The 50,188-nt window shown below is 42.7% G+C and carries 35 protein-coding genes and 1 pseudogene; 14 read left to right on the forward strand and 22 right to left on the reverse strand.

The window, feature by feature from the left end; translation table 11 throughout:
* The first annotated feature begins 218 nt into the window (after positions 1-218).
* The 7 genes from I2I13_RS21800 to I2I13_RS21830 are packed head-to-tail and all read left to right on the forward strand — an operon-like array spanning position 219 to position 15,109.
* Positions 219-2,909, forward strand: coding sequence for a zinc-dependent metalloprotease (locus tag I2I13_RS21800; RefSeq protein WP_195650497.1), 2,691 nt, complete (start codon positions 219-221; stop codon positions 2,907-2,909).
* 13 nt (positions 2,910-2,922) lie between these two features.
* On the forward strand, positions 2,923-5,496 hold the full coding sequence (locus I2I13_RS21805; protein ID WP_195650498.1) for a zinc-dependent metalloprotease: 2,574 nt from the start codon (positions 2,923-2,925) through the stop codon (positions 5,494-5,496).
* Between the two features lie 19 nt (positions 5,497-5,515).
* Positions 5,516-8,128 (forward strand): zinc-dependent metalloprotease, encoded by a 2,613-nt coding sequence (locus I2I13_RS21810; RefSeq protein ID WP_195650499.1) that lies wholly within the window; start codon positions 5,516-5,518, stop codon positions 8,126-8,128.
* 49 nt (positions 8,129-8,177) lie between these two features.
* Complete coding sequence (locus I2I13_RS21815; protein ID WP_195650500.1) at positions 8,178-11,330, forward strand: SusC/RagA family TonB-linked outer membrane protein; 3,153 nt, start codon at positions 8,178-8,180, stop codon at positions 11,328-11,330.
* 35 nt (positions 11,331-11,365) lie between these two features.
* Positions 11,366-12,826 (forward strand): RagB/SusD family nutrient uptake outer membrane protein, encoded by a 1,461-nt coding sequence (locus I2I13_RS21820; RefSeq protein WP_195650501.1) that lies wholly within the window; start codon positions 11,366-11,368, stop codon positions 12,824-12,826.
* A gap of 19 nt (positions 12,827-12,845) precedes the next feature.
* On the forward strand, positions 12,846-13,502 hold the full coding sequence (locus tag I2I13_RS21825) for a DUF4843 domain-containing protein (protein ID WP_195650502.1): 657 nt from the start codon (positions 12,846-12,848) through the stop codon (positions 13,500-13,502).
* Positions 13,503-13,522: 20 nt separating this feature from the next.
* Positions 13,523-15,109 carry a PKD-like family lipoprotein gene (locus I2I13_RS21830; protein ID WP_195650503.1) on the forward strand — a complete coding sequence of 529 codons (1,587 nt, stop codon included), beginning with the start codon at positions 13,523-13,525 and terminating at the stop codon, positions 15,107-15,109.
* A 74-nt stretch (positions 15,110-15,183) separates the two neighbouring features.
* Here I2I13_RS21830 and I2I13_RS21835 read toward each other — a convergent pair whose 3' ends face one another.
* On the reverse strand, positions 15,184-15,723 hold the full coding sequence (locus I2I13_RS21835) for a GNAT family N-acetyltransferase (protein ID WP_195650504.1): 540 nt from the start codon (positions 15,721-15,723) through the stop codon (positions 15,184-15,186).
* A gap of 43 nt (positions 15,724-15,766) precedes the next feature.
* On the reverse strand, positions 15,767-17,044 hold the full coding sequence (locus tag I2I13_RS21840; RefSeq protein ID WP_195650505.1) for an IgA Peptidase M64: 1,278 nt from the start codon (positions 17,042-17,044) through the stop codon (positions 15,767-15,769).
* 152 nt (positions 17,045-17,196) lie between these two features.
* On the opposite strand from I2I13_RS21840, the gene I2I13_RS21845 reads away from it, so the two are divergent.
* The gene (locus I2I13_RS21845) at positions 17,197-17,676 is read left to right on the forward strand and encodes an Lrp/AsnC family transcriptional regulator (protein WP_004297952.1); all 480 of its coding nucleotides are present in this window, start codon (positions 17,197-17,199) and stop codon (positions 17,674-17,676) included.
* Positions 17,677-17,679: 3 nt separating this feature from the next.
* Here the strand turns inward: I2I13_RS21845 and I2I13_RS21850 are convergent, their stop codons facing one another.
* The 6 genes from I2I13_RS21850 to I2I13_RS21875 all read right to left on the reverse strand — a co-directional run bounded on the left by I2I13_RS21850 (position 17,680) and on the right by I2I13_RS21875 (position 22,040).
* Positions 17,680-18,174, reverse strand: coding sequence for a dihydrofolate reductase (locus tag I2I13_RS21850; RefSeq protein ID WP_195650506.1), 495 nt, complete (start codon positions 18,172-18,174; stop codon positions 17,680-17,682).
* A gap of 4 nt (positions 18,175-18,178) precedes the next feature.
* Positions 18,179-18,973, reverse strand: a complete 795-nt coding sequence (locus tag I2I13_RS21855; RefSeq protein ID WP_074557665.1) for a thymidylate synthase — start codon at positions 18,971-18,973, stop codon at positions 18,179-18,181.
* Positions 18,974-19,012: 39 nt separating this feature from the next.
* Entirely contained in the window at positions 19,013-20,284 is a 1,272-nt protein-coding gene (cls, locus tag I2I13_RS21860) for a cardiolipin synthase (RefSeq protein ID WP_167511783.1), read from the reverse strand.
* Positions 20,285-20,405: 121 nt separating this feature from the next.
* Entirely contained in the window at positions 20,406-20,735 is a 330-nt protein-coding gene (locus I2I13_RS21865) for a DUF5056 domain-containing protein (RefSeq protein WP_074560204.1), read from the reverse strand.
* Positions 20,716-21,267 carry an RNA polymerase sigma factor gene (locus tag I2I13_RS21870; protein WP_148365118.1) on the reverse strand — a complete coding sequence of 184 codons (552 nt, stop codon included), beginning with the start codon at positions 21,265-21,267 and terminating at the stop codon, positions 20,716-20,718. Before I2I13_RS21870 ends, I2I13_RS21865 begins: the two co-directional genes overlap by 20 nt.
* Positions 21,264-22,040: a DUF6249 domain-containing protein gene (locus I2I13_RS21875; protein WP_195650507.1), complete on the reverse strand. Its 777-nt coding sequence runs from the start codon at positions 22,038-22,040 to the stop codon at positions 21,264-21,266. The genes I2I13_RS21870 and I2I13_RS21875 overlap by 4 nt, the downstream gene beginning before the upstream one ends.
* Positions 22,041-22,149: 109 nt before the next feature.
* Here I2I13_RS21875 and I2I13_RS21880 point away from each other — a divergent pair, with 109 nt between their 5' ends.
* Complete coding sequence (locus I2I13_RS21880) at positions 22,150-23,613, forward strand: rRNA cytosine-C5-methyltransferase (protein ID WP_195650508.1); 1,464 nt, start codon at positions 22,150-22,152, stop codon at positions 23,611-23,613.
* Here I2I13_RS21880 and I2I13_RS21885 read toward each other — a convergent pair.
* From I2I13_RS21885 to I2I13_RS21910, 6 genes and pseudogenes are all read right to left on the reverse strand, one after another.
* Positions 23,610-24,437: a hypothetical protein gene (locus tag I2I13_RS21885; protein ID WP_195650509.1), complete on the reverse strand. Its 828-nt coding sequence runs from the start codon at positions 24,435-24,437 to the stop codon at positions 23,610-23,612. The two genes, I2I13_RS21880 and I2I13_RS21885, sit on opposite strands and share 4 nt — an antisense overlap.
* Positions 24,438-24,716: 279 nt before the next feature.
* Entirely contained in the window at positions 24,717-25,901 is a 1,185-nt protein-coding gene (locus tag I2I13_RS21890) for a TolC family protein (RefSeq protein WP_195650510.1), read from the reverse strand.
* Between the two features lie 157 nt (positions 25,902-26,058).
* Entirely contained in the window at positions 26,059-29,157 is a 3,099-nt protein-coding gene (locus I2I13_RS21895; RefSeq protein ID WP_195650511.1) for an efflux RND transporter permease subunit, read from the reverse strand.
* 77 nt (positions 29,158-29,234) lie between these two features.
* Positions 29,235-30,468 (reverse strand): annotated as a pseudogene (locus I2I13_RS21900) (efflux RND transporter periplasmic adaptor subunit).
* 88 nt (positions 30,469-30,556) lie between these two features.
* Positions 30,557-30,967, reverse strand: coding sequence for a DUF6769 family protein (locus I2I13_RS21905; RefSeq protein WP_004306814.1), 411 nt, complete (start codon positions 30,965-30,967; stop codon positions 30,557-30,559).
* Positions 30,968-31,065: 98 nt separating this feature from the next.
* Complete coding sequence (locus I2I13_RS21910; RefSeq protein ID WP_099147110.1) at positions 31,066-32,703, reverse strand: ABC-F family ATP-binding cassette domain-containing protein; 1,638 nt, start codon at positions 32,701-32,703, stop codon at positions 31,066-31,068.
* Positions 32,704-32,821: 118 nt separating this feature from the next.
* Here I2I13_RS21910 and I2I13_RS21915 point away from each other — a divergent pair, with 118 nt between their 5' ends.
* Positions 32,822-33,220: a response regulator gene (locus I2I13_RS21915; RefSeq protein WP_099147109.1), complete on the forward strand. Its 399-nt coding sequence runs from the start codon at positions 32,822-32,824 to the stop codon at positions 33,218-33,220.
* Between the two features lie 243 nt (positions 33,221-33,463).
* On the opposite strand, the gene I2I13_RS21920 is transcribed toward I2I13_RS21915, so the two are convergent.
* Both I2I13_RS21920 and I2I13_RS21925 read right to left on the reverse strand, forming a co-directional pair.
* Positions 33,464-35,077 (reverse strand): SusD/RagB family nutrient-binding outer membrane lipoprotein, encoded by a 1,614-nt coding sequence (locus I2I13_RS21920; RefSeq protein ID WP_195650512.1) that lies wholly within the window; start codon positions 35,075-35,077, stop codon positions 33,464-33,466.
* 11 nt (positions 35,078-35,088) lie between these two features.
* Positions 35,089-38,070, reverse strand: coding sequence for a SusC/RagA family TonB-linked outer membrane protein (locus I2I13_RS21925; RefSeq protein WP_272226480.1), 2,982 nt, complete (start codon positions 38,068-38,070; stop codon positions 35,089-35,091).
* A gap of 333 nt (positions 38,071-38,403) precedes the next feature.
* Between I2I13_RS21925 and I2I13_RS21930 the strand changes: the two genes are divergently transcribed.
* Positions 38,404-38,625 (forward strand): carboxypeptidase-like regulatory domain-containing protein, encoded by a 222-nt coding sequence (locus tag I2I13_RS21930; protein ID WP_004297975.1) that lies wholly within the window; start codon positions 38,404-38,406, stop codon positions 38,623-38,625.
* 462 nt (positions 38,626-39,087) lie between these two features.
* Here the strand turns inward: I2I13_RS21930 and rpiA are convergent, their stop codons facing one another.
* The 6 genes from rpiA to I2I13_RS21960 all read right to left on the reverse strand — a co-directional run bounded on the left by rpiA (position 39,088) and on the right by I2I13_RS21960 (position 47,866).
* Positions 39,088-39,789, reverse strand: a complete 702-nt coding sequence (gene rpiA / locus I2I13_RS21935) for a ribose 5-phosphate isomerase A (protein WP_195650514.1) — start codon at positions 39,787-39,789, stop codon at positions 39,088-39,090.
* Between the two features lie 331 nt (positions 39,790-40,120).
* Complete coding sequence (locus tag I2I13_RS21940; RefSeq protein ID WP_008998787.1) at positions 40,121-40,771, reverse strand: hemolysin III family protein; 651 nt, start codon at positions 40,769-40,771, stop codon at positions 40,121-40,123.
* Positions 40,772-40,851: 80 nt separating this feature from the next.
* Positions 40,852-42,771, reverse strand: a complete 1,920-nt coding sequence (locus I2I13_RS21945; protein ID WP_195650515.1) for a transglutaminase domain-containing protein — start codon at positions 42,769-42,771, stop codon at positions 40,852-40,854.
* A gap of 18 nt (positions 42,772-42,789) precedes the next feature.
* Positions 42,790-44,802 carry a DUF3857 domain-containing protein gene (locus I2I13_RS21950; RefSeq protein WP_195650516.1) on the reverse strand — a complete coding sequence of 671 codons (2,013 nt, stop codon included), beginning with the start codon at positions 44,800-44,802 and terminating at the stop codon, positions 42,790-42,792.
* A 29-nt stretch (positions 44,803-44,831) separates the two neighbouring features.
* On the reverse strand, positions 44,832-46,871 hold the full coding sequence (locus I2I13_RS21955; protein ID WP_195650517.1) for a DUF3857 domain-containing protein: 2,040 nt from the start codon (positions 46,869-46,871) through the stop codon (positions 44,832-44,834).
* 95 nt (positions 46,872-46,966) lie between these two features.
* Positions 46,967-47,866 carry a diaminopimelate dehydrogenase gene (locus tag I2I13_RS21960; protein WP_074558786.1) on the reverse strand — a complete coding sequence of 300 codons (900 nt, stop codon included), beginning with the start codon at positions 47,864-47,866 and terminating at the stop codon, positions 46,967-46,969.
* 238 nt (positions 47,867-48,104) lie between these two features.
* On the opposite strand from I2I13_RS21960, the gene ruvA reads away from it, so the two are divergent.
* Genes ruvA through I2I13_RS21975 form a run of 3 tightly spaced genes read left to right on the forward strand, consistent with a single transcriptional unit; the run spans position 48,105 to position 49,876 of the window.
* The gene (gene ruvA / locus I2I13_RS21965; protein ID WP_148365104.1) at positions 48,105-48,707 is read left to right on the forward strand and encodes a Holliday junction branch migration protein RuvA; all 603 of its coding nucleotides are present in this window, start codon (positions 48,105-48,107) and stop codon (positions 48,705-48,707) included.
* Between the two features lies 1 nt (position 48,708).
* On the forward strand, positions 48,709-49,698 hold the full coding sequence (locus I2I13_RS21970) for a DUF3843 family protein (RefSeq protein WP_148365103.1): 990 nt from the start codon (positions 48,709-48,711) through the stop codon (positions 49,696-49,698).
* Positions 49,699-49,738: 40 nt separating this feature from the next.
* Positions 49,739-49,876, forward strand: coding sequence for a hypothetical protein (locus tag I2I13_RS21975; protein WP_162864708.1), 138 nt, complete (start codon positions 49,739-49,741; stop codon positions 49,874-49,876).
* The last annotated feature ends 312 nt before the right edge of the window (positions 49,877-50,188 follow it).

Here is a 50,188-nt window from a genome sequence, read left to right on the forward strand (position 1 = left end):
GGGTGTCCAAATCGGTTTGGACACCCTTCACTTTTATATGCAAATGTTGCACCATATTAGAATATAGTCACTTTATATGCTTTTAAATAGAGAAGTCTTTAAGATAAAAAAGAATAAAATAACGGCAATTTGGTATGATAAAATTCACTTTCAATAGGAATTATATATAATTTTGTACCTGTTTTTATTATTTATAATATAATTAAATAATTTTGATTGTGAATAAGTTAGTTGCAAAGAAGGCGTTTCTTTTGCTGGTACTAGCGTGCGCAATGTTAGTGACGGTAGAACCGATTTACGCAAAGAAGAAAAAAAACACGAAAACTGCGAAAAAAGAGTCTCCCTATGAGAAGATTTTTAAAGGGAAGAAAGATGAGGTGAAAAAAGGAGTGATAACTCTTCATAAGATTGAAGGAAAAATCTTATTTGAGTTCCCTCTTACCCTTCAGAATCGCGAGATGCTTTTAGGATCGACAGTTTCAGAGATTAGTGACAATGGAAATGCATTGGTTGGGCAAAAAATCAAGAAGCCCCTGCACATTAAGTTCGCATTACGCGATAGCGTGATGGAGATGCGCGAAGTAAGTAACTTTGCACGTCGTCCAATCTTTTCTACGAGTAAGGATGAGTCCATAAAACAGGCAATGAAGAAAGGAATCGGAGAGCCTGTAATGGAGGGATTCAAAGTGATGGCGTATAATGCAGATAGTACAGCTGTAGTATTCGACATGACGGATTTTTTGGTGAGCGATAATAAGCGCATGGCTATTTTTGACCCTTATGGTAAGAAGACCATGTTTGGTGCTTGTGTGCGCCGGGCAACTTTCAAAAAAGAGCTCTCTTATGTCGATCAGATAAAATCATTTGATGATAATATATCGGTAACATCCAGTTTAAGCTATTTGCAGGATTTACTTTATATGGGTATTGTCGCGATAGCTTATCAGGAACCTGTTACGGTAAAAGTAAACCGGTCATTTGTTTTGTTGCCGGAGACTCCCGAAATGATGCCGCGTATGGCGGATCCACGAATTGGTTATTTTACTTCAAACAAGGAAGAGATTGCTGATGATTATGACGGAGTGAAAATGAATACTTATGCTAATAAGTGGAATGTATATCCTAAAGATGTAGAAGCTTACAAGCGAGGAGAACTGGTTGAACCTACGCAACCCATTCTTTTTTATGTAGACGATGCTTTTCCTGAAGAATGGAAAAAGGGGATTCATGAAGGTGTGTTGGTATGGAATAAAGCATTTGAACGTATTGGCTTTAAGAATGTGATGCAAGTGAAGGATTTCCCGAAGGATGATCCGGAATTTGATCCGGCTAATATTAAGTATAACTGCATTAATTATGCTCCAATCGGAATTGCGAATGCGATGGGACCATCGTGGATTGATCCTAGAAACAGCCAGATTATTAATGCTTCTGTTTTTGTATATCACGATGTCATTCAGTTGGTGAATGATATGCGGTTTGTACAAACGGCACAAGTTGATCCAAGAGTGCGGACTCCCAAACTTCCGCAGGATGTATTGGACGAAAGTTTGCGTTATATCATTTCTCACGAGGTTGGTCATTGTCTGGGATTGATGCACAATATGGGATCTTCTTTTGCTTATGCAACAGAATCGTATCGTGATCCAGTGTTTATGAAAGAACATGGTACTACTCCATCTATAATGGACTATGCCCGTTTTAATTATATTGCACAACCCGAAGATAAAGATGTATGCCTTACTCCTCCGGTGTTAGGTACTTATGATTATTATGCCATTAAGTGGGGATATACGGTATTTCCGGAAGCAAAAACTACTGAAGAAGAGATTCCTTATTTAGAAAGTATTATTAAGAGTAAAATGGGGGACTTGGAATATAGATATGGGAAACAACAGTTAGGTTATGGTGTTTTTGACCCGACTTCTTTATCGGAAGATATAAGCAATGATGCTATGAAGGCAGGTGCTTATGGTATCATGAACCTGAAGTATATATTAGACAATTTCAATACATGGCTGGATGATAAAGATCCCGATTTTACATATCGTGATCATCTTTATGACGCATTGGTTTCACAGTATGTACGTTATCTGAATAATGCATGGGCAAATGTAGGTGGTTTCTTTATCAATGAGCATTACGTCGGTGATCCGTATAATACATCAGAAGTGATTCCTCATGATATGCAGAAGCGTGCTGTTCGGTTTGTTTTGAATGAATTAAAGAACATTGACTGGATAGATAATCCTGATGTAGTAAAGAATCTGACTTTTGACGGTTCAATGTCTCGTTCCATCTTGAAATCGATGAGCAAAAAGATTCTGAATACAAAACGTGTTTCATTAGCTGCTTACCGTGATTCTTCCGCATATTCTCCACAAGAATATTTGGATGATATTTATACTATTTTGTGGGAGTCGACTATTAAAAATGTGGAACCGACTGAATCCGAACGTATTTTGCAGACAGAAGTATTGATGGGCATTATCCGCAATGCTGATCCGTTGACAAAGAAGGACGAGATTGATGAAGTATTGTTTGCGGATCTGAAACAAGCTGCCCAGACAGGTACATTACAATTGCCTGCTAATACGGATCTGCCTCTGTTTCAGTTGTTTGATGTATATAAGCACTTGACAGAGCAGGGAGATGCAGATTGTTGTGTGGATGCAGGGCATTATTACCAGACTGCTAACGCTATGAAAAAGATAAATGAATATGCAGGCTTTGATTATATTTATTATATTCTTAATACCTCAAATAATAATCAGAACCATCTGTATTTTGATTTATTGACGCGTATAAAGAATATAGTGGAAAAGCGTAAGAATTCAGGTTCATATGCAACCCGCTCTCACTATGAATATTTATTGTCTATCATTAATGACTTTGAAAAGGCAAAATAAAAATTGTTGAGTGATGAAGTTATTTATAGTGTTATTGACCGGAGCTTTTATGTTAGCTACCGGAACTTCTGATGTTTTTGCCAAGAAAAAGGAGAAAGTGCAAATAGAAGCAAAATCGGATACGGTTCAGACTGCTCCTAAAAAAAGGAATACTCAATACCCACGTTTGTTCAGAAACAAAAGAGTGGTGACAAAGAAAGGGCTTATAACGATCCATAAGATTGATGATAAACTTTATTTTGAGTTTCCTAAAAGCTTGCTTGGACGTGATTTTCTGATGGGGTCTTCAATTTCGGCAACTAGTGATAATACAAGTGGTCTTGTCGGACAAACTATGACTACTCCGCTGCATATTCGTTTTGCCATACAAGAAGATCAGGTGTATATGCAGAATGTGACTCCCATTTCCCGGATGGATGTATATAGTACTCAGTCTGATATCAGTAAGGCAGTAGCGAAAAGTAATATAACGCCGGACATGGAGTCATTCAAGATTGCGGCTTATAATATGGATAGCACGGCAGTGGTGTTCGAGGTTACCAAGTTCTTTCTAGCTGATAATAAACGTCTTCCCCTGTTTGACAAGAACAGTGCCTCTTTGAAGGATGAGAAATATGGTCAATTGGAGTTGAAAGCTGTATTGAAAAAGAGTCTCTCTTCCATCAGAAACTTTCATGTCTTTGATGATAATCTGGAGATCAATCTGGATATGAGTTTTTACCAATCTCTTCTTGCTAATAAGAAGGAAGTCAGAGGAGGAAGTGTACGGGTGAAGGCGGTTTATTCAATGCTTTTATTGCCGGAAGAGACAATGGCCTGGCGATTGGGCGATCCCCGGTTAGGGTATACATTTACCAAAAAGCAAAAGATATCAACGGAAAAAGACGGTACGGCCTTTTCATATTTGCAACATAAATGGAATCTGTTGCCAGCCGATGAGGAAGCATATCGTCGGGGGGATTTGGTTGCTCCGCGGAAACCTGTGATATTTTATATCGACAGTGATTTTCCGGAAGCCTGGAAAAGAGCAATAAAAGAAAGCGTCAACTGGTGGAATGAAGCGTTCAAGATGGCTGGATTTAAAGATGCTGTACAAACTGCGGATTTTCCTGTAAACGATACGACATTCTATGCTGGAAATTTGAAGTATTCTTGCATCCGTTATGTGCCTGTAAATCTCTCAAAAACTCAGAGTAAAGTTTGGGTGGACCCTCGTAGTGGAGAAATTATTAATGGAACCATTTTTGTCGGGCATGATATAGCAAAGACGATAGCCAATCAACGTTTTATTCAAACAGCTCAGGCTGATAAACGTATGCGTGATCTGCACTTGTCGGAAGAGGTCTTATTAGAGAGCATTCGGCTTTATATAGCTCGTGAAGTAGGTCATTGCTTAGGTTTGGCTGATAATGCTTCCGCTTCGGCTGCATTTTCTGTAGAATCATTGCGAGCATCTGCATTTACCCGACAAAACGGTATTGCTTCTTCAGTAATGGATGAGCTTCCTTACAATTATATTGCCCAGCCACAGGATGATAAGGTCAATTTCGTTCAGAATAAATTGGGAGCTTATGATTTATATGCAATCCAGATGGGATATATGCTTATTCCTGATGCGAAGACACCGGAAGAAGTTCGTGAAAAGATAATGAGATGGGTATCCATGAAGTCGGGAGATCCGGTTTACCGCTATGGCAAAGCACAATATCAGGATGCAGAATATGATCCGAGTGCGTTGGGAGGTGATTTAGGTAACGATGCTGTTAAAGCGGGAAAATATGGAATCAGTAATCTGAAATATATCTTGGGAAATATGGATAAATGGGTGGAACAACAAGATTCGGACTATCATTTCCGCATTCATATTTATCCGGAGATAGTTAATCAATATAACCAATATTTGATGTATGCCTTTCAAAATGTAGGAGGTTTCTATCTGTCCGAGCATATTGTAGGCGATCGTAATCAGGCTCTATCTGTTGTACCTAAAGTACAACAGCGTGAAGCAGCTCGTTTTGTAATGAATGAGTTGTGCAATATGACTTGGTTGGATGATTCTTCCATACTTCGTAACATGCCAGTGCAAACTCCGGTTTATCAAAAGATGATTAAGAATTTTGCAAGTGTTCTGGTGGCTACTAAGCGAGTGTCATTAGCTTATTACAAAGATAACAGCAGTTATTCTCCTGAAGAATACCTGAATGATATTTATAACGGTGTATGGGCATCGACTTTGAAGGGAAAATCATTGAACCGTGCAGAAATATTGCTTCAATATGAAGTGGTTGCCGCTATTTTGAGAAAGTTGCAATTGCCTAATCACATGGAAACTACAGGTCGTGAGAAGAAAAAAAAGAAGGTTGAAACGCTGTTACAGTCTACTCTGCCCGAAGTAAATACAGTTGGAGGATTCGGACCTTTGGGATATATCACCAATTTATCGAATGATAATCAGCTGCATTTGTATCATGGGTTGTTGATTCGTATTCAGAAGTTAATGGAATCGCGTTTGAATTCAGGTTCTTATGAAACAAGGATGCACTATGGGCAGTTGCTGGAGAAGATAGAAGATATACGTAATTGGTAAAATAATAAGAAAACACGATATGAGACGATTTTTGATAATTTGTCTGGCTGCGGTATTTACGTTGCCTGCTGCAGACGCAAATACGATTTTCTGGAAAAAGAAAAAAGACAAAACGGAAAAGAAAGAGAAAAAACTCAGTAAGTACGAAAAGCTGTTTAAAGACAAGAAGGTAGAAACTTCTAAAGGTCTGCTCACGTTACACTTTGTAGACAAGAAAAAGCTGCTCGTAGAGTTCCCCGTTTCACTCATGGGACGAGAATTTCTTTTAGGTTCTAAAGTAGTAGAAACCTCCGATATGGGAAATGGACCGGCGGGAACGATGTCGTATACTCCCCGTCATATTAAATTTGCGGTAATAGATAGTACTTTGTATATGAAGGAAGTCAGCAGAACAGGACAGAATATGATATTCTCCAGTTCGGCAAATCAGAATATGCAGGAAGGATTGAAGAAGAATTCATTATCAACCATTGTAGATGCTTTCACTATTGCTGCTTTTAATAAAGACTCTTCGGCTGTAGTGGTAGATATGACTTCCTATTTTGTATCTCATACAGAAGACATGAATCCTTTTTCAAGCGGTAAACGTACAATGGAATATGGATCGGGTAGACAGGCTGTGAAATTCAAAGATGATTTATCATATCTGATGGGAGTGAAAGCTTTTGGAGATAATGTGTCTATTATTTCTAAACTGACTTACTTAATGAACTTAAGCGTAGGTGGACAACTTGTGAGTGTGGATGAACCTGTAAGTATGACAGTAAATCGTACTTTATTGTTGCTCCCTGAAAAGCCGCAGATGCGTCCGCGTTTAGCTGATCCCCGGATAGGAATAGGTACTGTGGCTATGGAAAATATGGGTACGGAGGTTGATGGCTCCAGAATGGAACACCGGATGAAACGTTGGAAACTAGAGGTATCGGACGTTGATAAGTACAAACGTGGTGAACTGACAGAGCCGAAAAAGCCGATTGTTTTTTATATGGATCCCAATTTTCCGGTAAGTTGGAGAGCGGCTGTAAGAGCAGGAGTAAATGATTGGAATAAAGCTTTTGAGGCTATTGGTTTCAAAGATGCTATCCAAGTGAAGGACTTTCCGAAAGATGATCCTGATTTTGATCCTGATAATTTGAAGTACAGTACGATTCGTTATGTTCCTACCGGAGTGGTAACGACCATGAAAGATGCATCATTTGCTGATCCTCGTACTGGGGAAATTATGAATGCCTCTCTATACCTTTATCATGATTTGCTGAAGTGGAATAATATCCAGCGTTTTGTACAGACTTCTCAAGTTGATTCGGATGCACGTCATCTTCGTTTGCCGGATGATTTGATGAGTGAAACGCTTCGTTGTGCTGTTCGCCGGGAAGTAGGCTTTGCTTTAGGATTGATAGAGAATATGGTGGGCTCTTCTGCTATACCGACAGATTCATTACGGTCGGCTTCTTATACACAGAAATATGGAATAACTGCCTCTGTGATGGATGAAGTAGGTTTCAACTATGTAGCTCAACCGGGTGATAAGGGAGTGATGCTTTCTCCTAAATTGGGAGTGTATGACTACTATGCTATTAAAGTAGCCTACAAACCGATTTTAGAAGCACAAACAGTACAGGAAGAGAATAAGGTAGTACGCCAGTGGATTAGTGAAAAAAGCGGTGATCCGATGTATCGTTTCGGAACCAAACAGTATTTGCTTACTACGTTCGATCCGTCAGCTCTTTCTTTTGATTTAGGAAATGATGCGATTAAAGCCAGTACATATGGTATTCATAATTTGCGTTACATAGTATCTCATATGCATGAATGGATGGATGCGGAAGATAAGAATTATGATTATCGTAATATGGTATTTCCGTTTATCGTACAGCAATTGAGAGGATACTTGTTTAATGTATATCGCAATATCGGTTCATTCTATCTGAATGAGCACTTTGTTGGTGACGCTAACGCAACTCTTACTGCGGTACCCAAGGATTTGCAGAGAGCCTCTTTAGATTTCCTGTTTACTCAACTGAAGGATTTGGAATGGATTGATGATGAAGACGTCATAAAGAAACTTTCATTTTCCGGTTCACAAGCCCGTAAGATTCTGAAGAATTATGTAGTGAAGGAAAAGAATGTGATTACAGACTTATATCAGACTAAGCGTGTTTCGTTGACGTACTATCGTGATCCGTCTTCTTATAGCCCTAAAGAATATATCGATGATTTATATGAATTAGTATGGCGTCCGACAATGGAGGGACGTTCGTTGACGGAGCCTGAACGTATCATGCAGGCTGAGTTCTTGTCGAATGTGCGCAACAGTGTGGATATAAATGGTCAGAAGAGATGGTTCGGGCAATATTATTTGTCAGATGACAACGCGGATAAAGTAGGAGCTCTGGACGAAGAGGAAAATGAAGATGCTGAAAGCGCAATAGAGGAGCAGGGTTACGGTTCTCGTGCTGTCATGAACAATATAGCAACGGATAATCAGAACCATTTATGGTACGGCACCTATCAGAAATTGGCGGAGCTAATCAAGAAACAACAAATGACTGGGGATGAACAGACGCGTGCCCATTATAAATATCTGCTGTTCTTGATGACGCGTTCCTGGAAAGATACTCCTAAAATTTAGATAAACATACATATATTATTTTGCATAAATAGAATATACAACACGAATTATGAAAAAAGTATTTCTTTTTTCCTTGGTATATCTTTTGTCGGTAGTTACGGTGGTAGCTCAACAGAAAGATAACAAGCAGCAAGTACAAAAAACAAAAGTTGAAAACAGTGAAGTACCATCAGGGTACCGGGCAGTTTTTGGAAAAGTTGTTGATCAGGAAGGGCTCCACTTGGTTGGAGTGACTATCCGCTTGAAAGGTACGGATTTTGGTACTACTACGGATATTAACGGAGACTTTAAACTTTTTTATCCTATTCGTAAACATCCGGTGATTATTGTTTCCTATATAGGAATGGTTACAGAGGAAATCAGTTTGGGAGATGATGCATCTAAAGATAAGGCGCGTGTTATTAGGCTGAAAGAAGATGCTGTGATGACTGATGAAGTGGTAATTACCGGTTACTCTAATATTAACAAAAAGAGTTTTACGGGTAACAGTGTGCAGATTAAGAAAGAAGATCTGTTGAAGGTTTCAAAGACAAATGTGTTTTCTGCTTTGCAAGCATTCGACCCATCTTTTCGTATTCAGGAAAATAGTCAATGGGGATCGGACCCGAACGCTATTCCGGAACTGTATATTCGAGGTCGTTCTGGTATAGGTATCAAAGAGTTGGATTCAGAAACGTTGTCTAAATCCAACTTACAGAATAATCCGAATCTCCCATTGTTCATCATGGATGGTTTTGAAGTCTCGGCTACTAAATTGTATGACCTTGACCCGAACCGCATCGAAAGTATTACTATTTTGAAAGATGCGGCTGCAACAGCTATGTATGGTTCACGTGCAGCAAACGGTATCGTCGTTATCACTACTGTTCCTCCCAAACCGGGTAAGTTACAGATTGATTATAGCATGACCGGAACCTTGCAAATGCCGGACCTGTCTGATTATAACCTGATGAATGCCGCTGAAAAACTGGAAACTGAACGGTTGTCCGGTTTCTATATCGGTAAAGATGCCGGCGAACAATATACTCTCGACAGAGAATACTATGGTAAATTGCAAAATGTAAAACGGGGTGTCGATACTGATTGGATTTCTCAACCGGTACATTCTGTATTCAATCATAAGCATAGTTTGTCTTTAACTGGAGGTACGGAAAATCTGCGTTTCTCTGTGGATTTGAGTTATAATAAATCCGATGGTGTGATGAGAGGCTCTTATCGTGACCGTACTGGCGGAGGTTTGGCTTTAGATTACCGTATCGGTCGTTTGCAGGTACGCAACTATGTTTCTTATTCGTCAACACGTTCTAAAGAATCACCTTATGGAAATTTCTCGGATTATACAACTAAACTGCCGTATGATACTTTCCGTGATGACGATGGCACCTATTTGACAAAAACAACCCAATGGCACAATTTGGGTATGGATAATCTGGCCAATCCTTTATACGAGGCTACATTGAAAAGTTATGATCGTTCTAATGCGGACGAATTCATAGATAACTTATCTGCCAACTGGTATATTAATGATCACTGGCAAATTAAAGGGCAGTTTGCTTTAACAAAAAGTTATTCCGAATCTCGTCGTTTCCTTGATCCGTTGTCTGCAAAGAATACAGATGTATTGAGCGGCACGAATAAAATATCCGGTGAATTGACTACTGGCAGTGGCAATTCTTTTTCTTGGGATATGAATGCTTTCCTTGCATACAACCGGACTATTAAGGAACATAATATCAATCTGTCAGTAGGTATTAATGCGACTTCTTCCAGTGGTACAAGTTCTTCGGCTCGCTATTTGGGTTTCCCATCCGGTGACTTCGATTCTCCAAACTATGCACAAAAGATTTATGAAAAACCGGATTGGAGCGACACCAAATCGCGTCTGTTCGGTGCGTTGGCTACTTTAAACTATAGTTACCAGAACATTTATTTGCTTGATGCTTCTGTCCGTAGCGATGGTTCTTCTGAATTTGGTTCAGATAATAAGACAGCCCTGTTCTGGTCGTTTGGTTTGGGACTTGCTTTGCATAACTATGAGTTTATAAAGAAGTTGAACTTTATTGATGAATTTAAAATTCGTGGAACTTATGGTTCTTCCGGTAAAGTAAACTTTGAGCCTTTTGCAGCGAAAACCGTTTATGAGATTAATGGTGATGAATGGTATGAAACCGGAATGGGGGCCAATATGATAGCGATGGGTAACGTGAATCTGGGTTGGGAAACTACTTACCAGACAGATTTAGGATTTGAGTTAGGACTGTTGAAACGCCTGTTCTATGTTTCGTTTGCTTATTATAATAAACGTACTGTAGACTTGGTGAATGATGTAACTATTCCTAGTTCTACCGGTTTTACTTCCTATAAAGACAATGTTGGAGAGATGCAGAACCGTGGATATGAAATTAATGTACGTAGCAATATCATTCGTAAACGTGATATGCAGCTTTCATTATTTGCCAACTTAGGTCATAATGAAAATAAATTAGTGAAGATTTCTAATAGTCTGAAAGCTTATAATGACTTGGTTGATCAGAAATATGCAGAATTGGGTAACTACGATGCCAATGCGGCGAAGCCTTTCCGTAAGTACGAAGAAGGCGTTTCTACTACGGCTATCTCCGCTGTGAAGTCTCATGGCATTGATCCGGCAACAGGAAAAGAAATCTTTGAAAAACGCGACGGAACGTTGACCACTAAGTGGGATTCGGCTGATATGATTAGTTGCGGTGATACTGAACCGGATATTCAGGGAACATTCGGTTTCAACTTCTCTTGGAAGAAATTCAGTCTGTACACTACATTCATGTACGAATATGGTGGTCAACGATATAATTCAACGTTGGTATCCAAGGTTGAAAATGCTGATATCTACAACTCTAACGTAGATAAACGTGTTCTTTCCGACCGTTGGAAAGAGCCGGGAGATAATGCTCGTTTTAAAGCATTATATAATGGCAAGAACAGCATTGAAATAACTAAATCAACGACTCGTTTTATTGAAGACTACAACTTGTTGTCATTGAATTCAATAACACTAGGCTATACTTTCGGTGCAGAACAAATCAAAAAATTGGGATTGAGTATGCTTCGTTTGGAAATAGGTGCTAATGACCTTGCCCGTTTCTGTACAGTGAAACAAGAACGTGGTTTGAGTTATCCTTACTCTAGAAGCGTCAATTTTACTGTGAATGCAAGTTTCTAAGTTGATCGTGACAAATATTAAATAAAAGGAAGTATATGAAAATTAAGAATATTATATTAGTTTTATGTACGTCATTGACGTTTTGTTCCTGTTCCGATTGGTTGGATGTAAGTCCTAGTAATCAGGTTGATGGAGAAGATCTTTTTAACTCTGGAAGTGGTTACCGCATTGCTTTAAATGGTATTTACAAACAGATGTCCAGCCAGTATCTTTGGGGAGAAGAGCTGACATGGGGAATGGCTGATGTATTGGGACAGAATTATACCAAATCTAATTTGGGAAGTACGGACTCGAAGTATTGGCAGGCCTGCCAGTATAAGTATACAGATAAAACACTGGAACCGGTTATTCAAAGTATTTGGTCTACGGCATACAATGCAATAGCTAACTGTAATGAGTTGATTAAAAACATCGAAAATGCCGATCCATCCATTTTTCAGGGTAAAACACTCGAGCAGGATTTGATTTATGGGGAAACATTAGCATTAAGGGCGATGTTACACTTTGAGGTTCTTCGTTTGTTTGCTCCCAGCGTCACAGCAGATGATGGAAAGAAATATATTCCTTATTATGCGACTTTCCCTTCTATATCAGAACCCTACCTGACAGTGAAAGAAATATTGGCTAAAATAGAAAAAGATTTGGAAGAGGCACGTAATTTAGTGCAGACCTATGACAATCAGGAAGGTTATAAGTTATTAATGACCAAAAGTTATCGCTTTGAAGGCGGTGATTTAGTAACTGACATGTTCTATGCCAGCCGCGGTTTTCGTATGAGTTATATTGCTATTACTGCTTTGCAGGCCCGCGTATTCTCTTATGCAGGAGAGTCGAAGAAAGCTTATGATGCAGCATCGGAAGTGATTAACTATACGGATGATAATGGAGATAAGATGTTCACCTTTACCGCTAATGCCAGCTTTAATACAAATCCTAAAATGAAGGACGATTTAATTTTTGCTCTTTCAAATTCTAAGGAAGTAGAGCTTTTCAAAGCGTGGGATAATAGAGATGAGGATGGTGGAATGGTTTCTATTGACTATGATGATTATATGGAGATTCTGGATGAAAATGCCAACGACAGGCGCTGGAATGCGATTGGTGGTATGATGGATATTCACAGTGATTATGACTGGTATTGTGTGATCTCTAAGAAATATATGGATGACGCCTCTTACACGGATCTCGATAAACGTATTATTCCTGTCATCCGTTTGAGTGAAATGTATTATATACGTGGTGAATATTTGGCGGAAACTGATCCGGTGGCTGGAACGTCAGAACTGGAAACAGTAGCACAGGCACGCGGATGTACAGCCGGAATTTTCTCTTATATTTCTACTTTAGAGGAGTATAAGAAAGCGGTTTTGAAAGATGCCCGTAAAGAATTTCTTGGTGAGGGCCAGTTGTACTATTTTTATAAGAAATACAATATACTTCCTAACTCAAAGGTCAATTTTATATTCCCATTGCCGGATAATGAGATGGTTTACTAATTTTATAGATAAATAGAAGATGAAAAAGATATATTTATTTTTGACTGCAATGGTCTTGACACTGACTGCGTGTGAGAAAGACCAGATAGGCAGATACGATTTGGGATCATATGTCTATTTTACACAGAAAGAAACCGCATTACAGAGCTTTTCTTTTTCTTACTATCCCGGACTTACCACTCATTCATTGGAATTTGAAGTGAATCTGATGGGAGACTTGTTGAAAGAGGACAAAACTTTTGAATTATATATTGATACGGAAAAGACAACTGCTACTCCGGATATGTATGAATTGAATCTTCATCCGGTTTTTCATCAGGGAACTCCTACCGACCAGATAACAGTGACTTTAAAGAATCCGAATGATATTTTGAAGGATAAAGAAGTGACATTAGTGTTTGGCATTAAGGAAAATGAGAATTTTCAGCCGGGTTTTGTTGGACAGCGAAGCATTACGATAAACTTTAATGATATAGCTAGCCGACCGTTATGGTGGGATAGTACGGTTGAAAGTTACTTGGGTGCATATGATGCTTATAAACTTGATGAGTTTATCAAATGTACGGGAATCAATGACTTGACAGGTATGGATGAGACTTTGATTAGAAAATATGCATTAGACTTCAAGAAATATATTGAAGAAAACGGATTGGATATTAATATTCCGGTTTATTAATGAATAAAATGAATTTGAATATGAGAAAGAATATTTATGTTCTGCTGTTATTGTCTTTAGTAGTGTTTTTGGGAAGCTGTTATAGCGATAAAGGAAACTACGATTATGAGGATGTAAATGAGATAACAGTTGATTTAGGAGGGGCTAAATATACCTATGTTGTAGGAAATGTAGCCAGATTGGAACCGAACATCACTTTTGCTACACAAGAAATTGCAGAATCAGAATTAGAATATAACTGGACATTGAACGGTGAGTTTATATCTGACAAACGGGTGTTGGAGTTTACCGTAGAGAAAATAGCAAGTCAGGTAGAATGTCAGTTGCGTGTAACTAACCCGAAAACCGGTCTTACATATATCGGTCGTACAGCGATGGACTTTACGCAGAAATACAACTTATATGGTTGGCTGGTGTTATCGAAAGATGAACAAGCCTCTTATCTGAACTTTATGACTGCGACGGGTACTGACGCACAGATTTATGAGGAACATTTAAACGTTTATCAAGAACAAAATCGAGAAGTTCTTCCTAAGGAGACATTGGGACTGCTGGAGCATTTCCGTTCGGGAGGTTCTGGTAGCAATCCTTCTTCTGTATGGATTGTGAATCCGAAAGCTGACAAGTGCGTGGATTTGGAAGGTGCTGCTTTTACTAAAGATCTTGTTTTGCCGGATGCTTTCCTGGAACCGGGTTTTACAGATAATCTGAAAGTAAAACAGATTGCGGAACTAAAATGGTTGACTGTTGTGGTGGATCAGGATGGAAAAGCATACACGCGTAAAAAGTTATCGGAGAAAGCTTTTCATACAGGCAAATTTCTGTCAACACCATTGACTTTCGAAAATAAAGAGGTCAAAGTGGATAGATTTCTGATTATACCGGAAATGCGTGCTTTGAATATGGCGTTTGTGGAAGGTGAAAAGGGACAGCACCAACGTATTTTGGCTCTAATGGATTATGACAAGCAGTCTGCAGGTAAAGTGCTTCAATTTACAGTAAAGCAAGAAGACTATGATAAGAATGGTTTTTATGATGCACCGAAGTTGGACGATTTGTTAGATTATGAGGTTGTGTATCTAGGTTATGCCCGGCCGAAGACTACAGGGCTTACAGATGGTACATATGTTATGACTTTGATTTTGAAGAGAGGAAGTGAGTATTTATATCAGGAATATTCTGTGAATAAGGCTTCAACAAGTAATCAAGTAACAGCTATCCCATCAGTGAACAAGTCAATTCATTTCGGTAATTTATTAGAGGGAGCTGTAATTTATACAGCACCTTATATTAATAATAGAACTTATTTATTGATAGCTAAAGGGAATGACCTTTATTATATCGACCGTATGACGATCGACAAGGATCCAATCAAAATGAAGACGTTTGATGCGGAAATAACAGCTTTGAATGCGGAAACCTCACAAGGTAACCAATTAGGAGTCGGATTGGCTAATGGAAAATTCTTTGTTCTCTCTTTGAAAACAGAGGGACTAGGCACGATTTTGGGAGATCCTGATAAAGAAGAGGCGGAGAGATATTACCAGGTGAGTGGTCGGATATTTGACATTCGTTATCGTTTCAAATACAGTAATGGCTGGACTTAATACAGTACTATACTATATATAGTGAGATAAAAAATAATCCCGGTAGTTCGTCCAACGACTACCGGGATTATTTTTTATCTATTTTTTACTCCGTATACTTCCGTATGAATTTTACTCTTGATTGTTTCAAAGTCCTTTTCACAATCCAATTCTCCGTGTACCATTAAATACATGGGGAGAAAATCATCTCCGGGTTTGTAAGGAGGTTGGCAATAGTCTTTTTCCCACAGCGTAAAGCCTTGACGTTGATAAAAGCTGATGCGTCGTTTTGCCATTTCCTCTATCGGACGTTCTACTTCCAATACGATCGGGCGTTTCAAATAATTGCACAAGTGTTCCAGCGTGCGTTTTCCATAGCCTCCATTTCGCAGGGCAGGATTGGTTGCAAAGTGTTCTACATAGTAGAAACTGTCAAAATCCCAATAGGTAATGAAGCCGACTGGCAGGTCATCATCAAAGATAATGTTATTATAGAAGTTGCCCGTACGATCAGTGTACTCGCGTAGTTGTTCCAACTGACGGTACTCTTCTGGTGGAAACGAGTCAATTAGAAGCTCTTCCATGAATTTGTAATGTTGCAGATCCGACGTACTAATTGGCTGAAGTCTAATCATGAGGTTTGGGTTTTAAGTTTGACAATAATATAATTGTATTCCATTAAGGAACATAAAATTCAATCATTCGACGGATGGCACGTTGACAAACCGGACAAAACTCCGGATATTCGTTTGTTTTCATGCGGCAGTCGTAAGCCGGACGATAAATACCTTTGGCAGAGTAGCCTCCTCCTTCATATACTCCTACCGGATATTTCTTTTTTTCAGCAACAGGGGTAGGGATCGGAGTACCTGGCGGAAGCATATCTTTCCATTTGGAAGCGAAGTTTACCCGTGTTGAAATATTCTGTTCCCACGGTTCGACATCCAGCGGATAAGTATCTGTCATCACATCATCATCATAGAAATATTCGTCGGCCAGTCCACCGAAACTGTGTCCGAATTCGTGCACTACTACCGGCTTGAACATCGGGTGATGGGCTGTGGTCAGCGTATACGAATTGTATATTCCTCCTCCACCATATACATCCGTGTTAGCCAGGATTATGATATGTTCATAGGGGATGCCTGCCAATGCATTGTGGATAGATTTTACCCGGCTGGTAGTCAGATAGCGGTCCGAATAAAAAGTATCGAAATGAGAATGAACTGCCGTTTGTTTCCATTGGTTTTCGCGGGGAACACTGACACCACTGTCCGTAGAAGGGCTGGCTACGGCAACAATATTAAATTTGCCCTTCATGGAGCGGAACGGCTCATACGAAAACAAACTTTCGCAGGTGCGTTGTGCATCCTGATAGAAAATATCCATTTCTTTTTCTGTGTATCCTTCTGCAAGGATGGCAACGTCTATGCAGTCTTTTTCATTACCACTTTGAAGCATATACCGATGCGGAGTGACATGTGATACCCCCCGTTTATGAATCAATATATCATCCGGACGGATGATATGTTTGTAGGTAGCCAATCTTTTTTTTCGCGGAGAATATAAAGTGACTTCTACCTCCACGGGCTGTTTAGGATAAGGAAGAAGGAAAGTATTCTCAAATCCTTTGGCTGTTTCTTTGGCTTCGTCTGTAGACAGCCACTCTTGAAACAAAGAAGAGAATGACGTTTGGTAGATACACTGTTTGCTGGCAAGGTCTTTCACTATAATTTGTCCGTTGCCTTCCAAAGGAAGTTCCGAAAGATGATGTTGACGGCCTGCCCAAGTAGGAAGCTGTGATAGCTCATCCAAATAAATAGCCTGTTGTGTAGCATCCCCGGTAAAGATATAATCCACTCGCAATGTTTTGTTCTGAAAATAATCAGCAAAATTCTGTGCATAACTTCCTATAGAAGTACAGAAACACAGAATGATACAGCAAATATGTTTCATATAAACGGTATATTTATGTTTTTCGCAAAGGTACGAACTATTGTTGACTTATCCGCTTTCTGCAAATAAAAGTAATAGATTATAGTATTTGTTGTCGAAAAATCGCTAACTTTGCATAAAAGATTCATTGATAAAAACAATTTGATTCAAAAATGGGACATCATCAATTAGATGCTTTAGATGAGCAAATTCTGAAACTGATTGCAGGGAATGCGCGTATTCCTTTTTTGGAAGTAGCACGAGCTTGTAATGTTTCCGGTGCTGCAATCCATCAGCGTATTCAGAAGCTTACTAATTTAGGTATATTAAAAGGTTCGGAGTACGTCATCGACCCCGAGAAGATCGGATATGAGACTTGCGCTTATATTGGTATATATCTGAAAGATCCCGAATCCTTTGATTCGGTAACGAAAGCTTTAGAGGCTATCCCCGAAGTGGTGGAATGTCATTTCACTACCGGAAAATATGATATGTTTATCAAAATTTACGCAAAGAATAACCATCATTTATTGAGTATTATTCACGATAAGCTGCAACCATTGGGGTTGGCACGTACCGAAACATTAATCTCCTTCCATGAAGCCATTAAGCGGCAGATGCCAATTATGGTCGACATAGAAGATGAAGATTAATCGTTATTTTCTCACGTAATCAACAAAAGCATAGGAGCAGAGATGTTTCTCATCCGCAGGATGAGCTTCTCTGCTTTTTTCTTTCCACATCTCCGGTGATACTTCAGGAAAATAAGCGTCGGCTTCGGGAGCCGTGTTGTCTATCTCTGTCAGGCAAAGTTCGTCAGCGAAGGAAAGAGCCTGTTGATAAATACTTGCTCCTCCTATAATATAAATGTGTTCCTCCTCTTTACAACTTTCCAAAGCCGCTTCGAGTGAAGGGAAAACTTCCGCACCGGGACATTCTGTAGCCGGGTTGGAAGATAAAACGATGTTTCTGCGATTGGGTAATGCGCCTTTCGGTAGTGACTCGAAAGTTTTGCGTCCCATCAGTATCGTGTTTCCGGTAGTTAATGCTTTGAAACGTTTCAAATCATTGGGTAACCAGAAAAGAAGTTTGTTCTCGAAGCCGATAGCCATACGGCGGTCTACGGCAGCAATGATAGATATTTTACTCATAAAGTTACACGGCTACTATTCCTGCAATATGCGGATGCGGATCATAGTTCACTAATTCAAAGTCCTCAAATTTGAAGTCGAAGATACTTTTCACATCCGGATTGATCTTCATTTGTGGCAATGGACGAGGTTCCCGTGATAATTGGAGCTTCACTTGTTCCAAGTGGTTCAGGTAGATATGCGCATCACCAAAGGTATGGACGAAATCTCCGGCTTTCAATCCCGTCACTTGTGCCATCATTTGCAGCAATAATGCGTATGAAGCAATATTAAAAGGAACGCCAAGGAAAATATCAGCGCTGCGTTGATATAGTTGCAGGCTTAACCGTCCGTCTGCTACATAAAACTGAAAGAAAGCATGGCAGGGAGGTAAATTCATATGATTCAGGTCCGCTACGTTCCAAGCGCTTACAATGATACGGCGCGAATCCGGATTATGTTTGATTGTTTCCACCACTTCACTGATCTGGTCGATAAATCCACCGTTATAGTCAGGCCATGAACGCCATTGATAACCATAAATATGTCCTAAGTCGCCGTTTTCATCCGCCCATTCGTTCCAGATACGCACTCCATGTTCCTGAAGATATTTCACATTAGTATCACCTTGCAGAAACCAAAGCAATTCGTATATGATTGATTTCAGATGTAGTTTCTTGGTTGTCAGGCACGGGAAACCGTCATCAAGATTAAAACGCATTTGATGACCGAAAACGCTGATGGTTCCGGTTCCGGTACGGTCACTTTTTTCTGTACCTTCGGTTAGTACACGATTGAGTAAATCCAGATATTGTTTCATAATGAATAAGTTGTGGTGAAAATGATTCTCCGCACAAAATTACAAAAATGGAGTGAATAAATTAGCAAACCAGCCGACGAACTTCTTCCACGGGGAGCGCTTTTTCCAGAATTCAGGCGTCAATTGAGTGCAATGCTCAATATCATCCCGGAACATTGTATTTAATTCACCCGTTATTTGGGTATCAAAGATAAAGGCATTAGTTTCGTAATCATAGCGCAAGCTGCGGCTGTTCAGGTTGGCAGTGCCGACTGTACAGAACAAATCATCCACCATCATTATTTTAGAGTGATGAAATCCACCGTTGTACATATAGACAGTAGCTCCTCTTTTCATCAGTTTGTGTAACTTATAAAGTGCGGCATCCGGAGTAAACGGGATATCGGAGGCGGAAGAAACCATGATTGTAACATTTACGCCTCGGTCGATTGTCCGGTTCAACGCCTTTTTAATTGAAGAAGTCGGTACAAAATAAGGATTGACAATATGAACATTCTTTTGGGCCGAATAGATGCTCATAGCATAAGCGTGGCTCAACATACGGCTATTCTTTTTCGGGGTACGGTCTACGATTGCTACCACAATATTCGTACTGTCCGTTTGTTCCTCATGTTGGGGGAAATAAGCGGCTCCACCTACATTCTGTTTGGTTTCCTTATTCCAGATCGTTAGGAATATCTCCTGCAAATCATTGACGGCATCTCCCTCAATACGTGTGTGCATATCACGCCAGGTTCCGATTTTGGGTAGTCCGTTAATGTAGTAGTCAGCGATATTCATACCACCGGTATAAGCCACTTTTCCATCTATGACAGCTATTTTCCGGTGATCGCGATGGGCGGCGTGATTGATATAAGGGAAAGTGAACGGATCGAACTTGACAATCTCGATTCCTTGTTCACGTATTTTTTTGAGATGTTTCTTTTTGAGTGGTTTGTTGTTCGACCAGTTTCCGAATGCATCGAACATGGCTCGTACTTCGACCCCTTCCTTCACTTTTTCGGCCAGCAGAGCAAATAAAGCATTGGCGATGGAGTCATTTCGGAAGTTGAAATATTCCAGATGGACGTGGTGTTTGGCTTCCCGGATGGCTTCGAACAAATCGATAAATTTCTCCCGTCCGCTTTTTAGCAGTTTTACTTTATTATTATCAGATATGGGAATTCCCGATTCTTGTAAATAACGTAGCAAAAGGGAATCGCTGGTTAATCCGATTGAGTCCCTGGGATGTATCATCAGACTGTCGATGATACCTGCCTGAACACTCAATATAGGCAGGAACAGAAATAAAATAAATATACGTAATTTCAAAACTCTTCTCACTCTTTTAGTTTACAGAAGAACAAAGATACGATATCTAAGTTTGGGCTCCTTTGCTAGTTAGGGTAGATTTATCATTCTTTAACAAAATAAATCCTTTTTCAAGAGCTAATTATGCCATTGAAGCAACCTTTCGGGTAGCCATGAATAATAGTACAACAGCTGCGATAATAATTGATTTCGGATCAAGGCTGGCAGTGCCATGATTAATCATACCGATAAATACTTCTCTTATGGTTCCCCAAGCTGCTTCCAAACCGCCTAACCATACAAAAAGTGCGACCGCCACAGTCATCACGAAAGCGCTCCAGATACGAGCCAGGCGATTGCTACGACCGGGTAAGTGGTGCATGACACGGCGACTGAATCCGTTATCTGCTATTTCCTGCTTGTTTTCTGCGAAGAAATCGCGCAAGAGCTTATCATTGTCTATTTCTGTCATAACCGTTTTGTTTTAAATACGTTGCTAACTTTTCTTTCCCGCGTGACAGATGGCTTTTCACTGTCCCTGACGGTACTCCTATAATCCCTGCAATTTTGTCGATACTAATGTCTTCCATATAGAACAACGTGATGCAGGTTCTTTCCACTTCTTTAAGCATTTTGAGTGACTGGTAGACATCCATTTTCTGCCCGATATTCTCCTGTTCGGTGCTGTTGATGGCGTCTATTTCTCTTGTATCCAAGTCAGCTGTCTCTTTCCGGCTGCGAATATAATCATAAAAAACATTATAAGCAATACGGTACAGCCACGTAGAGAAACTTGACAAGTTCCGGAAAGAGGCAATGTTCGTATATGCTTTGATAAATGTATCTTGCGCAAGGTCGTCACTCAATTCGCTGTCGCCGCAAGTCAGGTTCAGGAAGAATCGCCGGATGGGCGACTGGTACTCCTTCACCAACTGGTCGAAGGCCTTGGTGTTCTTGAACACCACGACCTGTGCGACTAACGATATATCATTGAGTTGGCTCATTTATTCTCGTCGTTCTTTTCTTCGTTTACTCCTTTGTCTTTCTCTTCGGATTCGGAAGGGATGATTTCGAAACTATCGGTTCTAACGTTATTCGGGTTCTTTTTTTCATCCTTATTACCCGTATACATCCGGGTAGCATTTGCGTCTTGAGTCTGTTGTTTACTACCGATAATCCATTGTCCGATACCCATGAATGTAACGAGTAAGCCGATAGCTCCAATTCCGAATTCACCGGTGATTGCCCAGAGGAAGATGAAAAGACCGATACCTGTAAAAGTGTTCTTGATGCCTTGTGAACGCGAATCTACAGTTTTGGTTTCGCGGATAAACTCTGCCGGAAGCGGTTGGCCGGCAGCAAGTGCCTGTTCGGCAAGGTGATAACGTGCTTTCCGGTTCTTATAACGGAAGAAGAAGATTACAAATAGAATGAATACCGGAAATCCGAATACAGCAACGATTGCTATGATTGTTACCAGAATACTACCAGCACCGACATTATTGAATGGGAAATCACTGTCATCCGATTCGAATGTGAAGCTGGCTTTACCATGAGTGCTGCTTACATTACTTGAGTTTGCATCAACGTCTGTAGAGTCGGTATCCGTTGTATCTACACCAATCACCGTGACAGCAGTATTATTCGTATTTGCTTTATTGTCTTTGGTCACAGTTACTTTTACTTTCCCGATGGAATCACGAACAACGGTAGTCTGGGCAACAGCCAGTGTGCAAGTGGTCAGTACAACCATCAATGCTAATAGAAAATTTTTCATATCTATAGTTTTTTAATTTATTTCTTTGTCTGTTAGACGTAGTTAATATCATAGAAAGTTGCAAAGAGACGAAATATTTTTGATATTTGCGGAAATTAATAAACGAAAGATGGAATTACCTGCTTCTTTTATAGACTACACCCGCGCTCTATTGGGCGATGAAGAATACGACAAACTGGCTGTTGCCCTCCAACAGGAACCACCGGTTAGCATCCGGTTGAATCAATTGAAAATCAATCATTCTTTATCGGATAAGGTACCTTGGTCTTCCGAAGGATTCTATTTGAATGAACGTCTTACTTTCACGTTCGATCCCTTATTTCATGCAGGCTGTTATTATGTTCAGGAAGCTTCTTCCATGTTTGTGGAGCAGGTACTCCGGCAATATATCACCGGACCGGTGAAGATGTTGGATCTTTGTGCGGCTCCCGGTGGAAAATCGACTCATGCCCGTAGTGTACTTCCCGAAGGGAGCCTGTTGGTAGCTAATGAGGTGATCCGGAATCGTTCGCAGATCCTTGCTGAAAACCTGACGAAGTGGGGACATCCGGATGTGGTAGTGACCAATAATGATCCGGCAGATTTTTCGGCTTTGCCCTCTTTTTTTGATGTGATTCTTACAGATGTTCCCTGTTCCGGTGAAGGTATGTTCCGTAAAGATCCGGTAGCTGTGGACGAGTGGAGTCCCGAGAATGTGGAAATCTGTTGGCAGCGCCAGCGACGGATTATTGCGGATATTTGGGATACGTTGAAGCCCGGAGGTATTCTTATATATAGTACGTGTACATTTAATACGAAAGAGGATGAGGAGAATGCACGTTGGATTCAACAAGAGTATGGAGGCGAACCATTAACTGTTCAGGTGCAGGAGGACTGGAATATAACAGGAAATCTTTTGTCGGATAAAAGGGATCATTCCAAGTCTTCTATTCCCGTCTATCATTTTTTCCCTCATAAGACGAAAGGTGAAGGCTTTTTTCTGGTGGCTTTTCGTAAGCCGGAGACAGAAGAAGAGATTCCGGTATCTTCTTCTGCGAAAGAGAAAGCCTTCAAGAAGAAGGATAAGAAAGGGGCAGCAACATCTTCTCCTGTGTCGAAAGAGCATCTGAATATGGCCAGAAGCTGGTTGAATGATGAAAATTCGGACAAGTATATTTTATTGGCGGAAGGAACAAATATCCGGGCTTTTTCACATTACTATATTAATGAGTTGACGACGATGAAACAAAGCCTGAAAATCGTGTCGGCAGGGATTGAGATAGGCGAAGTGAAAGGAAAGGATTTAATCCCTGACCATGCGTTGGCGATGTGTACCTCGCTTTTGTGCCGGGAAGCATTTGCCACGGAAGAAATAAATTATGAACAGGCTATCACTTATTTACGAAAAGAGGCCATTGCCTTACCGGCAACAGCCCCTCGTGGGTATTTTTTGCTTACTTATCGGCATATCCCTCTCGGATTTGTGAAGAATATCGGCAATCGTGCCAATAATCTTTATCCGCAAGAATGGCGCATCCGTAGCGGATACTTGCCGGAAAATATACGCATCTTATCAGAAGACGTTACTGATTAAGGCAGTATTCCTGCAGGTATTTCCTGTTGGGAAAGGGTAAAAGCGAGTTGTCTGCCTGTGCCTGCTTCGCCTCCTGTAAATTCTTCCAGCGTGTAGGAAGGAGGAGGTGCAGGTGATGTCCGCGTTTCTCCAATGGGCGGAGTGTTCCAGTTCAGATTTAGGCTTTTATCCAACCGGTGAAATAAGTACGAATTTCCCCATATAATGAATTTATGATCGGAAACAGGTGTTGCCATATCTTCCGAAAAAGTGAGGGTTAGTGTCACTTTCTCATCGTCTCCCTCTTCTTTTTCCAGTTTGTAATTTCCTTGGGTTATTAATTCAAGTCCGGATGAAAAGGCGGTCTGTTCTCCCTGTTTGAAAAAATAAGCATCCCGTGCGTGGTTGTTAATCAGAAAAATGTCGGAAATGCCAGGTAGAAGATTCGCGTCTCCGTTGGGTAAGTTAGACAAGTAGCTGCGGAGCAACTCTATATTTTCGTAATTATTGACCACCTTGATTGGTAAAGTGCAACTCTCTTGTGTGGCGTTGTCCGTTACTGTCAGATAAGTCGTTCCAGTGAGGATACCGGTTACGTAAATCATACGTCCGGCAGGTACTCCGCTCCAGCCAGTTTCAGTTCCGGCACTTGCGATGCGTGTGTCTTTCATTGCAAGTGAGTAGTCACCATTTCCGCTTTCTAGTCCGAGGTAACGTCTGCCACCCATAGGCACTTCGTATTCACTGTTGTAAAAACGTAGTGGATTATCGTCATCATCTTTACAGCCACTTAGTAGCGTAAGGATGCAGCATAACATGAATAAATTGAAATGTTTAGGTCTCATAATTTAAATTTTATGTTCGTTGCAAATGTAATGTATTCTTTTGAAATATCCAGTCGGAAATTGAAGAAAGAGAGATGGAAAGAGAGATGGAAAGAGAGGAGATCTATTTAGGCACGAATTACACGGATCAACACTGTTGCTTTATAGTAATGACAACACTAAAGACCGTGAAATCCGTGTAATCCGTGCCTAATTTATTATATAAACATACTTATATCACTTAAAAATAGAAATTAGTATGTTCAGCATAGCCCATGCTTAAAGGGTTTTATGTACTATTTATAGCTTGCTTTTGTAAATCCGTGCCATTGCCTTTTGGTACTGATTTTCCAATTGCAGATAATTTTGATGACTTTGATAGATCACCGACACTTCAACGAAGTACTCGATCATACTAATTTGTCCACCTGTCAAAGCTTGTTTCAGCAATGCCAAATCTTGTTGCGACTGGAAAGTCTTGCTATATTCTTCCATTGAAGCATGCAGCGTTTTCGCTTCCCGGTAAAGCTGTGCCAATTCAGATTCCACTTGCAGGGTAGCATTATCCTTTTGCAAGTCGATGTTGAGTGCCTGCGCTTTAGCGATTTTCACCTTATTCCGATTTTCGAAAAGAGGGAAAGAGAAGCCTACCACTACACCGTTGAAAGGCACACCTGTTTCCGTATTCCGACGGTAGCCGAGTTCTAGTTTCGGCAACCACTGGGATTTATTGACAGCGATTTGTTTACGGGCAACGAGACTCTCGTTGCCTAGTGCCATTAGAGTGCGGTCCGTTGCCATGACTTCCGATTTCAACATTTGGTAATCGCTTGGGAACGGTATAGCCGGATATTGGTTCTCTTCGAAAACCACCGGAATATTACCATTCAGTGTATTCAACTCCTGCTGCTTATTGCGGAGTGCCGTCTCGTTCAGAGACGCTTCCGTTTTGACATTCAGCAGCTCCAAGTTGATTTTATTGGTTTCGAGCGCATTTGCATCTCCCGTTTGGAGACGCTTGGCATACATTTTAGCCAGCTCTTCCGCATTGCGGAGACGTTCTTCCAAAATATGCTTTTGCTGACGGAGCATAATAATATCCAGGCAGAGTTCTTTTGCCTGTAACAGCTTCTCCTGACGAAAAACATCCGCCTGACTGTCAAAAGCTCCTGCCTTCAGTCGGTTCAACTTGTTACGTGTAGCATATAAACTGGGGAAATCGAAGCTTTGTGAAACAACCAGCTCACCGATTGTTTCGTTTTTATCTTTCGCTCCCCATAGATGCGCGTAAGAAAGAGTAGGATCAGGTAAGTTATTATCCGTTTTGGCTTCCAGCTTCTGCGAAGTAATCTGTTGCTCGTTTGCCTGCAGCTCCCTATTGTTCGTTTCGATATTTTTCAATACCTGGTCAATTCCGTTTTGAGCTTGCACTCCGCCTATGGCTAAGAATAGAAGTGCAGTGCTTATGATCATGATTTGTTTCATTCTTATTTTCTTTATTTGTTACAATCTATTGTTGATAGATACTTTATGATAAGGCATCTGTTTGTTCGGCACCGGGGAACACCCCTTTTCTCACCGAGGAACACTTGTTTCCTCACCGAGGAACGATGCTTTCCTCACCGAGGAAAAAGACCACCCTCTACAGGCTTTCCTGAGCCTTTTTCCGATGCATCATCAGATAAACGATCGGGACTATGAAACCGTTCAAAAAAGTTGACGTTAATAATCCTCCTAAAATCACTTTAGCCATCGGACTCTGGATTTCGTTACCGGGCAAATCGCCGGCAAGTGCCAATGGAATCAGTGCCAGTGCAGAAGACAATGCCGTCATCAAAATCGGATTCAGACGGTCAAGAGAGCCCTGAATCACACTATCATACACATTCAAACCCTCTACCTGTTGCAAATGGTTGTAGTGACTGATTAACAGCATACCGTTACGGGTAGCAATACCGAATAAAGAGATGAAACCGATGATAGCCGGAATGCTGACTTCCCCTGTTGTAATCACCAAGGCAAAGACACCACCGATCAGTGCCAGCGGAAGATTCAGCAAGATAACCCCGGATTCTTTCACGCTGCGGAACTCATTGTACAGCAACAGGAAGATAACCACGATACTGATAAATGAAGTCAACGCCAACGTCCGGCTGGCAGCCTGCTCGCTTTCAAACTGTCCACCATACTCGATATGATAACCTTCGGGTAATTGTACCGATGTGTCGATGCGTTTCTGAATATCATTCACGACACTGCGCAAATCACGATCGGCCACATTGGCGGAAATGACAATTTTACGTTTCACATTCTCGCGGTTGATCGTATTCGGACCCATGGCCGATACCACTTCCGCTACATAGCTCAAAGGAACTTTTCGGCCGTCGTTCGTGTCTACCATCAGGTTACGGATTTTCTCCATCTCATCCCGGGCATCATCCTTCACTTTTACGATCAGGTCAAAACTCTTGCCCTGTTCATACACTTGTGAAATCACTTTTCCAGCCAAAGCTACATTCACATATTCCGAAAATTCCGGCAGGGTAATACCGAACTTAGCCAGCATTTCCCGTTTAGGCTGTATTTTCAGCTGCGGACGTTCAATCTGTTGCTCCACGTTCAGGTCGGCAACACCGGGAATGTCACTGATCGCTCCTTTGATTTGATTACCGAGTGAAAACATCTTATTCAGATCGTCACCGAATAACTTGATAGCGATATTCGCTTTCGTACCCGATAGCATTGCGTCGATACGGTGGCTGATCGGTTGTCCGATTTCTATGTTTGCTCCGGTGATCGTACCTAATTTTTCACGTACATCAGCTACCAGTTCACTGCGCGAGCGGTCTTTCAATTCGAACGGAGCTTCTATTTCAGAAACATTGACTCCTAACGCATGTTCATCCAATTCAGCACGTCCCGTTTTCCGGGCTACCGTTTGTATTTCGGGAATCGTCATTAATAACTCTTCGGCACGATGTCCCATTTTGTTGCTTTCTTCCAGCGAAATACCCGGCAGAGAACTGATATTGATAGTAAACGATCCTTCATTGAACGAAGGAAGGAAGCTGCGTCCAAGTGTGAAAAACACTCCGAGGGCAACTACAAAAAGTCCGATTGTACTTCCGAGAGTCACACGTTTATGTGCCAGTACCCAAGTCAGTGCTTTTTCATAAATCCCTTTCATCCAGCGGGCAACAGGAGCTTCTTTCAGTTTCTTGTTCGTCTTATTGCTTCCTAATAGATAAGAGCAGAGCACCGGAGTCAGTGTCAGGGCAACTATCGTAGACGCAAACAGGGCTACGATAAAAGCAACACCTAGTGGAACCAACATTCTGCCTTCCATGCCGCTCAAGAAAAATAACGGAACAAAGCTGACTACGATAATCAACGTTGAATTAAGGATAGGCATGCGCACCTCTTTCGACGCATTGAATACCACTTCGAGCGTACTTAGTCTTTCTGCTTCCGCTTTCAGGCGGTTCTCCCGCAGTCGTTTATATACGTTTTCCACATCGACAATGGCGTCGTCTACCAATGAACCGATAGCTATCGCCATACCTCCAAGACTCATGGTGTTGATTGTCAGCCTCATGTAGTGTAAAGTCAGGATCGAAACGAGCAGGGAAAGTGGTAGTGTCACCAATGAGATCAGCGTAGTACGTACATTTGTCAGGAACAGGAAAAGCACGATGACAACGAAAATACCTCCTTCAAAGAGTGATTTCTTCACATTGCCGATGGAGCTTTCGATGAAGCGGCTTTGGCGGAATATGTCCGTTGAAACTTTTACGTCCGGTGGCAGATTTTTCTGGAGGTCTTTCAGAGATGCTTCCAGTTTGTCCGTCAGTTCCAGTGTGCTGGTAGCCGGTTGCTTGGTAACAGTCATCAGGACGGCAGATTTACCGCGTTCTGAAGCAGTACCCAGCTTCGGAGCCTTCGGGCCGATGGTTACGTTTGCAATATCTTCCAGCGTGACAGGGAAGTTATTCACTGTCTTTACTACCGCTTTGCCAAGTTGCTCTGTTTTCGAAGTGGAGAGTACACCACGTACAATATATTCATTTCCGAATTCATAGAGCACACCTCCATTGGCATTTAGGTTCATATCCTGTGTTACAGCCATCACTTCTCCCATCGAGATGCCGTAATGACGCATCCGTTCGGGATCTAGCTGAATCTGATATTCTTTGATATCTCCTCCGAGCACAGCCACTTGTGCCACTCCTCCGGTAGACAGCAGGCGTGGACGGATGGTCCAGTCCGCAATCGTGCGAAGATCGAGCATGGAGGTGGAGTCGGCAGTCAGACCGATGATGAGCATTTCGCCCAAGATAGAAGATTGCGGTCCAAGAGTCGGTTTGCCGACATTGACCGGCAGTGATTCGCTCACCACCGCTAATTTCTCACTAACAATCTGACGGGCGAGATAAATATCCGTTCCCCAATCAAATTCTACCCAGACAACGGAAAATCCGTTAGTAGAGGAAGAGCGGACACGACGCACACCCGTAGCTCCGTTTACGGCAGTTTCAACAGGAAAAGTAACGAGCTGTTCAACTTCTTCCGCAGCCATACCGTTCGCCTCGGTCATGATTACTACCGTAGGTGCATTTAGGTCGGGGAATACGTCTACTTCCGTATGCATGGCGGTGTACGTTCCCGCAATAAGCAGGAGGATGGCCGCACAAACTACAACCAACCGGTTGTGTAGGGAGTAATGTATAATTTTATTAAGCATGATATTTCATTAATTGAGAGTTATAAATAACTTGATAGATGCGCCGCACAAAAAAACGGTTGCAACGCCTGGTCTCTTTAGTGTTCGTGGCTGTGTGCCGGGATTGCATTGCTTGCGCTTGTCAGTCGAACCTGATAAGCACCCTCGGTCACTACACGGTCGCCAGCCTTTACACCAGTCAGGATTTGAACGCTTTTGCCGTTGTCGGCTCCTATCGTTACTTCCTGTTTTTTATAATCCTCTTCGTCCAGTTGCAGATATATGAAGAATATGCCTTGTTCCTCTGTCAGCGCGGTGCGCGGAAGAGAAATCACGTTTTCCATTGCTGAAGAAAGCAGGAATACCTCTACGAATGAGCCGGGAATCACTTCCCCTTTATTGTCGAACTCAAAAGTGACAGGCACATAAAAAGAATTGTCTCCGGCAGCTTTTCCGAAAGAGAGAAGTTTACCGTTCAATGCTTTCAACTCGTACACCTGATTATTATAAGGAGTCTGGAAATTGGCGGAACTGATGGTGCGGAGATACGGGTAATACTTTTCCGACACTTCGGCACGGAGGAAAAGACGACGGTTCTGCGTCACGCTTACCAGCGGTTGTCCGATTGTCACATAGTCACCTTCTTTCACGAGAATACTTTTCACATATCCGGCAATAGGAGCCGTAATGCTTTGTCCGATAGCCGAATGATTCTTGGAAAGAGCTTCGTAACTAAGACGGGCGTTTTCGTAACTTTGCTCCGCTTGTGCAAAATCCTTGTCGGATACGATCTTGTTTTTAACAAGCTCCTTCATACGTTCGTATTCCTTCTTGGATACCTCGTAGGCAATGCGGGCACGTTGCACCGGATCACCATCGGCGATATTCTTTGAAGAAATAGTGACTAGCGGAGTGCCGCTGCCGACGCTCATTCCTTCCGTTACTTTTCCACGGAAAGATACCACGCCGGCTACTGTAGCTACGGCAACCGATTCATCCCCTTGAGCAGCCAGCACCTGTCCGCTGGTTTTAATCACTTGCTGGAAAGGTGCAGGTTCAATAACGCTCACCTTTACACCGGCTGCTTCAGCTTTCGCTTTCGGAAGAATGATTTCATCACTGTGGGCTTCGGCAGCTTCGTTGTATTCATCGGCTGCTTCATGATTGTGTTCTCCGCTACATTCGCCTTCATGGGAATGATCGGGTCCTTCTGCCTCGTGATTATGTCCTTCCGCGGCATGATCGTGTTCATCGTGTGTGTGTGACGGTACTATTATTACAGGATCCCAGCACGAATAAGCCCAGGATTCCCACGAAAATAAGTTTTTTCATAATGATATTTTCCTACTAAATTTTACTGTTTTCTTTTTACGCTACAAAGATAAGGTAGCGCAGATGCAACTAATTTGCATTTACGCTTTTACGCAAAAACAGAGTAGGGAGGGGCACGAAGAGAAGTGGTACGATGAGTATCCGTACCATGCAGGGAGTCTCGGTAAACGTAATAGTTTTTAATCCGTTTCTCTTGCGGTCGTAATAAATGTTCGATGATTACATCCGTGAATAAGGTAGCGATGAATACATAATCCGGTCCGCTATCCGTATGTATGGATGGAGTGGGAGAGTAGAAACGAGTCATACATTCGCTGCTGCAACATGAGTCGTTTCCCGGGTGATGATGATGCGTGGGACATTGCTGTTCTACAGGCAAGTCCTGCTTCATGCAAATCATTCCGTTGGGGTGATGATGATGGGGAATAACCGCTGCCACCAACATAATAATGTTGATAAAAAACAGCAGAGTTACTATAATTCGTTTCTTCCCTTTCATCCTTTCTTTTAGAGGTTATCCGCTTTTCAGAGCTTCAAAATGCAAATATACAAATACTTTTATTTCGCCTGTAGCCGATACCCTCTTTTTATTATTTATTATTTCTTTTCCAGTTCTTGCAACGAATCCATTTTCTTCTTTTCGAGGAACTCATAGATACCGCAAAGATGTTCCGTCACCTTTTGATTACCGAACTCATACACCTTGGTAACCAGCCCGTCAAGGAAGTCACGGTCGTGTGAAACGACGATCAGCGTACCATCAAAATCCAGCAATGCCTGTTTTAGAATATCTTTCGTTTTCATGTCCAGATGATTCGTCGGCTCATCCAAAATCAGGAGGTTGACAGGTTCCAGCAATAATTTAATCATAGCCAGACGGGTACGCTCTCCACCCGAAAGCACTTTGACCTTTTTCATCGATTCCTCGGGACCGCCAAACATAAACGCCCCCAGCAAATCACGAATCTTGTTCCGGATATCCCCTTTGGCTACATCGTCAATCGTTTGGAAAACCGTCAGGTTTTCATCCATCAGCGAAGCCTGATTTTGAGCGAAATATCCGATTTGCACATTATGTCCGAGAGTCAATGTACCGTCATGCTCAATCTCCTTCATGATACACTTCACGAGCGTAGACTTACCTTCACCGTTCTTACCAACGAAAGCTACCTTATCACCACGCTCAATCGTCAGATTTGCATTGCGGAATACCACTTTGTCTCCGTATGTCTTTCCAACACCCTCCATGATGACCGGGTAACTGCCCGAACGGGGCGAAGGCGGGAATTTCAGTCGCAATGCAGAAGTATCCTCCTCGTCCACTTCGAGCAATTCCAGCTTTTCCAGCATTTTGACGCGGCTCTGCACCTGCAACGTCTTTGAATAAGTCCCCTTGAACCGTTCGATAAACTCCTTCGTTTCAGCAATAAACTTCTGCTGCTCGTCATAAGCCTTCTGTTGCTGTTCGCGGCGATCCTTGCGCAGCTGCAAATATTGCGAGTAATTTACCTTGTAATCATAGATACGTCCCATCGTCACTTCGATGGTGCGTGTTGTAATATTATCCACGAATTTACGGTCGTGACTAATTACAATGACCGCTTTTCCATTATTAATAAGAAAATCCTCCAGCCATTGAATAGATTCGATATCCAGATGATTCGTCGGCTCATCGAGCAAGAGCACATCCGGTTTCTGCAACAGCAATTTGGCGAGTTCGATACGCATTCGCCATCCACCGCTGAAATCACTCGTCTGGCGTTGGAAATCTCCTCGGGCGAATCCTAATCCAAGCAATGCCTTTTCCACATCCTCTTCATAATTAGTAGCATCGATTGAATAAAACTTCTCGCTCAAACTGGACACTTCCTCGATCAGCGCCATGTAACTGTCGCTCTCGTAGTCCGTCCGTGTTTCAAGCTCCTTGTTCAACTTTTCGATCTGCGCTTCCATCTCATGAAGATGTGAAAAAGCCTGTGCCGTTTCGTCAAACACTGTTCTTCCGTCTTCCGTCATCAGATGTTGAGGCAGGTATGCTACTACGCAATCTTTGGGTGCGGAAACTTTTCCACGTGTCGGTTGCCGTGCGCCTGCCAAAATCTTCAGCAGCGTACTTTTCCCAGCCCCGTTTTTGCCCATCAGAGCGATGCGGTCTTTTTCATTAATTACGAAAGAAATATCACTAAATAAAGCAGTGCCGCCAAACTCTACGGCTAGTCCGTCAACAGAAATCATACTATTCTTTTAAATTGAGGCGCAAAGATAGCGAAATATATGAATATTTTTTATACCTTGCGGGCTGAAAAGGAAGATAGCTCTAAAAAAACAGATAAAAAAACAATATATAAGCGATATGGAAAGCGAACAAATGAATGAATTCAGACCTTTAATTTTGGTAGCTGAAGACGATGACAGCAGCTTTAAATTAATCAAGGCTATCATAGGCAAAAAGTGTGATATCGAGTGGGCTAAAAATGGCCAGGAAATGGTGGAGTTGTTTCAGCAACACCAGCAAAGAGCCAAAGCAATGCTGATGGATATTAAGATGCCGGTGATGAACGGATTGGAAGCAACGAAGATAATTCGTGAATCTAACACAGAAATTCCTATTATCATGCAGACGGCTTATGCTTTTAGCTCGGATAAGGAAAATGCAATGAATGCAGGAGTAACTGAAGTATTGGTGAAACCTATCACCTTGGGTATTCTCCGCACTACGTTGAGTAAATATTTACCCGATTTGCAGTGGTAAGATTGATTCTTACGAGATTTTTTTAATTTACCAAAAAAGTGCTTAAGCGTTAAAGACGTAAAAGCATGGAAAAGAAGTATGATTGGGTAGGAAAATGGTATTACTCTAACTTCATCTAATGCATTTGGATAAAATAAAATAGGCGAACCTCACGGTTGGCCTATTTTTGTTCGTCTTTGTTAATTTGTTAGAGTACAGAAACGACTCTATGTAAAGTCTCTCCTTTGAGAGATTTTAAGTTCATTATTTGTTTCCGCCAGCCCACCATACGGCCTCGCTATATACGTACTGTCCATCACCGAAAGCAGCTTTCACTTCAGGATTTGCCAATACATCGTCTGCTCCATAACCGAAGCGCAATGGGAATTTACTGCTGTTCTGCGGGTTTTTCAGTACAATGAAGTTTTCTCCTGCACCTTTCAGACGGCGGTAGTCATTATAGGCTTCCAGTGATTCGCCGGATGCGCCGAAGAAAGCAAGATACTTCTGTATCATTGTCTCTTGCAGAGGATTAGCATTGAACAAAGGTTCCACTTTATCCGTGAAATAGGCTTCTGCCACATCTGCACCCAAATCGCTGTCACCATCATATATCCAAGTGTCTGCGGCATTTATAATTGAATTTTCCAGATTCTCGAATCCGGCAGTGATTGCATTTTTCAAAGCAGTCTTAGCTTCGTCCAGTCTGTCTCCCAAACGGCACAATGCTTCTGCTTCAAGGAATTTCACTTCGTGATAGCTGATTAAAAGAGTAGGAGCCGACATAGCCCATGATATCATCGACATACCATAATTATTCTGCAACTCTTGCGGAGTTCCGTTAGGAGCCGCTTTGATGCCTGCGATGTCCGTAGCTTGCGTAGCTCCGTATCCATAAGTGATATATCCGGTAGGATCAGGTTCCAGGAATGCTTGCGGTGCTCTGGGGTCATTGCGCTCAACGAACTTTTCAATCAAACTTGCACTAGCTGCTAAACTGTTGCGGCTGTAGCTGAAGGACCAAAGCGGATTCAATTGCGAATCAGCATCGTAAACGGCCAACTTACATTCTTCACTTGCGTTGGCAAATGATTTGCTCACATAAGTAAGAATATTCTGAAGATCTGTAGTCTTGTTGGCACTTTTATTGAGCAGACGCATTGTATAACGTGCTTTTAACGCATAGGCCGTTTTAAGCCACATACTTGCCTGTGTACTGGTGTTTGAACCATAGATCAAGTCTTTAGAACCGACTGCACCGGATAAGCCCGTATCTTTGGCAGTACCGTTATTCAGTAGAGTGATGGCATCATCCAGGTTCTGCATTACTTCCTGATAGATACTTTCCTGTGTATCCATTTTAGGTTGCATATACATCGGTGTACCGTCCGGATTGAGGATACCTGTCTGGCTATACGGTGTGTTTCCAAACACATCGGCTGCCACAGCTCCATTGTAGGCGAGCAGGATTTTAGCAATCGCTTCCGTCACTACGTTTCCTTTTTCCGAAGGATCTTCTTCGCACTTCTTGATAATGATTTTAGCATTCTTGATATTTGAGTACACGTTGATCCATGCATTGTTGTAGGTAGTAGCCGTTGTGGGCTCTCCGCTGCGTACTTCCGCGCGGTAAAGCTGGTTGGATATACCCGTTTCATGTTCTATGTAAACAGAAGAATAGAGCGAGAAATCCCCTCCTACAGTGCTGAATGCAGTACTTACGCCTAAGTCCGTAATTAAGAACTTAGCGGGCGCATCCAACGGATTGTTAGGGTTTTCATTGATTTTATCCATTGCGTCTTCCGTACAAGCAGAAGCAATGGCAGCAGTCAAGAAAGAAACTGCTAGCAATTTTCCTATTGATTTATATTTTTTCATTGTCTTGCAGATTAAAATTTAATGTTGAAACCAAGGCCGAAACTAGCTGTTTGCGGCATTGAATAATCTTCAAATGCTCCTGCCATGTTGTTGTTACCCTGACTGGCTTCCGGATCGAGGTCGGGCAATTGTGCCCAGATCAAGATGTTTCTGGCAAATGCATTCACAGAAAGTTCAATCGAACGTTTTTGAAGAATTTTGTAGTTGACAGCTACTTCACGCAGTTTGATGAAAGAGTTGTCATACACTGAAGATTCGTTGATATCGTTCAGACGGCTGTAATATACCTGTTGTGCGTTTGCACCAGTGATGGCGATATCATTTTTAGTTCCATCAGTTTTATATCCGTCGAAGATGATAGTACCTTCACGATTTTCCGTTCTCTTGCTGACACCATAGTAGTCTGCCAGTCCGGTTGTTCTACTGTACATCTGCCCACCCTGTTTCCAGTCGAGTACTGCGCTGATAGTACACTTCCATAAGCGTAATGTGGTGTTGAAGCCCATCAGGAAGTCCGGAGAAACCTTGCCGATTACCTGTGCTTCACCAGCAATAGGAAGACCGTTTTCGTCTACCAGACGATTGCCGTTTTCATCTCTCTTGAAACCTACACCATAGATTACAGGGAATTTTTCACCTGCTGAAGCGCGTACCTGTGGAGTAACGTAACCACCCAGGGAGATATTTTCTACACCCGGTGCCAGTTCATCTACGTAGTTGTCGATCTTTGTCCAGTTGAATGCAAAATCCCAATTGATATTCTTCGTTCGGATGGGGTTGAAGCCGAGAGTGAATTCATGCGTGTTGGTATGAATCTTTCCACCGTTGGTGAGTAGTTTGCTAGCACCGGTAGAAGAAGCCAAAGGCACTTCGAAAATCTGGTCTTTTACATTCTGGCGTGAGTACGTATAACTGAATGTGATTAAGTTATCGAGGAAGTTCACGTCAGCACCCACTTCATACGAACGTGTGTTCTGCGGTTTCAGTTTCGGGTCGAAAATCGTGTAGTACGGAGTATAGGCGGTAGTGCCTTTCATCGGGTACATGATTGGAGTCAGCATATAGAAACCACCTCCGTATGTCGGAGTCGAGTAGTAGTTTTCGAGGAAATCTCCTGCCTGTCCTACTTCCGCATAAGATACTCTCAATTTAGCGTGATTAACGACATTGTTTTTCAATGCATCCAATTCCGTCAGGATAAAACCGGCCGAAATAGAAGGATAGAAGAACGAGCGGTTGTTGCGTGGCATATTAGATACGTAGTCCTGACGTCCGGTGAGGGTCAGATAAAGCATATTTCTGTAAGAAGCCGATATGTTACCGAAGAATCCTACTGTACGGTTTTTCCATGTCTCTTCCTCCGTCTGTTGAGTAGTGGCGTTGTTGATGTGGTTCCATCCCGGGAAGTTGTAGTTCGTACCATATTCATAATACTTCTTTCTGTTGCTTTGGATAATTTCGTTACCCACTACCGCATTCAGTCCCCAGTCTTCATTGATGTGCCAGTCGTAGTTGATGGTCAGTAATGAGTTGTATGTAGCGTTCGTCCAGCCGTAGTTCTCGATCTGTCCGCGACCGCCACCGGTGTTACTACCGTATCCGTAGCTATCTACGTAATGAGTGGTGTAAGCATCCACACCAACCATGTATTTAGCGTTCAACTTGTGGTTCGTTGTGCCGAAATCAGTCTGATAGCTTGCATATACATTTCCGAAGAAACGGTTGGTATCTTCCGTAAATTTGTTGTTCTCCATCGCCCAGTAAGCGTTGTCAAAACTGCCACGGAAAGAATTTTGTGCGTACAGGTTGCCGTCTACATGGCTTGGAATCCCGGCCAGATCATAACTGGGAGGGGCTGCGTAAACCGTTCTCAACAGACCATTACCGGAAGTCACCGCTTTATCGATGGAAGTGGTGATGTAGTTAGCTGTAAATCCGGAGCTCCAGTTATTAGTCAGTTTGGTGTCCGCACTTACCTTTACATTATATCTATCCATGCCAGTGCTTGAGATAATACCATCTTGATGTGTATTTCCCAATGAGATAGAGTAGGAGCTTTTATCGAGCATCTGTGCTACATTCAGTGAGTTACTCCAGGTAATTCCTGTGTCGAAGAAATCCTTGGCATTGTCGTATGCCTGTGGAGTGACCCATGGATCAAGACCAGCTGCTGCACGTTGGGGAACATAATATTTTCCTTGATGTACACCATACTCTTTGGCATAGTCACTATTTGCATTACTACCACCATACGTTGCGTCGTTGGGAAGTTCGGAAATCTTAGGTCCCCAAGATGTTCCCGAAGTGGCACTGAATACTCCCCCCGAACCTTGTGCATATGTTTTCTGGAACTCCGGCAGACGACCGACTACATCGAAGCTGACATTGGAAGAGAAGCTAACCTGCGGTTTGCCTTTTTCCAGTCCTTTACCGCTTTTGGTCGTGATGATAATCACACCATTGGAAGCGCGGATACCATAAAGCGCAGAAGCAGCCTGACCTTTCAAAATGTTGATACTTTCAATATCATTAGGGTCGATATCCACTGCACGGTTGGCGAAGTCCGCTCCGCTCACACTACCATTGTTCTGAATGTCTGTGCTAACGTCAGGAGTACTGGTCACCGGCATTCCGTCAATAACGTAAAGCGGAGTGTTGTCACCCGAGAAAGAACGTGCACCACGGATGGTGATCTGTGAAGAAGCTCCCGGCATACCACTTGAAGGTTTAACGTCCAGACCTGACACTTTACCTTGCAATGCTCCCGCCAGATTAGAGTTGGCAGCTTGCGTCAGTTGATCTGATTTTACGTCCTGAACGGCGTAACCCAGTGCTTTTTTCTCGCGCGAGATACCCATGGCTGTCACTACAACCTCATCCAGTGCTTTCGCGTCGCTTTTTAATACAACATTTATCACTCCCGGTTTGATGGAAACGTCCTGCGAAATCATTCCTACATAAGAAACGCGCAAAGTTTTAGCAGAACTTGGTATGTAGAAGTTTCTGCCTTTATCATTGTTAATAGTTCTTTAACCTTTTTGAAGGTGTAAAATGATAAAAAGATACCGTTTAGGAGGTAATAATGTTCACTTTTCCTTGAAAAGCCTGATTTTGATGCTTTCTTTCTGATAGAAATCATCTTTTAAAAGATGCTAAATTGGAAACGTTTTGTTTTAACCTATCAGTTTTTAGAAAGTTCTTGCTTTCAAAACGATATTTTTTAGTTAAATACGTAACACTTTTTTCGATTTGTCATAATTCGTGTTATCTTTGCAACCTGTTAGAGACAAAAAATCTGTTTATAGGTTAAATTTAAGAGAGAATTTATGAAAAGAAAATTGATGTTCTTAATGACCTTCCTTTTTATAGGTATAGGTCTGGTGACAGCGCAAACATCCAGAGTTACCGGTTTGGTTACCTCTGAAGAAGATGGGCAACCTGTCGTAGGTGCTTCAATATTGGTGAATGGCACTACCCTTGGTACTATCACTGATATTGACGGTAAGTTTACAATCACGAATGTACCAAGTTCTGCTAAGACTTATTGATCTTTTTTTCTCCCTTTCCTCGTGCTTTTTTCTCCTATCTTATTGTTTTTCAATGTTTTTGTTTCGGATTTTAAAAAATAACCTATTCTTCCGTTTCTTTTATTGAAACTTCCTTTATCAATTCTCATTTATTTAGTAATCTTTGCTTCTCATTGATTTTTGAGATGGGATTAATATTCTACCCAAATTTTGAATGAATTTCCCGGTGTTTTTCTTCATCTAAGCATTTTTAATGTTCGTGTTTTGAAGGCATGAGTTAAACGTTATAATCTGATAGTGATTGAAATTATAAGTGATAGTAAAGGAGAATATGAAGCACTGCAAGTATAAGTTGTCTGACACCCGGGTGTCAGACAACCTAGTTCTACTAACTAAAATAAGTGTAAAGCCATACTATTTAATTTGCATTAGAACAAACAAATTTACGTTTCTACAAAAACGGGATTTTCAATTGCTGTTATTTTATTCCGCCACAATTACTTCGATGTCATAACCTATGAAAAGTCCACTCTCTATAACACCGGTGATTGCCTTCAGTTGTTCTTCGAGCGAAGAGTCGATGTAGTTGAAACGGGTGTCGAGGATAAAGTTGCCGTTTTCGGTAAAGATAGGTCCGTCTTTGCCATGAGCAGGACGGAGAACAATTTCGGATGCACCCAGTCGCTGCAACTCATGCTCTACATAAGTCAGTGAGTCCGGAAAGACCTCTACCGGGATGGGAAATTTGCTTCCCAACTGATTCACACGCTTACTGGGGTCGATGATGATGAACGTTTTGCGGCTGCTTCTAATCAGTAGTTTCTCTTTGAACATCGCTCCACCACGTCCCTTAATCAAGTTCTGTTGCGGATCTACTTCGTCCGCTCCGTCGAATGTCCAGTTGGGGCGTTTGTTCCAGAGGGTAGTTTGGGGGATGCCTAGCTGTATGCAGCTCATCGAGATTTCTTGTGAGGCGGGAATCACTTCGATATGCAAGTGCTCTTCACGAATTCGTCGTGAGAGTTCGAACAGAGTCAGGTAGACTGTAGAGCCGGAGCCGGCTCCTATCACATCCCCGTCTTTTGCCGTGGCGGCAATTTCACGGGCTACGTGTTCTTTTGCCTCCCGGTTGATGATGGAGTCCGACCATTGCAGGTGTTTTATCAGGTGATTTTCCCAATCCATAAATTTGCGTTCTAAATCGTTTTCGTTTTAAGTTCCTCTTTTCTATATAACGAATTTGTGAATCTGTTTGTTTGTTCGTTTTAAATTCAGGTGATCTGATTGTTTAAATAGTTAATAAACGATTCGTTAATTTTTAACTTTGTTGCGTTAAACGTTAACGAACCTCTGCTTTTTATTAAACCGTGTTATAAGTTGGGCTGCTTTGGCCTGAAAATTTGGAGATGACCGAAAAGTCCGTATCTTTGTACTGTGTTTTTCATAGTATTAGATTTAAGGTTAACAAAGATTGGCTGTCTGGGATAGATAGCCTTTTTTTTGTCCCTACCATTCCTTACAGAATCAGCCAGATTGCAATGATATGTCCGATGCTGCCTCCCAGGCAAAACAAATGGAAAGTGGCATGCATATACGGTTTGCGCAATGAATAAAAGACAGCTCCCACGATGTATGAGACTCCACCGCCGATCAGCCACCAGAAAGCAGTAGTGGCTCCCAGTTCTCCCAGATGATCCAGCAAAGGTTTCATGGCCACTAATATGCACGCACCCATACCCACATAACAGGCCGTTTCGAGGTTGCTGTGTTCTTTCAGCTTTTTGAAGCTAAGAATGAAACCGGCAATAGCCGACAGCCAGACGAAAGCGAAGATTCCCCATCCCCATCCTCCGGCATGCCGCAGGACAAGTAGCGTGAAAGGAGTGTAGGTGCCCGCGATGTGCAGGTAGATAGCTCCATGATCGAATTTGCGGAGCAACTCTTTCAGTTTTCCCGGACGGCTGCCGTGATACCACGTAGAACTGATATAAGAGGAAAGCATCCCCGCCAGATAGACGGATACACAAGCAACTGCCCACTGCGGTTCCATATTCTCGGAAGCCTTTTCCAATAGGAAATATCCGGCCACGATTCCAAGCAGGATACCTGCTCCGTGACTAAGGGTATTTGCCCATTCTTCTATATTATTGTATCGTTTGTTCTTCAATGTTCCTTTTTTTGAATGGTTAAGTCACAAAAAATGTTGAGTCGCAAAGATACTTTATTTTCCGTAAAGCGTTTCCCTCCTTATTCTTTTTTTAAAATGATTTTTCCTCCATATTGTCCTGCCACTTGCTTGCGGAAATCAATGAATGCCGCATATTCATCCGGACTGTAAACCCCTTTGCACATAAACAATCGGTGAGTGATGTAGATTTCCTTATCTTTCACCTGAATATCGGAATGGAAACTGCCGAACTTGCTTTTCACGTCAAGCGGTTTCGGAAGTCCTTCGATTACATATCCTTCCGGCAGTTGGATGCGGATGCTGTCGGCATCTGTGTATCCGTAGTTGATGTAAATGGGATAGGTGCGCTTCGTCACAGGAGGAACACTGAATTCTTTTCGGAACACATTGGCGGGGATAAACAGACGGTTGCCCGTTTTATGCCCGTATTGATTGCTGGTGGCAGTGTAGTCGAAGGTGATAGACGGATTGGCCTCCTTGCACTCGCTGATTTGCAGGTTCTGAATATCGGCTTGGGATAAGTTGATGCTTGAACGGATGCGGTCTTTTTGTTTGTTGGGCTCCAGATAGACGATGCCTGCTTCATTCTCATATTGAAAAATCCGGGAGATTTCGTTCACCTCTATCCGTGCCTCGGCTGTGGGGGAGAGGGTGATGTTGGCAACGATGTGCTGTGTGTTCAGCGAGTCGGGATAGGTGGGCAGGCGATACATCTGGCCGCCGGTCGGTTCGATGAGTAAGGCGTCGTGTCCCGCAATGTCTTGGTGGACATAGCCGAAGGGAAGCGATGGATTTGTACATTCCAGCCAGAGCGTATCTTGGGGAAGCGGAACTTGCAGGATGACGTGATTCATCTGGTTGGCACTGGAGAAGTCTGGTAGCAAACGCTCGTTGGTGGTGCTGATGACTGTATAAGTGGAAGCAATTCCCAACTCTTTCAGCATGGCGCGGGTGTAATTGGACAATCCTTTACAGTCGCCGAATCCTGTGCGACAAACATCGGTGGCGGCAATGGGCTGTAAGCCTCCGATACCTAGTTGGATGCTCACGTAACGGGTGGTTTTGGCCAGATAATCGTAGATTGCTTTCACCTTGTCCCGGTCGGTAGTGCAGCTGGCTGTCAGTTCGTGCAGCTTGGCGCGGAAAGGTTCGGTGAGCAGGTCGCGTCCGTCGAGCAGTTGGTATTGCCATTCTCCGTACTTTTGCCAGCTGCTCATATCGCCTTCCGACTTGTCGTACTTGAAAGCGGAGGGAGCAAAGTAGACACGTGGAAATAGCTCGGCGAAATCCGGACCGAAAGGTTCTTTGATGATGGGAGAGAGCTTGGAAGCGGTGGCTTCGATCACTTGCTGCCCGTCGGCTCCGGTGGACTCCTTCACTTCGATTCCTTTTCCCTGCGTGTTCAGTTCGCGGTATCTGCATCCTTGTCCTGCGGGCAGCTCGATCCGGTAAGTCGCTTTCTCCACTCCCTGGTTAAATTCTGCCTGCGGGACAAAAGGGAGATAGCCGATCAGTCCGTTGTTGCATTTCATTTCCCATTCGTATTTCACTGTGAAAGGGAAAGAAGGATAATTACATTCGTAATAATAAAAATAATCGTCCGTGGTAAGCGAAGAGCTGTATTCACTTTTCTGTAGTTCGGATTTCTTTATCTTACGTACACTTTGTCCGGTGGCATTGAGGATTTCTCCGGAGAATTTCTGCAAAGAACGGAACATGTCACATCCGCAGAAGAAACGGGCTGCCTCCAATCCTTTACGGTTGAGGACGCTGATTGTCAGGCTTTCTTTTTCTATGGATTGAGTCATGGATTTGCAGAGAACCTCTGTGCGTGCTTCCACGATGATGGAATTGGCATCCTTGAGAATATCCTGTGCACATGCCGGCTGTATGTGCAGACTTAGGTAAAGAATGGCACAGGACAGACCGAATGCCCGGCATATCCTTTGTTTCAGGATGGGGTGGCTGGAACGAATCATTTTATAAATAGGTAAAGTTTATATTTTCTTGAGTACTAAAATCTCGTTGTTTTTCTCGGCAATCATTTCCCAGAACGCTTTCACTCCTTTGTATTCGTCGATGAGATGAAGTAGTTTGTTGAAAGCGAATGAGTAAGTGACGGTGATTGTGTTATTTTTTTGCTGGATGTTGTATCGGCAGAATCCTTGCCTGTCTTCCGTTTGCAGATTCATCGACTGTGGCAGTTCGTCTACGGCATATCCTTCGGGAAGTGTCAGGTTGACCACCAGCATGAGCTGTTCGGTGTAAGGCATTTCCAGTGGCAGTCGTCGTTCTACCTGGGTAAACGGACACTTGCTGACATGCATGAAAATCAATGGGTTGACGTAAATCAGATGATCGTTTACGGTTGCCTGCTTCTCAAACTCGAAACTTTCCGTCACTTTGGGTGAGAAGATGTTCACTCCTTCCGTAGTGAACTTGGTTATCTTGATGTTTTCTTCCGTTTCCAGTTTGTTGATAAACTCCGTGCTGTCTTTGGCTGCATGGTAACGGCTGCGGAAACCGGAGGCATATTGTCCGACGTAGCCCGATTGGCGGTTGCCGGTGATCTTTCCGTCAGGATGAATTTGAGCTTTGACGGATGAACGTATCTGGTTTTTCCCGAGCCTGCTCAAGTCTATCCAGTTGTCTTGGCCTATGCCATTGATGAGGCGTGCGCGGTTTACCATCAATACCGGTGGCAGGATATTCATGAATCCGTTGGTCACGGAACCGTCGAGGAACACAAAAGTGCTGTCGGTGTCGGCTATGCCGACAATAAAGGTATTGAGCTTCTGGATAGAAGGATGGCTAAGGGGAAGGATTCCCAGGTTTTTACGACTCATGACTACCGGATAACAGGGAATTTGAGCGTCACGCAACATACTCATTAACGCAAAGTTGATATCCGCATTGCTTCCTGTGCCGTTTTTGACAGCCTTTTTCACTTCGCTGCCGTAGAGGGCGTATTGCCCGTTCCACGAAATTTTGCTTTTGAGGAACGTGTAGATGGCCGCAATCTTATCCTGTCGGTCGGAGAGCTTGTCGAGAGCCAGTGACGTCATTTCGTCCCGGTACGGGTTGCGCATTTTGAGTGGCGAACCGAAATCTTCGTCCTCCATCAGCATTTTGTCAATTTCCGTCCAGGTGTGCGTAAATGATTTGTAGAGTGCTCCGGGGAAGCTGATCCCCCGCAGTTCGAAGTTGACGCCGCTCCTGTAATCGTCTGCACACCATACGTAGCTGTCCGGGCGGAGAGCGGGTAATTGTTTGCCGGTGAAACTTAGATGGCGTCCCGTACAATCGATTTTTTCGATCTGCCCATTCTGATATTGCAGGTGGAAAGATATGCTTTCCGACTGATCTTTCGGATTTAAGGTATGTGATCCTCTCATGTCGAGGTTGAATTCGAAATATTCCGGAATCGTGATGTCGTATTGTGCCAGGAGTACGGGGATATCTCTTTGAGCTTCCCAATGGTTGATGCTGTAATAAAAGTCGGAATTGATCTGATATTTGTATTCGAATACGGTTCCTTCGCGGACGGCAGGTATCGAAAATTTGACCTGTTCATAAGTTTTGTTGAGTCGCTCATTGAAAATCAGGTCACGTTTCATTTTGGTACGCACTATTTTCCCATTTTCCATATTGTAGGCCGAGGCGTCAATCTGACCGACATTCTCCTTCATGATTCCACTGTTCGCGTTGGAGTAAAATGGAATGTTGATGTCGGCATAAGACGTACCTTCGGATTTGAGTATCTTGATTTTTGTTTCGTATGTGTACACAAGCCGGAATTCGTTGTTAATCAGGTCGTAGCGGGCGGTATTCTTTGAATAGAGCACTACGGCTGTGGCGGCTGTGTCCGGGGCATACGCAGTCATGTTCAGCTCTTCCTCCGATGGTTTGCCGTATTTTAGGCTGGGGGTGATGGTGTTTGTGTCTGTTTGCTGGGCAGAGCTTTGCCACCCCAGTAGTAAGAAAACGAAGGTTAACAGTGTTTTCATCATGATTTTGGAGTTTTTAAGTTGTGATGATTCTATAGTTTCTTGAGCACGATGAGTGCGTTGTTTTTCTCGATCACTTTGGTCCATAGTTCCTGCAGTTGTTTGTATTGTTCGGTGAGGAATATAGGTTCTTTCAAGTAGAAAATATAATTAAGTGAGATTGTATTTCTCTGTCTCTGAATCATATATTTGCACTGCAAGCCGTCTCCTTGTGTCCGGATGACTTGTGGCTGGGGCGTTTCTTCCACTTCGTATCCTTCGGGGAGAGTCAGTGTAGTCAGCATTGTAAACTTGTACGGATAAGGAAATTCAATGGGAAGCACTCGTTCCGTCTGGATAAAAGGATTGCTTTTTAGTTGCGGAAAGAGCATCGGGTTAATATAGAGGTGGCTATCCGTCTGGTCGGTTTGCAGGACGAAGTCGAATTCTTCTTCTATCAGTGCCCAGTCATTTTCCTGCTTTTTCACTTTCAGGTTGGTGACGGTGAGTTTGTTTTTCTGGCTGGCATTGCTTTCGGGGGTCGAAACGATACTGTCTTGTTTGTGCTTCTCGTTTGCCTGATATTCTACGGCTTCCTGTCCGTAGAGAATGGTGCTGCGATGTCCTTTCACTTGGTTTCCTTCCATGCGGGCCTCAATCTTCATAAAACTTTTGTTGTCGGCAAGAGCCATTACGTTCACCCATTTCTTTTCTTCTTTCACTTTCGGGGAGAGGATACGCGCTTTGTTTACAGACAGTTCGAGTGGAAGTATATTGAGAGCGGGCACGTCCATGGAGCCGTCTAAAAAGACGTATTTCTGTTTGTTTATGTCGTAGATGGCGACAATGAACGTATTCAGTTTTTGCAGGGAAGGGAAGTTGTAAGGCAGCATGCCCGACGAACGTCGGCTCAAAACTACCGGATAGGCTTCCAGCCCGAAGTCTTTCAGAATGCTGATAAGGATGAAATTCAGGTCGGCGTTGCTGCCGTTTCCTTTGGGAATCACCTTTTCGAGTTCCTTGCTGTAGAGCTGATAGCGTCCGTTCCATGCCATTTTCTTTTTGAGTATCTGAAAGGCGCAGATAATTTTCTCTTCGAAACTCATTTCGCTGTTGTATGCCTGTTTCGTTTCCGGGCGGAATGGGTTGGTGAAGGAAAGGTATTTGCCGAACTGTGTATTTTCCGGTTTCAACAGTTGATTGTCTACATCTTCCCATTTCTGGCTGTATGGCTTGTATTCGTTGGGGGTAAATTGCGTGCCTTGCAGGTCGAAACTTACTTGCACCTTGTAGTCTTCCGGGCACCAGCAGTAGGGTTCGTCCTGACGGATAGCCGGAAGGTTGCGTGAGGTAAAGGTGGTTTCCTGTGCCGAAACGGTGAAGTCTTTGCTGACTCCGCCTACACTGCCTCCCTCACGTTCCGTGGCATGGATGGAGGAGTCTCTTTGTTTCACTTGTATGTAGTCCTTTCCCCGCAATTCGATGTTATAGATAAACACATGCGGGATGGTGATCTTATACTGGTTGTAGAGCATCGGGAGTTCTTCCTGCATCATCCAGTTGTCGATGTGTGAAAAATAGTCGGAGTAGAGTTTGTAGTGATATTCGATGACAGTGCCTTCTTTGACAGCGGGCAGAGAGAATTTTAGCATTTTATACAGGTTGTTGATCCGCTCGAAAGAGATGGATTCCCGCTTCATGGACGTTTTTATACATTTCCCGTTTTCCATATTGTAGGAGCAGCCTTCTATGTCGCTGGCTCTTTCCTGCCCTTCGTCCCTATCGGTGGGAGAGTAGTAGGGAACGGACACGTCGGCGTATGACACTCCTTGCGGTTTCAGGATTTTGATACGTACCCAATGTTCGGTAGTCAGTTGAAAACCGTCGTGGTAGACGAAGTCACTTTGTCCCTGATGGAAAAGATAAATAGCCGTAGCGGTGGTGTCGGGGGCATAGGAGGTGAGAGATAGTTCTTCTTTGGAAGGTTTTCCGTACTTTAGATTGGGCTCTATGGTGGCTGTTGTGGCTTGTTGCGAGTGGACAGGCGACAGAAATTGTAACAGAAATGCGCAGAGAATAAATAGTTTTCTCATAATTGTGTTTTTGTAGTATGCTCACAAAGATAAAAAAAATAGAGAAAGGTGTATCACCTTTCTCTATTTTAATTTTGTTTTATATATAAAATATATTATACCAAATGTCCGATCCATTCTTCGCGGTCGCCGGGGAGAAGGTCGATAACGGGAACTTCTACCATCGTGTAGCATCCCGGTTGTTGCTTCATGGAAGCGCGTGCCACGCATACCAGCACTTGTGCGGTCAGTGCGGGGTTGTTGATACGCATATTAAATTCGAACAACTGGTTCTGTGTTTTGCCTGATACACCTTTGCGAGTCAGATTTACACCATGACCCATGTCCAGCAGGGCGTCTACACTCGGAACGAGTTTTACGTGTGTTTCATCGTTCACGAAGTAAGGATCTGCTTTGATGGCAGCGGCTACTTCTTCGAATTTATATCCGTCTTTCAGTTCGATGTATACCATGCGGCGGTGGATTCCCGTGCCGGTCGGAATGGTCATGGAAAGGGCAGCTTTCACTCCGTCAACCGCTTTTACGGCTACTGTGTGTCCCATACTCATACCGGGACCGAAGTTGGTGTAGGTGATGCCTTTCGGAGCAATTGCTTCCAGCATGGTGCGTACGATGGAATCGCTTCCCGGATCCCATCCGGCAGAGATGATCGATACGGCTTTATGTTCTTTGGCGGTAGCATTCAGGGTACGGCGCAGGTCTACGATACCGGTGTGGATATCGAAACTGTCTACCGTGTTAATTCCCATCGCCAGATATTCTTTTGCATATTTCTCTACGCTGCGGGTCGGCGTGCAAAGAATAGCTACGTCTACTTCTCCCAGCTCTTTTATGTCCTTCACTACTGCGTAGTTTGCCAACTCTTCCGGTTTGTTCTCTGCTCCTGCACGACGAACGACTCCGGCTATTTCGAAATCAGGTGCCGCCTGAAGCGCTTCAAGTACATAATGTCCAATGTTGCCATAACCAACGATGGCAGCTCTTACTTTTTTCATTCTTTTCTTGGTTTTAATGAACAAATTTCTTTCTTTTGCTTGCAAAAGTAAACAAATTACTACTAACTTTGGTTCATCTGCTTTAATATTTTATTTTTTTTCACTAGCAGGTGATATCGGTCCGCATGAAAGCAAATCAGGGTGTGATGTGCTACATTGAAAAAACTCTGTGGCCTCTGTGTCCTCTGTGGTGAAATTGTTTTATCTTTGTCCCTGTTATGATAGAATATAATTAGATATGATAGAATATATTAGGGGCGAACTTGCCGAACTAAGTCCGGCAACCGCGGTGATTGACTGTAACGGGGTGGGATATGCCGCCAATATATCTTTGAATACCTATTCGGCTATTCAAGGAAAGAAAAGCTGTAAGCTATATATTTACGAGGCGATTCGTGAAGATGCGTATGTGCTCTACGGATTTGCCGAGAAACAGGAGCGGGAGATTTTCCTATTATTGATTTCCGTCTCCGGAATCGGGGGGAACACGGCACGTATGATTCTTTCGGCTCTCTCGCCTGCCGAACTGGTGAACGTTATCAGCACCGAAAATGCGAACATGCTGAAAACGGTGAAAGGCATCGGGCTGAAGACTGCGCAACGCGTGATTGTCGACCTGAAAGATAAGATAAAAACAATGGGAGGGGTTGCTGCCGGAGGGGCTTCCGCAGGTCTGTTGTTGCAACCTGCCAATGCGGAAGTGCAGGAAGAGGCGGTGTCTGCATTGACGATGTTGGGGTTTGCTGCTGCACCTTCACAGAAGGTGGTATTGGCTATCTTGAAGGAGGAGCCGGATGCTCCGGTAGAAAAGGTTATCAAACTGGCTTTGAAACGTTTGTAGTATGAAGCAACAGAAGATATATATGAAAGCATGGCTGGACGCTCATGGTCGTGCAAAGGTGGTAGGCACGGATGAATGGTATCTGGATTTCGCTAATCATTTATTGCCGTTGGTGGCAGAATCGTATTTATTTAAATGGGAAACAGCGGAAAGTCAGCAACAAGTAGCTTTGATGGTGGCTTTGTACCTGGAAGATTGTGTAGCGGATGGCGGAAACTGGCGTCAGTTTATTCATTGGCACCGGAAAAGCTACGGACGTTATTTGCCTTTCTACGCACTGACGGAGGAATATTTGCCGGACGAAATTAACCGTGAAGATGTTGTTTTCCTTTTGTGGGCCATCAATTCTCCGGTTGGCGATGATTTTGATGGAGTAGAGAACCCGATGGATGCGGATTTGCTGGAGTTTGCGGATACACTTTACAACCGTTTGGATGCTGCGTTCGAATTGGCTCCTATCAGCGATCACCTGGCAACGGACTGGCTGATGGAAACGGAGCTGATGCAAAAGAAGCGGATGCCTCTGCCGGTAGTTTTGCCGGGAGAAAAGATGCCTACAAACGTAGAACGTTTCCTTGAAGCGAGCAAAGGTGAACCACTTTTATACTTTGATTCTTACGAAGCGCTGAAATTTTTCTTTGTGCAGTCGTTGAAGTGGGAAGATGAAGAGGATTCTTTGTTGCCTGACTTAAAGGAGTTCGGTAACTTCGTGGTTTTTGCCAATCCGAAAGGGTTGTTGATCGGTCCTGATGTAGCCGAATATTTTGCAGACAAACGTAATCCGCTCTACAATGCCGAACTGGCTGAAGAGGAAGCATACGAATTGTTTTGTGAAGAAGGCTTGTGTCCGTTTGATCTGCTGAAATATGGAATGGAACATGATTTGTTGCCGGAAGCACAGTTCCCGTTTGAGAACGGAAAGGAGTTGTTGCGGGAAAACTGGGATTTTGTGGCTCGCTGGTTTTTGGGTGAGTATTACGAAGGAGAATAGGAGTTATAAGAAATAAGTACTGTTTATATAGTTGCTGTCTATGCCAATCAAAAAAAGTAACAATCCTTTTGCCGGAAAGACAAAGTCTGCAGTCGGTAAAAAGAAGACGACCGGAAAACGGGTCGGAAAATCGAAACAGGAAAAGGCTAATAATCAGTTGAATAGAAGGGTGAAATAAAGGTGTGTAGACCACGCCGTTTTTGGTTGTCAGGCTACGCCGTTTGATGATGGCAGACTACGCCTTTTCTCCCTACCAGGAAACGCCTTTTCTCTCACGCAGAGGATTAAGAGTCTCATTATACATTTGACGGGAATAGTTGTCGTTTATGAAAAATAACAACTATTCCCGTCTATTTTATTATTAACCAATGTTTTTTTCTGCTGGATAGCTTCTCTTTTGACGGTTATGAGTGATATTATAAGTAAGAAAGTAGGCACGGATTACGCGGATTACACGGTTTTGGCTGCGCAATCTTTTTAAACCGTGTAA

Source organism: Bacteroides sp. D55t1_190419_B8 (assembly GCF_015558905.1).
GTDB lineage: Bacteria > Bacteroidota > Bacteroidia > Bacteroidales > Bacteroidaceae > Bacteroides > Bacteroides vicugnae.

Coding starts and splice junctions, on each gene's coding strand:
- I2I13_RS21825 (WP_195650502.1), top strand. CDS start 12,846: ATGAAAAAGATATATTTATTTTTGACTGCAATGGTCTTGACACTGACT.
- I2I13_RS21815 (WP_195650500.1), top strand. CDS start 8,178: ATGAAAAAAGTATTTCTTTTTTCCTTGGTATATCTTTTGTCGGTAGTT.
- I2I13_RS21845 (WP_004297952.1), top strand. CDS start 17,197: ATGGGACATCATCAATTAGATGCTTTAGATGAGCAAATTCTGAAACTG.
- I2I13_RS21850 (WP_195650506.1), bottom strand. CDS start 18,174: ATGAGTAAAATATCTATCATTGCTGCCGTAGACCGCCGTATGGCTATC.
- I2I13_RS21950 (WP_195650516.1), bottom strand. CDS start 44,802: ATGATGAAAACACTGTTAACCTTCGTTTTCTTACTACTGGGGTGGCAA.
- I2I13_RS21970 (WP_148365103.1), top strand. CDS start 48,709: ATGAAGCAACAGAAGATATATATGAAAGCATGGCTGGACGCTCATGGT.
- rpiA (WP_195650514.1), bottom strand. CDS start 39,789: ATGGATTGGGAAAATCACCTGATAAAACACCTGCAATGGTCGGACTCC.
- I2I13_RS21885 (WP_195650509.1), bottom strand. CDS start 24,437: ATGAGACCTAAACATTTCAATTTATTCATGTTATGCTGCATCCTTACG.
- I2I13_RS21840 (WP_195650505.1), bottom strand. CDS start 17,044: ATGAAACATATTTGCTGTATCATTCTGTGTTTCTGTACTTCTATAGGA.
- I2I13_RS21975 (WP_162864708.1), top strand. CDS start 49,739: ATGCCAATCAAAAAAAGTAACAATCCTTTTGCCGGAAAGACAAAGTCT.
- I2I13_RS21870 (WP_148365118.1), bottom strand. CDS start 21,267: ATGAGCCAACTCAATGATATATCGTTAGTCGCACAGGTCGTGGTGTTC.
- I2I13_RS21835 (WP_195650504.1), bottom strand. CDS start 15,723: ATGATTAGACTTCAGCCAATTAGTACGTCGGATCTGCAACATTACAAA.
- I2I13_RS21945 (WP_195650515.1), bottom strand. CDS start 42,771: ATGATTCGTTCCAGCCACCCCATCCTGAAACAAAGGATATGCCGGGCA.
- I2I13_RS21905 (WP_004306814.1), bottom strand. CDS start 30,967: ATGAAAGGGAAGAAACGAATTATAGTAACTCTGCTGTTTTTTATCAAC.
- I2I13_RS21890 (WP_195650510.1), bottom strand. CDS start 25,901: ATGAAACAAATCATGATCATAAGCACTGCACTTCTATTCTTAGCCATA.
- I2I13_RS21880 (WP_195650508.1), top strand. CDS start 22,150: ATGGAATTACCTGCTTCTTTTATAGACTACACCCGCGCTCTATTGGGC.
- I2I13_RS21930 (WP_004297975.1), top strand. CDS start 38,404: ATGAAAAGAAAATTGATGTTCTTAATGACCTTCCTTTTTATAGGTATA.
- I2I13_RS21910 (WP_099147110.1), bottom strand. CDS start 32,703: ATGATTTCTGTTGACGGACTAGCCGTAGAGTTTGGCGGCACTGCTTTA.
- I2I13_RS21830 (WP_195650503.1), top strand. CDS start 13,523: ATGAGAAAGAATATTTATGTTCTGCTGTTATTGTCTTTAGTAGTGTTT.
- I2I13_RS21915 (WP_099147109.1), top strand. CDS start 32,822: ATGGAAAGCGAACAAATGAATGAATTCAGACCTTTAATTTTGGTAGCT.
- I2I13_RS21920 (WP_195650512.1), bottom strand. CDS start 35,077: ATGAAAAAATATAAATCAATAGGAAAATTGCTAGCAGTTTCTTTCTTG.
- I2I13_RS21855 (WP_074557665.1), bottom strand. CDS start 18,973: ATGAAACAATATCTGGATTTACTCAATCGTGTACTAACCGAAGGTACA.
- I2I13_RS21865 (WP_074560204.1), bottom strand. CDS start 20,735: ATGACAGAAATAGACAATGATAAGCTCTTGCGCGATTTCTTCGCAGAA.
- I2I13_RS21875 (WP_195650507.1), bottom strand. CDS start 22,040: ATGAAAAATTTTCTATTAGCATTGATGGTTGTACTGACCACTTGCACA.
- I2I13_RS21805 (WP_195650498.1), top strand. CDS start 2,923: ATGAAGTTATTTATAGTGTTATTGACCGGAGCTTTTATGTTAGCTACC.
- I2I13_RS21895 (WP_195650511.1), bottom strand. CDS start 29,157: ATGCTTAATAAAATTATACATTACTCCCTACACAACCGGTTGGTTGTA.
- ruvA (WP_148365104.1), top strand. CDS start 48,105: ATGATAGAATATATTAGGGGCGAACTTGCCGAACTAAGTCCGGCAACC.
- I2I13_RS21820 (WP_195650501.1), top strand. CDS start 11,366: ATGAAAATTAAGAATATTATATTAGTTTTATGTACGTCATTGACGTTT.
- I2I13_RS21955 (WP_195650517.1), bottom strand. CDS start 46,871: ATGAGAAAACTATTTATTCTCTGCGCATTTCTGTTACAATTTCTGTCG.
- I2I13_RS21960 (WP_074558786.1), bottom strand. CDS start 47,866: ATGAAAAAAGTAAGAGCTGCCATCGTTGGTTATGGCAACATTGGACAT.
- I2I13_RS21810 (WP_195650499.1), top strand. CDS start 5,516: ATGAGACGATTTTTGATAATTTGTCTGGCTGCGGTATTTACGTTGCCT.